This window comes from Chitinivorax sp. PXF-14, assembly GCF_040812015.1.
In the GTDB taxonomy this organism is placed as follows: domain Bacteria; phylum Pseudomonadota; class Gammaproteobacteria; order Burkholderiales; family SCOH01; genus JBFNXJ01.
Genome location: NZ_JBFNXJ010000023.1, coordinates 1 through 50,008, shown reverse-complemented (window position 1 = coordinate 50,008; position 50,008 = coordinate 1). Strand labels below are relative to the sequence as shown.

Annotated in this window: 50 protein-coding genes; 16 read left to right on the top strand and 34 right to left on the bottom strand. The window is 59.4% G+C overall.

The genetic code is table 11. The annotated features are described in order from the left end of the window. A partial coding sequence (locus tag ABWL39_RS19920) for a recombinase family protein (protein WP_367795676.1) occupies positions 1-268 on the top strand: 268 nt, incomplete at its 5' end. 6 nt (positions 269-274) lie between these two features. Here the strand turns inward: ABWL39_RS19920 and ABWL39_RS19915 are convergent. From ABWL39_RS19915 to ABWL39_RS19895, 5 genes are all read right to left on the bottom strand, one after another. Continuing rightward, a complete protein-coding gene (locus tag ABWL39_RS19915; protein ID WP_367795673.1) occupies positions 275-805 on the bottom strand; it encodes an RNA polymerase sigma factor in 531 nt (176 codons plus the stop codon). 3 nt (positions 806-808) lie between these two features. After that, entirely contained in the window at positions 809-1,018 is a 210-nt protein-coding gene (locus ABWL39_RS19910) for a DUF2892 domain-containing protein (RefSeq protein WP_367795670.1), read from the bottom strand. Positions 1,019-1,141: 123 nt separating this feature from the next. Then, the gene (locus tag ABWL39_RS19905; RefSeq protein ID WP_367795667.1) at positions 1,142-1,870 is read right to left on the bottom strand and encodes a cytochrome c biogenesis CcdA family protein; all 729 of its coding nucleotides are present in this window, start codon (positions 1,868-1,870) and stop codon (positions 1,142-1,144) included. Beyond that, positions 1,870-2,253 carry a thioredoxin family protein gene (locus tag ABWL39_RS19900; RefSeq protein ID WP_367795664.1) on the bottom strand — a complete coding sequence of 128 codons (384 nt, stop codon included), beginning with the start codon at positions 2,251-2,253 and terminating at the stop codon, positions 1,870-1,872. The genes ABWL39_RS19905 and ABWL39_RS19900 overlap by 1 nt, the downstream gene beginning before the upstream one ends. Positions 2,254-2,290: 37 nt before the next feature. Then, on the bottom strand, positions 2,291-2,722 hold the full coding sequence (locus tag ABWL39_RS19895) for a c-type cytochrome (protein ID WP_367795661.1): 432 nt from the start codon (positions 2,720-2,722) through the stop codon (positions 2,291-2,293). Positions 2,723-3,018: 296 nt separating this feature from the next. Here ABWL39_RS19895 and ABWL39_RS19890 point away from each other — a divergent pair, with 296 nt between their 5' ends. Further along, entirely contained in the window at positions 3,019-3,849 is an 831-nt protein-coding gene (locus ABWL39_RS19890; protein ID WP_367795658.1) for a hypothetical protein, read from the top strand. Positions 3,850-3,865: 16 nt separating this feature from the next. Here the strand turns inward: ABWL39_RS19890 and ABWL39_RS19885 are convergent, their stop codons facing one another. The 3 genes from ABWL39_RS19885 to ABWL39_RS19875 are packed head-to-tail and all read right to left on the bottom strand — an operon-like array spanning position 3,866 to position 4,883. Continuing rightward, a complete protein-coding gene (locus ABWL39_RS19885; RefSeq protein ID WP_367795655.1) occupies positions 3,866-4,240 on the bottom strand; it encodes a carboxymuconolactone decarboxylase family protein in 375 nt (124 codons plus the stop codon). Between the two features lie 4 nt (positions 4,241-4,244). Beyond that, entirely contained in the window at positions 4,245-4,526 is a 282-nt protein-coding gene (gene merP / locus ABWL39_RS19880; protein WP_367795652.1) for a mercury resistance system periplasmic binding protein MerP, read from the bottom strand. Positions 4,527-4,535: 9 nt separating this feature from the next. Continuing rightward, positions 4,536-4,883, bottom strand: coding sequence for a mercuric transporter MerT family protein (locus ABWL39_RS19875; RefSeq protein WP_367795649.1), 348 nt, complete (start codon positions 4,881-4,883; stop codon positions 4,536-4,538). Between the two features lie 75 nt (positions 4,884-4,958). Here ABWL39_RS19875 and merR point away from each other — a divergent pair, with 75 nt between their 5' ends. Then, positions 4,959-5,393: an Hg(II)-responsive transcriptional regulator gene (gene merR, locus ABWL39_RS19870; RefSeq protein WP_367795647.1), complete on the top strand. Its 435-nt coding sequence runs from the start codon at positions 4,959-4,961 to the stop codon at positions 5,391-5,393. A 266-nt stretch (positions 5,394-5,659) separates the two neighbouring features. Further along, on the top strand, positions 5,660-5,926 hold the full coding sequence (locus ABWL39_RS19865) for a hypothetical protein (protein ID WP_367795644.1): 267 nt from the start codon (positions 5,660-5,662) through the stop codon (positions 5,924-5,926). Between the two features lie 304 nt (positions 5,927-6,230). Here the strand turns inward: ABWL39_RS19865 and ABWL39_RS19860 are convergent, their stop codons facing one another. Both ABWL39_RS19860 and ABWL39_RS19855 read right to left on the bottom strand, forming a co-directional pair. Beyond that, a complete protein-coding gene (locus tag ABWL39_RS19860; RefSeq protein ID WP_367795641.1) occupies positions 6,231-6,905 on the bottom strand; it encodes an SOS response-associated peptidase in 675 nt (224 codons plus the stop codon). Between the two features lie 9 nt (positions 6,906-6,914). Next, the gene (locus ABWL39_RS19855) at positions 6,915-7,244 is read right to left on the bottom strand and encodes a hypothetical protein (RefSeq protein ID WP_367795638.1); all 330 of its coding nucleotides are present in this window, start codon (positions 7,242-7,244) and stop codon (positions 6,915-6,917) included. 266 nt (positions 7,245-7,510) lie between these two features. Between ABWL39_RS19855 and imuA the strand changes: the two genes are divergently transcribed. From imuA to ABWL39_RS19840, 3 genes are read left to right on the top strand one after another with little or no spacing between them, the layout of a single operon-like run. Continuing rightward, the gene (gene imuA, locus ABWL39_RS19850; RefSeq protein ID WP_367795635.1) at positions 7,511-8,200 is read left to right on the top strand and encodes a translesion DNA synthesis-associated protein ImuA; all 690 of its coding nucleotides are present in this window, start codon (positions 7,511-7,513) and stop codon (positions 8,198-8,200) included. Then, the gene (locus tag ABWL39_RS19845) at positions 8,127-9,557 is read left to right on the top strand and encodes a DNA polymerase Y family protein (RefSeq protein WP_367795632.1); all 1,431 of its coding nucleotides are present in this window, start codon (positions 8,127-8,129) and stop codon (positions 9,555-9,557) included. Before imuA ends, ABWL39_RS19845 begins: the two co-directional genes overlap by 74 nt. A gap of 13 nt (positions 9,558-9,570) precedes the next feature. Beyond that, on the top strand, positions 9,571-12,666 hold the full coding sequence (locus ABWL39_RS19840) for an error-prone DNA polymerase (protein ID WP_367795629.1): 3,096 nt from the start codon (positions 9,571-9,573) through the stop codon (positions 12,664-12,666). A 68-nt stretch (positions 12,667-12,734) separates the two neighbouring features. Here ABWL39_RS19840 and ABWL39_RS19835 read toward each other — a convergent pair whose 3' ends face one another. Next, entirely contained in the window at positions 12,735-14,318 is a 1,584-nt protein-coding gene (locus ABWL39_RS19835; RefSeq protein WP_367795626.1) for a replication initiation protein, read from the bottom strand. A 1,317-nt stretch (positions 14,319-15,635) separates the two neighbouring features. On the opposite strand from ABWL39_RS19835, the gene ABWL39_RS19830 reads away from it, so the two are divergent. Next, positions 15,636-16,649 carry a ParA family protein gene (locus tag ABWL39_RS19830; RefSeq protein WP_367795623.1) on the top strand — a complete coding sequence of 338 codons (1,014 nt, stop codon included), beginning with the start codon at positions 15,636-15,638 and terminating at the stop codon, positions 16,647-16,649. Next, positions 16,646-17,617 (top strand): ParB/RepB/Spo0J family partition protein, encoded by a 972-nt coding sequence (locus ABWL39_RS19825; RefSeq protein WP_367795620.1) that lies wholly within the window; start codon positions 16,646-16,648, stop codon positions 17,615-17,617. Before ABWL39_RS19830 ends, ABWL39_RS19825 begins: the two co-directional genes overlap by 4 nt. Positions 17,618-18,463: 846 nt before the next feature. Here the strand turns inward: ABWL39_RS19825 and ABWL39_RS19820 are convergent. From ABWL39_RS19820 to ABWL39_RS19795, 6 genes are all read right to left on the bottom strand, one after another. Continuing rightward, positions 18,464-19,768: an ISL3 family transposase gene (locus ABWL39_RS19820; RefSeq protein ID WP_367795617.1), complete on the bottom strand. Its 1,305-nt coding sequence runs from the start codon at positions 19,766-19,768 to the stop codon at positions 18,464-18,466. Further along, complete coding sequence (locus ABWL39_RS19815; RefSeq protein ID WP_367795614.1) at positions 19,761-23,009, bottom strand: type I restriction endonuclease subunit R; 3,249 nt, start codon at positions 23,007-23,009, stop codon at positions 19,761-19,763. Before ABWL39_RS19815 ends, ABWL39_RS19820 begins: the two co-directional genes overlap by 8 nt. Then, complete coding sequence (locus ABWL39_RS19810; protein WP_367795611.1) at positions 23,006-24,190, bottom strand: restriction endonuclease subunit S; 1,185 nt, start codon at positions 24,188-24,190, stop codon at positions 23,006-23,008. The genes ABWL39_RS19815 and ABWL39_RS19810 overlap by 4 nt, the downstream gene beginning before the upstream one ends. Continuing rightward, a complete protein-coding gene (locus tag ABWL39_RS19805; protein ID WP_367795608.1) occupies positions 24,187-25,236 on the bottom strand; it encodes a YhcG family protein in 1,050 nt (349 codons plus the stop codon). The genes ABWL39_RS19810 and ABWL39_RS19805 overlap by 4 nt, the downstream gene beginning before the upstream one ends. A gap of 206 nt (positions 25,237-25,442) precedes the next feature. Continuing rightward, the gene (locus tag ABWL39_RS19800; RefSeq protein WP_367795605.1) at positions 25,443-25,967 is read right to left on the bottom strand and encodes a hypothetical protein; all 525 of its coding nucleotides are present in this window, start codon (positions 25,965-25,967) and stop codon (positions 25,443-25,445) included. Between the two features lie 242 nt (positions 25,968-26,209). Then, the gene (locus ABWL39_RS19795) at positions 26,210-28,240 is read right to left on the bottom strand and encodes an N-6 DNA methylase (protein ID WP_367795602.1); all 2,031 of its coding nucleotides are present in this window, start codon (positions 28,238-28,240) and stop codon (positions 26,210-26,212) included. A 1,033-nt stretch (positions 28,241-29,273) separates the two neighbouring features. Between ABWL39_RS19795 and ABWL39_RS19790 the strand changes: the two genes are divergently transcribed. Both ABWL39_RS19790 and ABWL39_RS19785 read left to right on the top strand, forming a co-directional pair. Next, positions 29,274-30,056, top strand: a complete 783-nt coding sequence (locus ABWL39_RS19790) for a hypothetical protein (RefSeq protein WP_367795599.1) — start codon at positions 29,274-29,276, stop codon at positions 30,054-30,056. Positions 30,057-30,221: 165 nt separating this feature from the next. Next, positions 30,222-30,455, top strand: a complete 234-nt coding sequence (locus tag ABWL39_RS19785; RefSeq protein WP_367795596.1) for a hypothetical protein — start codon at positions 30,222-30,224, stop codon at positions 30,453-30,455. 168 nt (positions 30,456-30,623) lie between these two features. Here the strand turns inward: ABWL39_RS19785 and ABWL39_RS19780 are convergent, their stop codons facing one another. Further along, positions 30,624-31,592, bottom strand: a complete 969-nt coding sequence (locus ABWL39_RS19780; protein WP_367795593.1) for a DNA-binding protein — start codon at positions 31,590-31,592, stop codon at positions 30,624-30,626. 156 nt (positions 31,593-31,748) lie between these two features. On the opposite strand from ABWL39_RS19780, the gene ABWL39_RS19775 reads away from it, so the two are divergent. From ABWL39_RS19775 to ABWL39_RS19765, 3 genes are all read left to right on the top strand, one after another. Next, positions 31,749-32,345 carry a hypothetical protein gene (locus ABWL39_RS19775; RefSeq protein WP_367795591.1) on the top strand — a complete coding sequence of 199 codons (597 nt, stop codon included), beginning with the start codon at positions 31,749-31,751 and terminating at the stop codon, positions 32,343-32,345. Beyond that, a complete protein-coding gene (locus ABWL39_RS19770; protein WP_367795588.1) occupies positions 32,342-34,201 on the top strand; it encodes a tyrosine-type recombinase/integrase in 1,860 nt (619 codons plus the stop codon). Before ABWL39_RS19775 ends, ABWL39_RS19770 begins: the two co-directional genes overlap by 4 nt. A gap of 895 nt (positions 34,202-35,096) precedes the next feature. Next, positions 35,097-35,564: an H-NS family nucleoid-associated regulatory protein gene (locus ABWL39_RS19765; protein WP_367795585.1), complete on the top strand. Its 468-nt coding sequence runs from the start codon at positions 35,097-35,099 to the stop codon at positions 35,562-35,564. A gap of 439 nt (positions 35,565-36,003) precedes the next feature. On the opposite strand, the gene ABWL39_RS19760 is transcribed toward ABWL39_RS19765, so the two are convergent. The 16 genes from ABWL39_RS19760 to ABWL39_RS19685 form a co-directional block, all read right to left on the bottom strand. Beyond that, a complete protein-coding gene (locus ABWL39_RS19760; RefSeq protein WP_367795583.1) occupies positions 36,004-36,894 on the bottom strand; it encodes a DNA adenine methylase in 891 nt (296 codons plus the stop codon). A 5-nt stretch (positions 36,895-36,899) separates the two neighbouring features. Beyond that, positions 36,900-37,418: a DUF2703 domain-containing protein gene (locus ABWL39_RS19755; protein ID WP_367795580.1), complete on the bottom strand. Its 519-nt coding sequence runs from the start codon at positions 37,416-37,418 to the stop codon at positions 36,900-36,902. A 112-nt stretch (positions 37,419-37,530) separates the two neighbouring features. Then, on the bottom strand, positions 37,531-38,253 hold the full coding sequence (locus ABWL39_RS19750; protein WP_367795577.1) for an MIP/aquaporin family protein: 723 nt from the start codon (positions 38,251-38,253) through the stop codon (positions 37,531-37,533). Then, on the bottom strand, positions 38,253-38,750 hold the full coding sequence (locus ABWL39_RS19745) for an arsenate reductase ArsC (RefSeq protein ID WP_367795574.1): 498 nt from the start codon (positions 38,748-38,750) through the stop codon (positions 38,253-38,255). The genes ABWL39_RS19750 and ABWL39_RS19745 overlap by 1 nt, the downstream gene beginning before the upstream one ends. A 1-nt stretch (position 38,751) precedes the next feature. Beyond that, positions 38,752-40,533: an arsenical pump-driving ATPase gene (gene arsA, locus ABWL39_RS19740; protein ID WP_367795571.1), complete on the bottom strand. Its 1,782-nt coding sequence runs from the start codon at positions 40,531-40,533 to the stop codon at positions 38,752-38,754. A gap of 20 nt (positions 40,534-40,553) precedes the next feature. Then, positions 40,554-40,910 (bottom strand): arsenite efflux transporter metallochaperone ArsD, encoded by a 357-nt coding sequence (gene arsD, locus ABWL39_RS19735; protein WP_367795568.1) that lies wholly within the window; start codon positions 40,908-40,910, stop codon positions 40,554-40,556. Then, the gene (locus tag ABWL39_RS19730; RefSeq protein ID WP_367795565.1) at positions 40,907-41,389 is read right to left on the bottom strand and encodes a dual specificity protein phosphatase family protein; all 483 of its coding nucleotides are present in this window, start codon (positions 41,387-41,389) and stop codon (positions 40,907-40,909) included. Before ABWL39_RS19730 ends, arsD begins: the two co-directional genes overlap by 4 nt. A 9-nt stretch (positions 41,390-41,398) precedes the next feature. After that, the gene (locus ABWL39_RS19725; protein ID WP_367795562.1) at positions 41,399-41,878 is read right to left on the bottom strand and encodes an arsenate reductase ArsC; all 480 of its coding nucleotides are present in this window, start codon (positions 41,876-41,878) and stop codon (positions 41,399-41,401) included. Between the two features lie 11 nt (positions 41,879-41,889). Continuing rightward, complete coding sequence (locus tag ABWL39_RS19720) at positions 41,890-42,261, bottom strand: ArsR/SmtB family transcription factor (protein WP_367795559.1); 372 nt, start codon at positions 42,259-42,261, stop codon at positions 41,890-41,892. A gap of 63 nt (positions 42,262-42,324) precedes the next feature. Beyond that, entirely contained in the window at positions 42,325-42,630 is a 306-nt protein-coding gene (locus ABWL39_RS19715) for an ArsR/SmtB family transcription factor (protein WP_367795682.1), read from the bottom strand. 56 nt (positions 42,631-42,686) lie between these two features. Further along, positions 42,687-43,889 (bottom strand): MFS transporter, encoded by a 1,203-nt coding sequence (locus tag ABWL39_RS19710; RefSeq protein ID WP_367795556.1) that lies wholly within the window; start codon positions 43,887-43,889, stop codon positions 42,687-42,689. Then, positions 43,859-44,482, bottom strand: coding sequence for a cation transporter (locus tag ABWL39_RS19705; RefSeq protein WP_367795552.1), 624 nt, complete (start codon positions 44,480-44,482; stop codon positions 43,859-43,861). Before ABWL39_RS19705 ends, ABWL39_RS19710 begins: the two co-directional genes overlap by 31 nt. Positions 44,483-44,495: 13 nt before the next feature. After that, positions 44,496-45,089 (bottom strand): phosphatase PAP2 family protein, encoded by a 594-nt coding sequence (locus tag ABWL39_RS19700; RefSeq protein WP_367795679.1) that lies wholly within the window; start codon positions 45,087-45,089, stop codon positions 44,496-44,498. Positions 45,090-45,093: 4 nt separating this feature from the next. Next, positions 45,094-45,459, bottom strand: a complete 366-nt coding sequence (locus tag ABWL39_RS19695; RefSeq protein ID WP_367795550.1) for a transposase — start codon at positions 45,457-45,459, stop codon at positions 45,094-45,096. A gap of 29 nt (positions 45,460-45,488) precedes the next feature. Beyond that, positions 45,489-45,770: a type II toxin-antitoxin system YafQ family toxin gene (locus ABWL39_RS19690; protein ID WP_367795547.1), complete on the bottom strand. Its 282-nt coding sequence runs from the start codon at positions 45,768-45,770 to the stop codon at positions 45,489-45,491. Further along, positions 45,757-46,020 carry a type II toxin-antitoxin system RelB/DinJ family antitoxin gene (locus ABWL39_RS19685; RefSeq protein WP_367795544.1) on the bottom strand — a complete coding sequence of 88 codons (264 nt, stop codon included), beginning with the start codon at positions 46,018-46,020 and terminating at the stop codon, positions 45,757-45,759. Before ABWL39_RS19685 ends, ABWL39_RS19690 begins: the two co-directional genes overlap by 14 nt. Positions 46,021-46,234: 214 nt before the next feature. Here ABWL39_RS19685 and ABWL39_RS19680 point away from each other — a divergent pair, with 214 nt between their 5' ends. Both ABWL39_RS19680 and ABWL39_RS19675 read left to right on the top strand, forming a co-directional pair. Continuing rightward, the gene (locus ABWL39_RS19680; RefSeq protein ID WP_367795541.1) at positions 46,235-46,837 is read left to right on the top strand and encodes a recombinase family protein; all 603 of its coding nucleotides are present in this window, start codon (positions 46,235-46,237) and stop codon (positions 46,835-46,837) included. Next, positions 46,821-49,850 carry a Tn3 family transposase gene (locus ABWL39_RS19675; protein ID WP_367795538.1) on the top strand — a complete coding sequence of 1,010 codons (3,030 nt, stop codon included), beginning with the start codon at positions 46,821-46,823 and terminating at the stop codon, positions 49,848-49,850. The genes ABWL39_RS19680 and ABWL39_RS19675 overlap by 17 nt, the downstream gene beginning before the upstream one ends. Positions 49,851-50,008: the final 158 nt, after the last annotated feature.

The window sequence follows — 50,008 nt, the reverse complement described above, 5'->3', positions numbered from 1 at the left end:
GGCGCTGGCCGAGTTCGAGCGCGAGCTGATCGCCGAGCGAACCGTGGCGGGCTTGGCGTCGGCACGGGCGCGCGGCCGGAATGGCGGCCGGCCGTTCAAAATGACCGCCGCCAAGCTGCGCCTGGCGATGGCGGCGATGGGGAAGCCGGAAACCAAGGTCGGCGATCTATGTCAGGAACTCGGCATCACGCGACAGACCCTGTATCGACACATTTCGCCAAAGGGTGAGTTGCGTCCTGACGGGAAAAAGCTGCTGACCAGTGCCTGATACAGGTCAGTCGCTTGGACTCAAAAGATATTCGCGCACGAGTTCGCGGGCACGGTGCAGCCGACTCTTGACAGCACCTGGTTGCTCGCCGAGGCGCTCAGCGATTTCCGCTATGGTCAGTTCTTCAAAGTCCCGCAGCAATACGACCTCAAGGTAGTGCGCTGGCAATGATTCGAGCGCATGCGCAAGGTCGATCCTCAAGGCCTCATCAGTGCGGCAGGCCAACTGCTGCTCGGCCACCTCGTCTTCCAGTGGCTCATGCTTGAACATCATGCGTTCGAGCCTGCGGCACTCGCGTTTGATGACGGTGAACAGCCAGGAGGAAAACGCCATTGCGGCTTTCAGGCTCGTGACCTTGCGCGAAATAATCAGCAGCGACTCCTGGACGGCATCATCAACATCGCTGGCGTGGCAGTGCCTGCGCGCATAGCGGCGGGCATCCGCCTGACAGACCGTGAGCAGACGGGAGATCGCCGCTTGGTCGCCCGTCTGGGCCGCCAAGATGAGATTCTCCCGTTCGATCATGCCGTCCGCCATGATTCAGTGCCCCTTATCGAGCTTGCGGCCCACCATGGCGCACATGGGGCAAAAACCCACCAAGCCGGTCATGGCAAGCATGGCCCCCATGATGCCAGCACCGACGGCCAGGCCCGATGTGCTCCAGTTCATGACGGCGAACACGAGCGCCACCACACCCATGACGATGCGCAGGATACGTTCCCAGGTGGGGACATTCTTCACGTAGAACATTTCAATCTCCTTTGACGGTTGCGAGTTCGAGGACATCCCTCGTTTGCTAAGAGGAATCGAGCCAGCAAAGCGGTTCGCAGCCGCCGGAAAAAACTTCGTGCGCCCTTGCGGTATGACGCCCCATCAAAAGCGCGTTGTCAATGCAGTCAGCCAGGCCGGAGACATATCTACCAGCCAAGCCTCCAGCGGCTTGTCGGCTCCAGTAAGAATCAGCGCGGCGATGGATACCATGACGACTCCCAGCACGATCTTGCCGGTTTTGCCTGCCTGCATCAGTTTGCCGCGCACCTTCATCATGGCGGCACGCGAGAGGTAGGCAAGGCCAACGACCGGCATGGCCGCACCGATGCCGAAAATGCCCATAAGCAAGGCGACCTGCGGCAGGTGCGCGCCCTGGCTGGCGAGCACGACAGCGGCACCGAGCGTGGGACCGACGCAGGGGCTCCAAACCACACCCAAGGCCAGGCCGATGGCGAACTGTCCTCTGAGCCCATTGAGGTTGAGCCGGGAGATGAAGTTGTTGCCCGCATCCCCGATGCCGGAGGTCGCCGACGCGAAACGCTGCTGGAGGCTGGCAGACATCAATACCAGACCGAGCAACCCCAGGATCGCGGCACCAACATTGCGGAAGAGGGAGGCATCAATGCCAATGGCCGCGCCTGCCCACGCGATCAGCGTTCCGATGACGGCATATGAGAGGGCCAAGCCACCGGCCAGAGCCAGCGGCGCACGGGGATGTGCCGCCGTGGCCGAACCCAACAGAATCGGCAGGATGGGCAGCACACAGGGCGACAGAGTGGAGAGCAGCCCGGCCAGCAGACCGAAGCCATAGGAGCCGAGCCCGAACTCCATCAGTTGGCCGCCTTCTTGAAGATGTTCTCGATGCCAGCAGGCGTGGTGTCACCGACCGAACGGCCCATTTCCTTGCCACCCTTGAAGGCGATCAAGGTGCTTTGCATGCTGACCTTGAATTGCTTGAGAACGGCCTTGTCTGCGTCGAAGTCCACTGCCAGGATCGCCACATCTTTGTAGGCAGGCTGCTTGGACAGGTTCTCGACAATGGGTTTCTGGGCTTTGCAGGTCGGGCACCAAGTGGCGGACACGTCTACCACGACCGGCTTGCCGTCATGGGCCAGCTTGTCGAAGTCTTGCTGGGTGAAGGGCTTGGGCTCAGCGGCGGATGCAACGGCGGCCCACAGCGTGAGCGCGGCGGCGAGGATAACGGATCGTTTCATGGGTTCTCCTTGGGATGGGTTGGTCGGGGAAAGCGAATCAACGGGCGGGCTTGAAGGTCTTTTGCAGCTCAGCAACGTAGGCGGTCAGGTCAGCCAATTCTTTGGAGTTCCAAGGCAGCGGCTTGGTGGCCATGGGCATGACCATGCAGGCTTGCACCATCTCATCCAGATACACGCTCTTGCGGCCGAGCTGGTCGCGGGCCATGGCCACCGTGTGGGGGTATGGCTTGGCAAAGCTGGTCGAGAAAGCGCCGTGGTTGGCGTGGCAGGAGGCACACGACATCCCGTTAGTGGAGAGCTTCGTGTCGTTGAACAGCGCCTTCCCCGCCTCGGGATTGCCCTTCAAGGGTTTGTAGCCAGGCGGGCGGACAGTGGCCGCGCCCGGGTTAGTGTCAGCGAACGCCATGGTTGCAGCCAGGGCAAGCCCGGTGGCGATGAGTACGCGCCGGGCAGTCGAGTCGAGTTTCATGGGAAGCCTCCTTTCACAGTGGTTACCAACTAAGAGGCGGTGGCAGGTCAAAACGGTTCGCGGCCGGAAAAAGTTTTTTTCTCTGACCGCGAATCCAAACGCTGCCATGCCGCCTCTTAGCAAGCGAGGACAGTCCTCAACCATCCATCTGCCAAGGAGAATCGTATGAAAACCCAACTGAAACTGGCCTCGCTGGCTGCTCTGACCGCCGCCACCCTGGCGCTGCCCGCTGCGGCCCAGGAATCCACACCGATGCCAAAGTGCGCTCCCAGCGTCATGGCGAAATGTGGTGCCAAGTGCGCACCGAAATGCTACGCCAAGAAGCATCCGGTCAAAAAGGCCGCCAAGTGCGGTGCGAGCAAGTGCGCACCCAAATGTGCTCCCAAGTGCGCGCCGAAATGCGGCCCGAAGTGTGCACCGAAGAACTGAATCTCATGAAGACGGTGCAGCCACGCTCGCCCCAGCCTGACGCCGCGTTGGCGGCGGCCGGGCTGCGCCTGCTGGAAACCTATGCGGGATTGGCCGAGCGTGGTGAGCACCTGCTGGGCCGGTTGCTGGCGGGCGAGGCTCCCCGGCAGTGGGCGCACTATCCGGAAGACGATGCCATTGACCATGCCAGCAACTACCAGTGGTTCTACCACTCACACAGCCCCGAGGATCGACCGGGTGCTGTGGAGCATGGGCACATCCACCTGTTTGCCCGAAAGCCTCTATGGGGCAGAAGGCTGTACTCAAGATCGGAGCGCGCCTTCGCCGAGCTGTGTGGCAACCCGTCCGCCAATCCGGCGACACGGCATTTGCTCACCATCGGCTTTGACGCGAAGGGCCTGCCGATCTCGTTATTCACTGTCAACAGTTGGGTCACGGGCGATCTGATGCTGGGAGCCGATTTGACCCTGGAACTGCTCTCGTCGCTCACGCTCGGCACCGGGCATCCCGAGGTCGATGCCGTCATCGAGTCGGTCGCCCGGCTCTGTGAGCCCGAGTTGCGGGAAGTGATGCGACTGCGCGATGAAGCCCTGCGGTCGCATCAAGCTGCCGGCAAGCTGCAAGACGAAGCGCTGGAATTGCTCTCGGAAGTCCGCATCGACCTGGACGCAAAGTTGTCTGCCCTGTCGGCGGTTTAGCGTCCAGGGCCGAAGCCTATTGGCAGCAGCTTGGTTCGGCCTCCGGCGCAGCCTCGCCGCTGACGAATTCCTTGTAGGCTTTGAATGCTTTGAGCGCCCACATCTCGCCGACACAGCCGCCCATCGTCGAGGCCACTGCCAGCATTTCGCCCATCTCCTTCTCCGTCGCGCCCAGCTTTACGGCCTGCTGCACGTAGAACTTGAAGCAGGGTTCGCAGCGAGCCGAGATCGCCCACAGCATTGCAGACAGCGCCTTGGCGCGAGCCGGTAGTGCGCCATCCTTGAAAATCGCCTCCTGCCGCATCTGGTTGATGTGGCGCGTGGTGTTGCCGGTCAGCTTGCCGAATTCGCCCAACAAGCCGAGGGCTGGATCGATGTCGGTCAGGGACATGGCTTCACTCCTTCGTCCGCACGGTGGATGGATAGCCCGCGTTGGTCGTGGCCTGGGTCAGCGACTCCGGCCGGGCCTTGTCCGGGTCGTAGGTGACGGTCGCGGTCTTCTTGTCGAAATCGACCTTGACCGCACCGACACCGGAGACCTTTTGCAGCGACTTCTTGACCGTGATCTGGCAGACGGGGCAGGTCATGTTCTGCACGTCAAGCGTGACAGTCTTGTTTGGAGCGGCGAACGCCACCAGGGGTATAGCGGCGATGGCCGCGATCAACAGTTTGCGCATGATGGTTCCTCAGTAAAACAGCCGGGCGAGCCACGGCACGGCCAAGAGGCCAGCCAGCAGCGTGGCAACGATCCAGAAGGTGAGCCGCTGCCGCTGGCGCACGCGCGGATCGGCGCAGGGCGTGCCCGGCGAGCAGACCTGCGGCACCAGGTAGAGCTTGCGGAAGGCCAGCCCGAGAAACAGCAGCGTCAGGCCGATGAAAATCGGTCGGTACGGCTCCATCGCCGTCAGGCTGCCGACCCAAGTACCACCAATGCCGAGGGCCAGCAGCACGAGCGGGCCGACGCAGCACACCGACGCGCCGATGGCGGCCAGCACGCCCGCGATCAGCGAGCCCTTTCCGGTGAGTGATGCCATGCTGATTCCCTTGAACTCGTTGGCCTGAGTGTTACTATAAATCCCGTACTTGAGTACGGAATCAAGGGGAATTTGATGGGAGCAGACCTGACCATCGGCAAGCTGGCGGACGCAGCCGGGGTGAACATCGAGACGATCCGTTATTACCAGCGGCGCGGTCTGCTGGATGAACCACCCAAACCGCTGGGTGGCCATCGGCGCTACTCGGCTGAGCAGGTCAAGCGGGTGCGCTTCATCAAACGCGCGCAGGCATTGGGCTTCACGCTGGATGAGATCGCCGTGCTCCTGACCTTGGAGGCAGCGTGCGCCTGCGCCGACACGCGGGCACTGGCCATGCGGAAACTAAGCCTCATCGAGCGGAAGATGGTCGATCTCGCGGCCATGCAGCAAGCGCTGGGGAGTCTGGTGAATCAGTGTGATGCGGGGGACGGAAGTGCGTGCTGCCCAATCATTGACGTACTGGAGCGCGATGAAGAAGGCCCTCATCAACATAGTGCAACCAACTCTTGATATTTAGTGCAGTCGTCTTCTGAAAATGACAGCCCGGGAAGTTCTCGCCGTCAATAACTGTCACTTAACCCGTTATTTATACTAAGGCATGCAAAGGGCGGCTTGGTAGGTAATGTGACAGAAATTCAGGAAGGCTACCCTCCCAATGCTTTGACTGCTTAGCGTGCTTTATTTTCCGTTTTCTGAGGCGACCCCTTGTTGTGCCACCCGCTCGACGGGCATATGAGTTCCACTTTGGAATCGACTTACGGTGGAGCGATCGAACCTTGATGGAGGAGCATATATTGCCTGCGCTGCGAACGTACCTTACGGATGTATTTGCGGGTTTAACAGCCGACCAGGCTGACGGCATGTGGTTTGAGGTGCGCAATGGAGCTGGTTACGAGCCGCCGCAGGTTTCCGCTCTCTACCGCGGACTTGACGCAGTATTGAATGAGCTTGCCACCAAGTTCGACAAAGATATAACCGGGCTGTTGATTGCGTTGATCGGTACTCAAAGTGCGGGCGGCGTCCATGACTGGATGCAACATTAGGAAAAAAGGAAAGGTCCGCCATGACGCGCCAAAAAGTGGATTCAGTGCTACGTCGCAGCAATGCTGGCGGGCCGTTCCGATCAATGGTAACCCTAGTTGAGTGTGATGGAGGATCCGGTGTTTGCAAAAGCGGGGCTGCCTGACGGTCCCATATGCAAATCTGGCGGGCTCGATTTTTCGGCTATCCGCAAAACGAGGTTGAAGCAGGGTCACAGCTCGCCGCGTTCGAGCATCGCGGCAGTGTTGGTGAGTGCCATGGTCGTGAGCAGCAGAAACAGGCTTGCCGACAACAGTGTACGAAGTGTCACAAGACAGCCTTTTTCTTGCGCGGGGGCAATGGCGCCGGTGCCGCTGTCATCAGCTCGGCGGGATAGAGTTTTAAGAAGGTCCGGGCGAGATCCGGATCGCGACAGGTGAGCCAGACCTCGTAGTCGTCCGGGGCCACAATCACCAGGCTGCGCTTTACGTCATCCCATTTGTGAAAACGCTTCATCAGCGGGTGATCGTCGGCATTAACCGTAATCTGGGTGAAAGAGCGCTCCACCTCCCCCTCGGCGCCGATCCACGTGCGCCATAGGCCGGCAACCGCAAACGGGCTTCCATTCGCCATACCGATCCGCCAACGCGTCGAGGGTCCCTCTCGTGTCTCATAGAAAGGTTCGTAGAAGCCAGTAATCGGCACCAGCGCGAGCTGACCGGTATCCCAGAACGGTTTGAAGTTACGTCGCTCGCCAAGCGTCTCAGCACGCGCATTCATGGTGGTCAGCGTTTTGACTTTCGGCGGTTTATACCGTTGCGGCACCATACCGAAGCTGGCGATCGTGCAGTACATCTCGCACTCGTCAGGATGCACGACGATCGGGGCTAAACGGTCCTGCCAAGTTTCCTTCGGCACCTCGAAAGCGGGTACCGTCAGGTTCCAGCGAGCAAACAGACGTAGGATCCCGGCGCGATCAGCCGGGTCGAAGTTCACACACATGAGGGTTTCCTAAGCGGCGGTTTTATCCAAGGGATAGCGGAGCTTCGCCAACAGGTCACCGGCATCGCCGGTTGCGGCTTGGCAGGCAGTCTGCGCGAGATCAAGCAGCGTTAACATGTCCTCCTTATGTAGGCCGGCGAAGGTGCCCTTGTCGGTGAGACCGTCAACGACCGCGCGGGCTTTGCTGCCGGTCAGCCACTGCACAGCGGACGCAAAGTTCCAGTCGCCGCCGATACGCTCCGCGATGTCCCGGTCGAGCAACGCCGGATCGCAATCCGGTATTCTGACAGCCTTAGCCAGCACGACCAAGGCGCCGAAGGTACGGACGATTTCGCTCATCTGCTGACTCCTTCCTGACGCGTCGTTGTAGTCGATCTTTCCCAGTGCCACTCGCCCATCATCGAGTAGGCACCCGCATTCCGGCATACCACTCGACGGATATATTGTTGTAATGCATCTCCGTCGGCTAGTGTCCTTGTCCTAGCTAGCGTTGAGAGCGTTGAGGCGGATCCGCACGCTGCAGACCAGTCCATACAGTATTGCATCCGTATCGCAGCGGCTTATACTGTAATGAATTACAGTTATTCTGCCCTGCCAAACACACCATGTCCACCCCACTTGCCGCCCTCCTCAGCCATCCCGCGATCCGCCGCGGTGATAGCGTCTCGCTGGCCTCGCACGCAACGGCCAGCAGTGGGTTCCCACTGCTCGATAGCGCCCTCCCACACGGTGGCTGGCCAGTCGGTGCAGTGTCCGAGGTACTATATCCACAACCGGGGAGTGGCGAATGGACATTACTACTTCCCCTGATGGCCCGCCTGACGCAGGTTCGTCAGGCGGTGTTTTTGATTGCGCCACCCGGTATTCCGTATGCCCCCAGCCTCGCCGCCGCAGGTGTGGGCCTTGAATGGTTAACCTGGCTCGCGCCCCGCGATGAAAACGAAACCCTGTGGGCCTTCGAGCAAGTAACTCGCGAACCCTGCGGCGCCGTCCTGTCCTGGCTCCCACGCTCGCCGCCGGACAAGCGCTGCCGGCGACTCCAACTGGCGGCCGAACAGGGCCGCTGCGTTGCGATCATGCTGCGGCCCGATCGGGGTATCCACGACGGCACGCCGTTTGGCCTGCGGCTGGCGGTGCGCCCACTCGTGGATGCAATCGCCGTCGACGTGCTGAAACGGCGCGGCCCACCACTCTCCTCTCCCATCCTCATTCGACGTAAGCATGATGTTGTGGCTAGCCTTGTACCTACCGCGCCTGCCGCTGGACGTGTTCAGCCGCGGCCTGTCCCAGCCTGAACCCGAAGCCGTGGTTGAAGCGGTCGGGTCAGTGGAACGGGTTGTCGCGTGCAATGAAGCCGCGAAGACAGCTGGTGTGCAACCTGGGATGAAGCGCTCTGCGGCGGCTGCGCTCGCCGGGCAGCTACGCATCACCCACCGCCGACCGGAGCTGGAGCAGCAGGCGCTAGCCTACCTCGCGAGCTGGGCGCAGCAGTTCACACCGACGATCACCATTGCGTCCCCGGCGTCGCTGCTGTTGGAGATCGGTGGCTGCCTCAGTTACTTCCACGGCTATGATGCGCTGGTTGAAATGGTCCGCGACGGCATCGCTGGGCAAGGCTATCTTGCCCGCCTAGGCTGTGCGCCGACGCCGCTGGCGGCACAATGGCTGGCTGAAGTCGGACGCGATGCCCCGGTGTTCGACAGGGATGCGCTGACGGATGCGATCGGTCCCCTACCCGTTGCACTGCTGCCACTCGCCGCCGGCAAGTTACAAGATCTGCAGCTGCTTGGGCTGAGCCGTATTTCCCAGGTGGTGGCGCTGCCACGCAAAGGGCTGGCCCGCCGGTTCGGCACGGCGCTGCCGATAGTGCTGGAGCAAGCACTTGGGACCATGCCAGATCCTCGCGAGCACTTCGTCCCGCCACCAACGTTTTCGATGCGGATTGAGCTAGGGTGGCCAGTGGAGTCCAATGACGCACTGCTATTCGTCGCCCGACGCCTGTCGATCGCCCTTAGCGGCTATCTGCTTGGGCTCGGCCTGGGCGTGCAACAGGTCACTTACCGCCTGGAACACGCGAACCGGGCCGTTACTGACTTGGTTGTCGGCTACGGCACACCGACACGCCAGGTCAACGACCTCGTTGCCGTCGCCCGTGAAAAACTCACCCACTTCGAGCTTCCGGCACCGGTCGAGGCCATTAGCCTCGAGGCCGACCGCCTGCATGGGCTCGACGGAACCCCGCTCGACCTGTTCGGCGATGCTGCCGGCGAGGCAAATGCCGAGGTGTTGCGGGCTCGGTTGATGGCACGTCTCGGCGACGACGCGGTGCGCCAAGTGCACGTGGTCAGCGACCACCGACCGGAATGCGCATGGGCGCTGGGCCGTTCCGGGAAGGCAACCACGGTCGGTAACAACCCACGCCCTGCCCTGCTAATGCTGGTACCGACCCCGCTGACGGTCCGTAACAATCGACCGTGGTATGTCGAGCCGCTGACCTGCCGCGGCCTGCCCGAGCGGATCGAGACCGGCTGGTGGGACGGGCGGCGCGTCGTGCGCGATTACTGGACGGCCGTTGGCGAGTCCGGGCGTCGCTATTGGGTGTATCAGGATCGGGGGTCGGGTGACTGGTTCCTGCACGGCCTGTTCGATTGATTGATGGCACCCCATGCTCCCCGACTACGCTGAGCTCCATTGCCTGAGCAATTTCACCTTCCTTCGAGGCGCCTCGCATACCGAAGAGTTGGTGATCCGCGCCCGCGCGCTCGACTATCAGGCGCTGGCCATCACTGACGAATGCTCGCTAGCCGGAATCGTGCGTGCCCACACGGCCGCCAAGGAGCATGGCCTCAAGCTGATCGTCGGGAGTTCGTTTACGCTAGATGACAGCTTGCGCCTGGTCGCGTTGGCACCCAATATCGAGGCCTATGGCGACCTGTGCGAGCTAATCACACTCGGCCGGCGCCAGGCTGACAAGGGTAACTACCACCTCACCCGCGACGAGGTATCCCGCTTCGGCGAGCGGTTGCTGGTTCTGTGGCTGCCGCCCGCGGCACCCTCGCTCGACGATGCGGCGTGGCTACGCTGGAATTTCCCGGGGCGGGTCTGGATCGCTGTCGAGTTGCTGCATGGCCCAGATGATCGAGCCTGGCTGGAGCGATTGGAGATCCTCGGGCGCAATGCGCGCCTGCCGCTGGTCGCTGCCGGCGACGTGCACATGCATGTCCGCTCGCGGCGAGCGCTACAAGACACGCTGACCGCAATCCGGCTTGGCACGCCGGTGGCGCAATGCGGCACAGCGCTACACCCCAACGGCGAGCGCCACTTGCGTACCCGGCAGCAGCTCGCACAGATCTATCCGGCCGCGCTGCTACAGGAATCGGTGTCGATCGCCAGCCGCTGCACTTTTTCCCTCGACGAGCTACGCTACAGCTATCCCGACGACGTGGTGCCGGCTGGCGTGTCACGCAGCGACTATTTACGGCAATTGACTGACCGGGGGCTGGCCGCGCGCTATCCAGATGGCACGCCGGCCTCGGTGCGCATGCAAGCCGACAAAGAGCTGACCCTGATCGCCGAGCTCGGCTACGAGCCATACTTTCTGACGGTCTACGACATTGTCAGCTGGGCACGCAGCCAGCACATCCTCTGCCAGGGGCGGGGCTCGGCCGCCAATTCGGTGGTGTGCTTCGCACTGCACATCACCGAAGTCGATCCGGCGCGGATGTCCATGCTGTTCGAGCGCTTCATCTCGAAAGAACGCGCCGAGCCACCCGATATCGATGTTGACTTCGAGCATCAGCGCCGCGAGGAGGTGATGCAGTACATTTACCGCCGCTATGGCCGCGAGCGTGCTGGCCTCACCGCAGCGGTGATCAGCTATCGCGATCGGAGTACCTTGCGCGATGTCGGACGCGCGCTGGGCTACGAGGAGACTCAACTCGACCGGCTGGCGGACACGATGGCTTGGTGGGACAAGATTCAGGATTTGCCCGACCGACTACGCGAGGCTGGGTTGGATCCGGACAGCCGTCAGACCGAGCTGCTGTTGACCCTAGTGCAGCAGTTACGTGGTTTTCCCCGCCATCTGTCGCAGCACGTCGGTGGTTTCGTGATCTCGCGCGGTGCGCTGACTCGCATCGTCCCGATCGAAAACGCTGCCATGCCCGACCGAACAGTGATCCAGTGGGACAAGGATGATCTGGATGCAATGGGGCTGCTCAAGATCGATGTGCTTGCGTTGGGCATGCTCAGCGCTATCCGGCGTAATCTCGAGCTGGTGTCCACCCTCCGCGGCCGACCCATGGCGCTGGAAGACATCCCGGCCGAGGACCCGGCCGTTTACGCCATGCTGCAGGAGGCCGATGCGGTTGGCGTGTTTCAGATCGAGTCGCGGGCGCAGATGTCGATGCTGCCACGACTCAAACCGGCGCACTTCTACGACCTCGTGGTGGAAGTCGCACTCATTCGCCCTGGCCCGATCCAGGGTGGGATGGTCCATCCGTACTTGCGGCGACGCAACGGCGAGGAAGCCGTGACCTATCCGAGCGAGGCGGTGAAGGGCGTGCTGGAGCGGACGTTGGGCGTGCCGATTTTTCAGGAACAGGTGATGGCACTGGCCGTGGTCGCCGCCGGTTTCAGTGGCGGGGAGGCCGACCAGCTGCGGCGCTCGATCGGCGCTTGGCGGCGGACCGGCAAGTTGCAGCAGTTCAAGGAGCGACTGCATACGGGCATGGTCGAGCGTGGCTATACGGCAGAATTCGCTGCGCAGATTTTCGCGCAGATCGAAGGCTTCTCCGAGTATGGCTTTCCGGAATCGCACGCGGCCAGCTTCGCGCTACTCGCCTATGCATCGGCCTGGCTCAAGTGCCATGAACCGGCGGCATTCTGCTGTGCGCTGCTCAATAGCCAGCCGATGGGCTTTTACTCGCCGAGCCAGCTGATCCAGGACGCGCAGCGCCACGGGATCGAAATCAGGCCGGTCGATGCGCAGATCAGCATTTGGGACTGCACGCTGGAAACGAGGCCCGGCGACGACCATCGAGACAATCGGCCGCAGCCGGCAATAAGGCTCGGCCTGCGGCAGGTGAACGGCCTGGGTGAAGCAGCCGGCCAGCAGCTGGTCGCGGCCCGACCGGAAGCCGGTTTCGCATCGATCGACGACCTGCAGCAACGCTCGCGCCTGCGATCCCGCGAAATGGGCGCGATCGCGAAGGCCGGTATCTTGCAAAGCCTAGCCGGCAACCGGCGCGAGGCCTGGTGGCAGGTGAAAGGCCTTGATGTCGGGGCAGGCCTGACCGAGGGCACCGTCTCCCTCGATACCCCCCCGCCTCTGCCGATACCAACCGTTGGCGAGGAGATCCAGGCCGACTATGCGAGCCTAGGCCTCACCCTTGGTCCCCACCCGATGTCGCTGCTCCGGACTCAACTCAAGGCCAGGCGCCTGATCACCGCGGTCGAAATGCAGGCGATGCCCAACGGACGGCTTGCCCGTGTCGCTGGCTTGGTTGTCACCAAGCAGCGGCCGTCGACCGCCAGCGGTGTGGTATTCGTGACCTTGGAAGATGAGACCGGAATCAGCAACATCATCGTCTGGCGCGATCTGTCCGACCGCCAGCGCATGGAATTGCTCAGCTCCCGCCTGATGGCGGTCTACGGCATCGTGCAGCGTGAAGGCCTGGTCGTGCACCTGTTGGCCAAGCGGCTGGTAAATCTCACCGAGTTGCTAGGGGAGCTCAGCACGACGAGCCGGGATTTCCGTTGACCAAGTGACCGCCGCGATATGCCTGTAGGCCTTTGGCAGCTATCCAGTCCATAGCCGTGCGCGTCAGCTTATTTCAGCAAGCGCTGATCTTGCTCTTGGTCCATTGCGGCCTTCAATGCGTTTAGCAAGTAACGGCTGAACTGCATCTGCACACTCTTCTTGGTCAGGCCAATGACGTCCTCTTTTAGCTTGTGAATTTGAATCAACGGCTTGGTGTCCGGCTCAGCCAGGAATGCTTGCCAATACGCCATTTGCTTGTCTAGTGGGTAAGTTGACCACACGTCTTCCAGTAATGCTGTGGCCTCTTCCGAGGCCTTACGCAGGGCTTTTCGCTCACGGGCCACCTCGAGGCTCTTATTCTTTTCTTCCTGGCGCTGCTTCATCCAATGGTCTACCTGCGCCATCTCGCTGTGCGTCAACTGATACTTGTCATCTTGCGCCAAGGCGGCCTTAAGCAAGGCACCCGGGAAATCCATCTTCTTCGACTGCATAGAGTATCGGTAGGTGAGTACCTTTATTTTCTCGCGAATCTGCTCCGCCTTGTACTCTCGAGCCAGTTCGTTGATTTCAGTGTCAGAGCCTATCCAGTCAGCCTTCAGCATGTCGTAGAGGTCGGCCGGAAACTCCGTGTTCTGGGCAATCTCGTTGAGCGCAAGTGCACCATCCGGATTAGCTAAAACCTTGAAGCGTAGCGCAACAACTTGACGGTTCTCGCGCCGATACTCCACTACTCCCTTGATGTCGGATATCTTTTCAATTTCATCCAGCGGTTCCTTGATAACGCGCACCGCCAGTCGCTTGAATTCCTTGTATTCATCTTTATCGACCCCCATGCGCCGACGATACTCCTCCACAGACCACCAGTCTGTGTAGCCCCGCCATTTGAACGAGACCAAGTAATCGTACAAGGTGCGAGCATGCCGCCCATTAAAGGCGGCATTCATCCGCATCGAGATGTAGCCATATTGGTCTGGGTTGGCAATGGCAGAACGCATGTCTTCTGGAATCTTGAAGTACAAAATCCCGTTGTCAAACGCAACCGTTCCCAGAACCTGAATTGAGATCCAGCTTCCACCCCCAGGGGCAGATTGATCCTCGGTCCAGACCGTAGCCCCTTGCAATCCCTCAATAGTCTTCTTGAGGTACGAGTTATCCTTGGTGTTGTGATTGATTAGCCACTTTAGGTAGTTCTGGCTAACCGAGTGAAAATCCCGGCTTAACACGTGCGGGCGAGCAATAAAGTGTAGTGCTGTTATCACCTGTCGCTCGAGCAAGCCCAGCCTTCCAATCATCCGCAGGTGATAGTTGCCACGCTTCAGCGAAATCTCGTGCTTCGAATCCGTGATAGGCGTGAGTCCGTCCCCATCCTGGTAGAAATCTAACGCATACTGACTATCCTGTTGTGCGCGGCGGAGGTCATGCTGGAGTCGCTCAGGCATGTTGCTTGGTGCTTTCCATACCTCAGGCAGAACACGACTACCAGCCTGGTTAGCTTCCTGTTTTGCCTGCTCCAGCAGCTGCAATGACTGCTCCACAAACAGGTCACCTGCCACAAAGCTGTTTACCGAGTCATCAGCCAACCAGCTCTGGCCAACCGTGTCTATCAGCTGACCCGGCGCCACAACAGCCTTCGGCTTGGATTTAGGATTCACAACACTTGCCTTTGCATTTAAAGTCTACATAAATTCAAGGCAATGTAGACCGCAAAAGTCTACGTGTCAACCTATAGCGTGTAGGCTTGTTAAGCCTGGTGGTGGTTTCTATCGCATAGATCTGCCTTGGCCCCGACGTCGAATTCAATAACAAACGGGCAGCCGGAAATTTTAGTGAGTAGACGGTACGTATCACCATTGGTATTCAAGGAGCCAAAAGCCTACCCCTATAGGTGTAGACCCTTCCCATAGCTGTAGACCCCTCGCCCCACAGGCGTAGCCAGATCAAGCCCTACGTTTGTAGTCATCAGGTGTTTTCACCCCCATAAACGTAGCCATGTGCCCATAGACGTAGACTTAAATCGCTAATTGCTTTGAAGAATCAATTAGTTAACGAAGTTGCAATTAGATTGATTGCCTTAAGTATCAAGAATGCTGTCAGGAGATAGCTCCCGAGATTTGTAGTCTTTTGCCCCAACCAGATTATTGGCTCGGCATTCAAAGGCGTGTTTTTGTAGACCTTTCGCATCAAACCATCCATTTCGAGTTCCTACCCAACTCTGCAAACACACGTTTCCCTCGCAAAAACCCTTAAAACCCCGACAGTTGTAGACTTCTTGGGGTATGCCAACCCCAAAGACTACGTTTCTAGGGAATGGCTAGGGAGTCACCTCTGCAACTCAAGGCTGTGTCATTGATAAACCCCATGACTGTAGACCTTTCAAGTCGTACGCACGTTGAAACTCCCGTATCTGCGGGCTTTTAGCCCGTTTCATACCGCAAGCAACCTCGCAAAGGACTACAAACGTAGGGCTGTCCATTCGATTGCCTCCAACTCGACCTATCGGACATCGATACCAGTATCAATCTGAGTGCACTAAACCCAGCCCTGATAAAACTAAAGCCTACAGCAGTAGGGAAATCCCACCGAACGTCCGTGTGGTTACGATTTCAGCGCACCCATAGGACTACAGTTATAGGATCTTGCCTTAGTTGCGAACTCAGTTGCGCGTGCCTCCTTGTCGTAACAGGTCTACAAACCTAGGGATTTGTCCTATTTTGGCTGCCCACCACTGATCGAGGATCCCCCGATTGACACAAGTCGCGCCAAACTTCGGTCTTCGGGACGCGGAACGATTGGCCGCCAAAGTAGCGCGATCCCTTAAAGATGCCGTTTCGACGATCCGTATGGTGACTGCTGTTGCTCAATGCACTGGTGGGTGATCGCGGATGAAATGCAGGCAACAACACAAGATTATCTGATAAACTCGCCGGAAATCTTTTTATCAATGTTACTGGGAATCTGAGGGGGAATCTATGCGTACCTTCGAGGTTAGAGCCAAGCTCGCGTCTGAATTGTTGGCGGTTCCACTGGACGCCAACGAAATACGCGCGTTGGCAAACAAAGAAAACGTTCCAAGGTCTGGCTACCATCTAACCTATTCCGCAGCTGACATCGGACAGATGCGAAGCAAACTCTTTCCTGAGTTTAACGAGCGACTAAAGTTACCAACTGTCCCACCTGTTGTTTCTCTTCGAATGAGTAAAGGTGGGGTTGGTAAGTCAACGACGGCTAGTAATCTAGCACTTTGCGTCGCAGCTCAAGGTTATCGGGCACTGCTAATCGATGCAGATCCGCAAGGTGACGCGTCGGACATGTTAGGTATCGACGTCGAGCAGGAAGGTATCGTGACAATGCTTGACTTGCTAACCAACAATGCTCCGATTGAGTCTGCTATTCAGCGGCCTTATGCGGAAATGGCGTTGAGCGTAATCCCCGCTGACAATTTCTTGTCTTCGTTCGATCTGACTGTCTCGGCCTACACGAGGCGCGAATACCTGTTTGCAACATTCATCAAGAATAACAGCGAATTTCTCGCAAAGAACTTTGACATTATCATCGTCGACTCGCCCCCAAGCAGTAGCGTATTAAATTTCAACGTGTTGGTAGCCTCCGACGTGGTTTTGAGCGTGGTAAAGCTGGACGGGATGTCAACCAAGGCGCTTCGTGTATTGGCCCAAGAGTTAAATGATCTAGATAAAGCGTTCAGCATGAAAAAGCCTGTGCTGTTCTTGGCCAATGGCTACCATCCGAGCTACCGGTCATCAGAAGAGAATCTCGACAATTTGAAGAACATGTACGGGGATCAACTTTTGAAAACCGTCATCCCGGCCTACGCGGGCTTTTTGTCACAAAGCAGAGTCACAAAGGGTGAGACAAACGCGCTGTATGAAAGAGAGCCAACTTCCCCTGCCGGTCGAAAATTGTTGGAGTTGTCGCGCGAGATTTTGGCGTTGTTGGGCATCAAAGGACTGGGAGTCGAGCAATGAAAAAATCATCGGGATTGATCCAGCAGAGCACCGCGGCACCACTCGCCGTTGGCGTTCCACTTGGGCTTGGCGTGAAGCCGCCAATCCCAGCAGCACCTAGGCTTGATGAGATTGAAAAAGTGACTTCAGAGGACAAGATACTTGACCTCGAAATTGACAAACTGGATGACAACCCGTACGGCCCGAGAACGAAATATGACCAGCAAGAAATTGCGGACATGCTTGTGTCTGTAACAACTTACGGGCAACTCAGTCCAATCATTGTCACGGAAGGTGCCAAGCCAGGCCGCTTTATCGTTGTGGCAGGCGGAAAACGCCGGCGTGCGTTGGCGTTACGCAATGAACAAGGCCATGCGGCAACAATCAAGGGGGTTCTTCGTCCTGGTCTAACGCCTCGCGATCTATATTTGCTCGCGAATGAGGAAAATGAGCGGCGCTCAGATCATACCGATTACGATAGGGCGCTCGTGTGGAAACGCCTTCTTGACGATCGTGTGTATCAAAGTATTGAGGATATTTGTAACGAGGTCGGGTGCACCAGATCAACAGCAAGTAAGATCCTTGCGTTTAATGACTTGCCCTTAGTCGTGCTTAGGGTTATTGACGACAATCCAAAATCGTTCACGTACAACGTCGTGCAAGAGATTCGATCATTGATCAATGCAACCGACGAGGAAACCGGTGCTCGCTTTGCGGAGGAAATATCGGAGCGCAAGTTGAGTGTGCGTGATACTGCGGAAGCGAAACGAAAATATTTGAGCAGACGACCAGGTGCTGCAAAACGGGGGCGTTTGAAGGTGTGGTTTCAAGCCACCGCCGACGGCGGGGTTTCAGTGGTCGCTAAGGAGCGTAAGGACGGAAACCTCTTTGTTGTTGAGGCGGCAGGCCTGACGACGGACCAGAAGAGAGAGCTGACCGCTACGATTGAAGAATACTACAAGGCAAACGCGGAAAAAGTTTCTACGTAGAAACCAGACCACGGGCCCCTTGTTTCTACGTAGAAACAAGGGGCCAATTTAATTTACCGCAAGAGTATCTGTCTCCCCACATTCCGCGATTAAGACTAACTTAATCGTTTCTGGTTCACCGAGCCAATAGCGAAACGATCCCGTCTAGGCCGGACCGACGCCATGGACGCCGCATTCAGCTATTTTGCTCGCGCGTTACGCCGGTTTTCCTTGCAACGCTGGTGAATTGCGCCTACGGATTACTGGGAGCCACGCAACGGCGCGTCATACGCAGTTTCTACGTAGAAACAAGCCAGTTCACCATGCAAGATCTCCCCCGTTTCTACGTAGAAACAAGAGCCGCTCTTTGTGCGGTACTTGTAGGTGCGTCGGCGCTCGTCGACTACAAATCCCGTCGGTTCCGACCTCTGCGCTGAGCAGACACTGTTGCGTGTTGATGCGGGCAACACTATTCGACATTTTTGCGACATTCCTGCATCGAGCCCTTGTACAAGGTGGCGATGGGTCGAGTTCGTGGAGCTGAGGTGCGTCGCGATGAGGCTTCACACTCTACGTTTACGATACTGTGGGTACCCGTGCTGCAAGATATACGGCCAAAGTACCAGGGAATCGCAAGGGACGCGCCAACTCACTGACCATCACACAAATGGTTAAAGAACTATATTCTTTGTAAGGCATGTACCGTAGCGGCAGTTCGGCTATCATTGCGGCCTTAGATTCACTTCTGGTAGAGACCACGGGGGTTCCCGATGTTTCGTTCCGTCACCTTAAATCGGGCATTTTCCTTCATATGATTCGTTACGAACTTCGGCTATATGCATTCTGAGGTTGGAAAGTCCTGTTTTCTCAGTCCAGACTGCCTGATTCGGCAAGCTCCACCAAGGTTGGAATATGCGGCCCGTACTCGACTGTCTCGGTAGTGCTCTTGGTTGGAATATGCGATTCGGAAGGCTTGGATAGCCTCACGCCACTACCCACTTTTCGGGCATGTTTCGCGTAAAGCGTTTTGGCCCGGATGATCTCGTAGCTATACCCGCGCCCCAATCGGTTCGACAGCTTGATCAGGCCATTCAGGCATTCGGTGTAGGCATTGGTGATCTGGCCCGGCGAATCCCAGTAGGCGAAGATGTCTTCGTAGTGATTGTGCACCGTCTTGGCGAGCGAGTGGAACATCTCCAGTTCGCCTGCTGGCAGCGTGTTTTCCCATGCCTCGAAGGCGTGTTGAGCCGATACCTTGTCTGGATCGTCGTAGATGCGGAAGAAGGCTTCTTTGAAGTCGTAGGCTTTGCCCAATTCAGGAATGGCTTGTCGAACCACTGCCAGCGCCTTCAGTTCATCCGCATTCAAGTTGCCTGGCCGCTTTAGGGTCAGCCAACGAATCGACTTCTTCACATGGACTCGCTCTTCCTTGCTCAAGGTCGCCTGATACTTCTTGCGCTCTTCCTCCAGTGCTTCGGAGGCCATTTTGACGACGTGAAACTTGTCGATGACCAAACGGGCATTGGGTAGGTATTGGGCGAATGATCGCTTGAACGGTCGCCACATATCCGTGCAGACCCATTCCACTCGTTCCCGGTCAGGCAGGTTTTTGAAGAACGGCTTCAGATGATCCTGCGTGCGAAGTTCCAGCATCTGATAGACGTTGTTCGTCGCAAGGTTCGTGATGACGCAACGATACCTCCCGGCGATGCTTACCTCGTCGATCCCCATGATGACCGGGGTTTCGTACCGCACCGTTCGATCCAGTTCTTCAATCAGATCGTGCGCGATATTCTTGATGGTATTGACGGCAAGCCCGGTCTGGTCGGCCAGCGCATGAAACGTCATGTCCAAGCATCGTTCCCGGATGGCGTCGACCAGTCTCTTGGTTGCCCGTCGCTTCTCATCCAGAAACGTCAATTCAGGAGAGAACATCTTGCCGCAGCTATCGCATCGGAAACGCGGCCGGAAGATTTCCAGGCGCACCGGCTGCATCTGCATCGGCGTGTCGGCAAAGATATTGGATCGCTTGCCATGCCGATACATGGCTTTGGTGCAGTCGGGGCATGAAGGCGAATCACCGTCGAGCGCTTCGGCAACGACGGTGAGTCCGCGATTCTGCGAGAAGTAATCCACCGGCTTGACGCCGGGGAGGTTCAAGAGGTCAATCACTTGCGTTATCCAGGTCAATGTTCCGCTGCTGGCTGATCAGTTCGTAAATCACATCGGTCAGGGCGGCCATGGCCTGTCGATCCGACTTTAGTACCAGCGTAGCGAGCTTCTGGTGACTGGTCAGGGCACGAACCACGCCTTGCTGGACAGCACCGGGCAGGTTGCCCTTCATCGCCTGATCCCGCGTATTGCTTTCAACCTGGGCCATTACCACATCGTTTTCACGGGCGATGGAAGCAATCTGATTCACGAAAGCAGCTTGGTCACGAAGCGGAGTCGCCTCGCCAAACAAGTGATTGAGCTTGTCGATGATTTCCATGAGGAATCGGGGTGCATCACCCGCGCCGCCACCACCTCCCGGCCCAATTGGCTTGAGTACAGGGGCATCGCCTTCTTCGTCGGGAGTGTCATCCTTGCCCTTGATGTCGAACCCGGTCAGCACCAAGCCTTTCAAATCCACACTCTCAGGTGTTTCACCGGATAGCCGCTTTTGCAGCAACTTGGCAAAGGCTGCGAAGTTCTCCAGTTCCGGGTCGCCAAAGTCGATCAACTGGGCCACGTAAGCATAGGTGCGGCAGAAACGGCCAAGGCCAGCCTTAAAGGCCATCAGCGTTTTGATTTGCTCTGCATGCTCCTGCCGGTGATGGTCAGCCGACTTCATGCCTGCCTGATCGCCTTGGCTGTGCGCCTTGTCGAAAGCTGCCTCCCAGGTCGCAATGGCTTCGCGCAGCATTTTCAGTCGTTGCTCGAACACGCGCTTGGGGCCATCGGTCGCGGTATAGAGCGCCTTGTGCTGCGGCTCTTGTGCATGCGTGATGTCGCGGATGGTTTTGAAGCGAGCTTCCTTGAAGGCTTCCAGATCAGAGGCTTCATACAAGCCTTGGCCGTCAAGTTGCTCCTTGATCTCGTAGACCACGTTGAGGTCTTGCACGTCGTCAATCTGTGCCCCGTCGTCGTACATGGCAAAGGCCCGACGAACGTTCTCCGGGTCATTCACGAAGTCGATGATGAAGACTTCATCCTTGCCCGGTGCCATACGGTTGAGGCGAGAGAAGGTCTGAACGATTTCGACATCGTTGGCGATCTTCTTGTCGACGTACTGGGCCACCAGCTTGGGCTGGTCGAAGCCAGTCTGGAACTTGTCGGCCACCAGCATCACGCGATACTCCGGACGATCAAAGGCGAGGCGCAAATCCTGCCCCTGAACTTCCGGGTTCATGCTTTCTTCGGTGTATTCCTCGTTCTCATCAACGATGAACACATCATCCTTGAATTGCTCATCATCGCCATGCATCACCTGCTTGCCAGTCATCTTGCCCGAGAAGGCAATCAGCGAATGGATGTAGCTGTATTCGGCATGCTGGGCGATGTAGCGGTCAAATGCCTTCTTGTAGCGGATTGCAGCAGCGCGGGAACTGGTGACAACCATCGCCTTGGCCTTGCCATCCAGCCGGTGAGCCACGTTCTTGCTGAAGTGCTCGATGATGAACTGCACCTTCTGCGTGACGTTGGTCGGGTGCAGTGACATCCATTGCGCCAAAGCGCGTTTCGCCGCCTTGGCGCTGACGCGCTTGTTGTCCTCGATCTGCTTAGCAAGATTGAACGCGGTCTTGTAGGGCACATAGCCCTTGAGGACATCCAGGATGAACCCTTCCTCAATGGCCTGGCGCATTTTGTACTTGTGAAAGGCTTCCGGCAGATTGTCCTTGGATGGTGGCTGCGAGGGGTCAGGAGCGCGGCCAAAGAGCATCAACGTCGAATGCTTGGGCGTGCCGGTGAAAGCGAAGTAGCTGATGTTGTCCGGACGCGCTCGCGACTTCTGAAGCTGTTCCAGCAGTTCCTCAACGGTCAGCGATGCCATCTTGCCCTGGCCACTCATTGCCAGCGCCGTCTGAAGCTTGGCTGCCGTGGTGCCGGTCTGGGAGTTATGCGCCTCGTCGATGATGACCGCGAAGTTCTTTCCCTTGAGGGTCTTGTCCGTCACGATGGCCTCCATCGCATACGGGAAGGTCTGGATGGTCACGACGATGATCGGCGTTCCCGCCAGCAGCGCATCCGCCAGTTGCTGACTCTTCGACTTTGAGGACTTCTGGCGGTCGATTGCGGCAATTACGTCAAACTGATGGTCGATCTGTTTGACGGCATCCTGAAGCTGGCCATCCAGCACGTTGCGGTCGGTCACGATGATGACGCTGCTGAAGATCGAATCGCCGTTGTCACGACGCAACTTCACAAGGTCATGGGCTGTCCAGGAAATCGTGCTGGTCTTGCCGGAACCGGCGCTGTGGTCGGCCAGATAGACCATGCCGGGGCCGTTCTGCTTGGCATCGGCGATCATTTCATTGACCGCAGACCATTGGTGGAAACGCGGGAAGATCAGCGTTTCCTTCTTCGACCAGTTGCCCTTCAGGTCGACGACATCCTTCTTCTCGACGTAGACGAAGCTATGGAAGACACGCAGCCAAGCATCCGGTTGGCAGACAGCCTCCCAGAAATAGGCCACCGGGTATTCGCGGGTGCCATCGGCCTTCAACTCGCCTTCCGGGTTGCCTGCATGGCCATCATTGCCCTTATTGAAAGGCAGGAAGAAGGTGTTCTCACCATCGAGCTTCGTTGCCATCTGGATTTCAGAATCCGACATGGCGAAATGGACGACCGCGCCCCGCTTGAAGGTCAGCAACGGCTCACGGCGCTTGGTCTTGGGATCGTAGGGCAAACGGTCGGTGCGGTACTGATCCATGGCCGCTTCTGCCGACTGGGTGAAATCGGTCTTGAGTTCGACGGTCGCCACCGGAATTCCGTTGATGAACAACACCAGATCAATCGCCAGCTTGCGCGACGGATGGTACTGAAGCTGCGGCACTACGCGCAGGATATTGGCGGCGTAGCGCTTGAGCACGTCAGCGTTGCGCTTGTCCTCCGGCGCGGCTTCCGAAAGATCGATGTGGCCGCACCCGGCAATGGAGAAGCCTTGGCGTAGCACCTGAACCGTGCCGTGCGTCTCCAGCGCCTTGGCCAGCCGATCCATCAGCACCTCAAGGGCGCGGTCGCCGTTGTCCTTTTTGAGCTTGGCCCACTTTTCACCTTGGCCGGAGGCTTCCAGCCAAGCAATCAAGTCCTCGGCATACAACGCCCGTTCGGTGTCGTACTTCGTGGTTTCGCCAACCTTCCAGCCCTGTGCCTCTAGCTTGGAAACGATGTAGCTCTCGAAGTGCTTTTCTTGGTGTGCGGTGTCGCTCATGCGGACCCCCGGAGGTCAATTTGGCCGGTGACGGCAGCGGTAATGAAGGCAGCGCGGCGCTCTTTCAGCAGATCGATGCTGCGCTGGGTCTTTTCGGTGAGCGTCGTTATGCGATCTGACAGCTTGTCAAGGCGTTGCGCTATCTGCTCTTGCTCATCATGCTGCGGGGCCGCGACAAAGATTTCGTGAATGTCATTCCTATCGATACCAGGAACTGCGGCCTTGGCGGAGTAAAGCAAAAATAGGTCAGAGATGTGTTGGAGCAGATACCAGACAAAACGAGGGTCATTATCAAAAAGCTGTATCGAGTAAAGCGCAGTATTTAGCGGCCAGTAGTCTTTCTCGACAAAGGTAAATTCTCCTAATGAACCATAGCGACCCGTGACAATGCCTGGAGCCTTCGCCACGGCAACGTTATGAGTACCGGTATAACCTCCTGACGACACGACAGGCACGGTCCCTTCCCCTCGTAATTCAGACGGTAGATCGTGTCCTCGTTGGAATACGATAAATCGCTTCAAAATTCCGGTACGCCAATGCTCCGGCACCTCCCCAATCCACTCCACGCCCGAATCCTTCATCTTCACATTCGGATCGAGTCCCTTGGTGACAGCATGTGTGATGAGTGCCTGCCGCTTTTCCTTCAGGAGTTCGATGAAGCGGGTTTTCTTGGCGATCAGGGCGTCGATGCGGAACGTTTCGCGGTCCAAGCTAGTGGCTATGACTTGTTGTTCAGAAATTTCCGGAGCTGCAATGACATGCGAAGACAGATTTTCCCCTGTCATGCTTGGCAATGCGGTGTTTGTCGAATATCGGCTGAATGGAATAGTAAGCGCAGTGTAATAGACAAATTTTGGGAAAGCGTGGCCCACAATCTTCGTGTAGAACATCGTATCGACAGCCCAAAAGGGCCCGTTGATATAAAGCGGCTTGTCGATAGTGCCCTTGCGGCCAAGCAAAACTGATTCCCCGTCGAACAGAAAAGAGGAGGCCCGTGCGAATTCACCTCCAGATCCAATTACGGGGTATGCACCGTCAGCGTCTTCAACATCCTTGTAGTCTTGCCCATTGCAAATAGAGGCTAAGCGCTTGAACGGCATTTTCTTCCAATGCTCCGGCACCCGCCCAATCCATTCCACGCCAGAATCCCGATAAACAGGGTAAGGTTTGTAGTGGCTCATTTTTGACCTCCTTCCGCCGGGGGCAGCGCAGTACGCTCCCGTGCGTGCTCGATAGCGCGATGCAGGCGCTCTCGCAGCACTGCCACAGGCGGCAATTCAACCAGGTATTCCGCCACCCGGATGGATGCTTCATCCAGTTGCAGGAGTTCAATTTGCTCGGCATCGGCGCTCGCGCACAGGATGAGGCCAATGGGCGGCTCTTCCCCGGCGGCGCGTTCGTGTTTGTCCAGCCAGCGGAGATAAAGCTCCATCTGTCCTTTGTGGCTGGGCTGGAAAGATTCCAGCTTGAGTTCGATGGCCACCAATCGACGTAGATGCCGGTGATAGAACAGCAGATCGAGATAGAAATCGTCCTTGCCGACACTCATACGCTTCTGGCGCTCGACGAAACAGAAGCCATTGCCCATTTCGAGCAGGAAGGCCTCCATTTCCCGAAGAATGGCGGCTTCCAGGTCTTTCTCGCTGTACGCGCCCGAAAGCCCAAGGAAGTCGAGTAGATAGGGATCACGGAACACCATGTCCGGCGTCATTTGCCCGTCGCGCAAGCTGTCCAGTTCCTGACGGACGACTTCCGGACTGTTCTTTGACAAGGCAGTACGCTCGAACAACATGCCGCCGATCTTTTGCCGCAGTGTACGGACACTCCAACGCTCCACGCGGCACATCTCGGCGTAGAACTCGCGGGCCAGCGGGTCTTTCAGTGGCAGCAGGGCAATGAAATGCGTCCAGGTCAATTCTCGTATCAGCGATACGACAATTTCTTCGTTGGGAAACACCTCGGCGAACTGGATCATGCGCCGGAGGCTTTTTTCTCCGAATCCATGCCCATAGTCCTGTTCCAATTGTCGCGCCAGTGATACGACAATCTGGCCGCCATAGGCAGCGCGTTCCCCACCAAGGACTTCAGCGCCAATTCGCTTGCCGATCCGCCAGTAGGTCAAGGTCAAGGCGCTATTGGCAATTTGAGCTACCTGCTGCCGAGCGTCCTCAATCAACCCCCGGATTTCGAGCAGAAGGGCATTTGAATGAATGAAAGGCTGAGTCATTGCAGCACCTCGGCAGGAAGAATGACGGCAACCCCAGCGATGTAGTCGGTGGGCATGACGGCTTCAGCCTCATGGGCAATGGCGGTTGCCGTGTGGTTGATCATGTGCGGGCCATCCTTGCCGTTTTCGTTGTCGGGCCTGTTTGTCTTCCGGCAACGAAATCGAATCGACCTCGCCATTTGGATGAATCAGGGATGCGGTAATACTCACGACTGTTGCTCCTGTGACTTTTGTGCGGAGAGCAGGTTTTCTTCGCGGGTTTTGCGGCGACTATCCATCGGGCCAAGGCCAACATAGCAGTTGGATTTTGACCAGGGCAGACTATTGTCTTTGCGGCAAATCGTTTCGCTGAAACCGATTTCTCCAAAGTCCGCCAGGAAGGCACCGAAGGCTCCCCAACGCGGATCGTATTCGCCATTTACTTTGCCCGCGCCTCGGCGCTGCACAGCACGACAAAGCGAGCGCACCTTGAGCCAGGCCCGATAGATTGAGGTATTACCGCAAGCAAGTTCCCCGTCGACCGCATGGCCATGATCCCGAGTAATTGCCCCTTGCTCGACAAGCCGTTCCTGATGAAAACAACCGCAACTGGTTGTGTCGCCGCTGCGCAACCGGGGCGCAGTCGTCAGAATTTGCCCCCCACAATCGCAGCGACAAACAATCTTCGTCGGCTTGCCCGTTTCCCTCTGGATACCTGTTGCCACCAGTCGCCCAAAGCGCTTCTGGAGCACATCCGCAAACGCTCCTTGCATTGATGGCTTTTCATCCTTCCGGCGTTCAGTATTCAGGCAGCCGCACGACATGACTTTCCCGGCCTTCAACCCGTCTAGCCGAACCTCTTTTTCGGTTCCGCAGTCACAGCGGCAAAGCACTCTGGCCTTACGCCCAGGCTGCGCCACCGACAATACGGTATAGCGCCCATAGCGAGTACCTGAATCTGCGCCGGGAGGGATTGGATTAGCGGGGCTTGCCATTATTCCGTCGCAACCTCAGCCAGTAGCGCAGCAATTTCCGACTCAACCTGCTTCAGCTCCGCATCGATTTCATGCAGCTTGCGCGGCGGCACGTACTGGTAAAAGAAGCGGTTGAAGTTGATCTCGTAGCCGACGCGGCCAATGGCCTTGTCGTTGTCGTCGCGGAAGGTTTCGTCGATATAGGCATCCGGCAGATGTGGCAGGACTTCACGGGCCAGGTAGTCGCGGATGTCTTCGGTCAGCGGCACGTTCTCGTAGTCGGTCAATTCAGGATCGGCGACAACTGCACCATCGGCATCGAGCACTGGTTCGCCCTGTGGATCGCGCACGCCAAAGGCGTTGGTTAGCGCCTTGACGAAGGTCTTGCCCGCCTTGATGACCTTGCCAGAAGCCAATGCTGAACGCACCGTTTCATCGGCAAAGGATTCTGCCCAGGCAAAGAGATGGGTAGTGCCCATGTGTTGCTGCAATGCTCCCAGCCAGACTTGCTGATGCTCCGGAGAGAGCTTCTGCCAAGCCTTTTCGTCTTGCAGTTTGGACAGTCCAGCGTCATCAACAACCAAGGACATGCGCAGCGGGCGCAACACCTTGATACGGCGATAGCCGAAGGTGCGGTAATCGATCATCCGTGAAACATCGCTGTTTTCGGCAGCGGCATAGATGTCGACAATCTGGCGGCGCTGCTCGTCATCCACGATCCGGCGCTTGTTGCCTTCGTTCTTGATCGACGACCAGAAGCCGGTGGCGTTGATGAGTTGGACGCGATTTTCCCTGCGCCCGTCCTTCTTGTTCGAGAGAATCCAGAGATAGGTGCCGATGCCGGTGCGGAAGAAGATTTCAGTGGGCAACGCCACGATGGCTTCCACCAGATCGTTCTCCAGCAGCCAGCGGCGAATCTCAGACTCCCCTGAGCCAGCCCCGCCGTTAAACAACGGCGACCCTGATAGCACGATGGCGGCACGGCCACCGCCGTTCTCAGGCAACTCCAGCTTGCTGGCCAAGTGCATCAGGAACAGCATCGAGCCATCATTGATGCGCGGCAGGCCGGGGCCAAAACGACCGTCGTACTTCTTTTCCTTGTGCTCGGCATTTACGGCGTCTGAATCCTTCTCCCACTTCTTGCCGAAGGGAGGATTTGAGAGGCAGTAATGGAAGCGCTCGTTGGCGAACTGGTCATTGGAGAGCGTACTGCCCAGACGGATGTTCTTTGACAGGTCGCGGCCAGGATCGGATTCGAGGGTGCGCAGCAACATGCTGGTCAGACAGACGGCATGAGTTTCCGGCTCAAGCTCTTGTCCATGAGGAACAAGCACGGGCGGAACTTTGAAACGATTGCCGTACTCGGCAACGTGGTTCATGGCGTCGGTCAGAAAGCCGCCCGTGCCACACGTCGGGTCATACAGGGTACGGATAAGGCCGGGATTCGATTCAAACAGAGCGTCGTCCGGGTCAAGCAGCAGGGCCGTGGCCAGATGCACCACATCGCGGGGCGTCATGAAGTCCTCAGCCCCTTCATTGACCTCGGCACCAAATCGGCGGATCAGATGCTCGTAGAGGTTGCTCATCACGCGATCCGGCACCGCCTCCGGATGCAGATCGATACCGGCGAAATTCTTGCAAATCTTGAAGAGGACACCGGCCTTGTCGAGACGAATGACGGTGTTCGTGAAGTCGAACTGCTCGAAGATGATGCGGGCGTTGTCCGAGAAGTGGGCGATGTAGTCTTGGAGGTTCTGGCGGGTCTTTGTGCTACCCAGTGTGGCCAGCGCGTATTCTGACGTGTTGTAGAACGGGTAGCGTGTGGCCTGACGGAGCACTAGATCAATATCGATCCCGGCATCCTTGAAGGCGGCATGACTTTCTCGAACGCTTTCGCGGGTGGGTTCCAGTACGCATTCCAAACGGCGCAGCAGCGTGAACGGCAGGATGATCTTGCCGAAATCCGTGTGCTTGAAATCACCCCAAAGGTCTTCGGCGTTTTTCCAGATGAAATCCGCCAGCGATGCGCCCGAGCCTGTCTGTTCTGCCATGTGGTTCTCCAACCAAGTTTTGCACAAAACAGAATACCAGACTGATGGAAACTTTCAACCATGTTTTGCACAAAACGGAGAGTTATCACGTTTGGCGTAGATTCAGAATTCCAACCTTATTTTGCACATAGCCCGAACTTCAAGGCCGGAAGCTAACTGTATATTTGACCGTCCCTGACGACGAAAGCACCGAGTCTCAAGACAGTTTTGCCGGTGTGATTGAGTCCTTCGCCCATCTGTCTCACCAGTTTTTCCAATTTGTTGTGATCGACTGTACAAACAAACCGACTAACTGGAGTGCGCTCGACCACTTACTCGAGAAGGCCGCTACCCGCCTCGCGCAACTGGGTTTTGTCATGAGGATGTGGCGAACCGGGGAGGAGGATCCAGCGCCCAAAAACGTCATCCCGTTCCCCGCTGTCCTAGCGCGTCGCCACGATGACACAACGACGAAAGCGCACTAAGTCTTAATAATCGTGCCCCGATTATTCCAGAAACGTCATACTTACACAGACGCGCGACGCTGAATGGCGAAAGCCCAAGAGTTCGCAGCTCTTGGGCTTTCTGGTATTGGGCAAATGTGTCAGGCTTTATTGCCAGTCTCTACCTTCCAGTACGCGGTGTCAACTTCGGTCAGGACTTTTTTGGCACGAAGCGATGTCGCTCGTATCGCGATTCTCTTGCAGCAAGTCGGTAATGCCGACCAAGTCCGACCGCAACCCGCACAGGTGGAACCGGGGCAATTGGACACCACGACTCCAATTCGTGAACCGGCACAGTGCATGGCGGATCTCAGTCTTCCGCCGCAGCGGAAGATGTGACCGCGGCGATTCAGGATTCGCACTTCTCGGTCAGGCACCCAAGATGCCGTTATTATCGTGCGTACGATATTGACGCCGGCGGAGAACGGTATAGCATCTAATTCGTACGTTCGATAAATTCATAACCTCGATGCCTACCTCTCTCAAGAAACCCGGACGCCGAGCGGGCAAGAGCCTGGCGTCTGCGTCAAAAGGAAGCGCTGACTGCGGCCTTGGCCGCTGCCGAGACCGCCGCGACGCCTGCCGTGGTCGAGAAGGTTGTGAAACAAGTAGTCGAGGTCGAGAAGATCGTTGAAAGGCCCGTGTATTTACCCGCGCCGAAGACAGGGAAATCAGCGGGGCAGGGCAAGCGATTGGCCGTGGATGCCCGCCGCCTGCTCCCGCTGATTCAGCAGAAACTGGTTTCGGGATTCCAGGGAGAAAAGCGGGCGAAAGCTTTTCGTACGAACGCCGCCCGGGTGGCGACGGCAGCGCGCGACGTACTTAGCTTGGTGGATGGGCTATCGGGCGTCAGCATACCGGAAGTCGAAAGGGAGTTTCTGCTCGAGGTGGCCCGATTCTTCGACACTCTGAACGGGGGCTTCGAGGTGGCACAGCGAAACGCCAAGGCCGCTGCCGTGAAGGCCGAACGCGAAGCCGCCGAGCGCCACGCAAAGGAAATCGCGGAGCTTGTCACTCAAACCTTTGGTTCCGTACCGGAACCGGCAAAGGTCATCGCCACTGCCACCGCGCTGCTGGAATTCGACCGGCATGGCTCCGAATGGATCAAGGCAAAACGGCGCGGCGACAACGGATATTTCTCCATTTACCGCCGGCATGAGTTGGAGCGCGCTTTACGTACGAACGATATAAATGCAATTGCTCGCGAGGTTGCCGAAACACGCCAAGACGTCGGCGAACGCGGGCGATTTTGGCAAGAGCTCGATCGAAATCAGCATAACTACACAGCCGGGTGGTCTGACTTCGAGGAGTATCGTACGAACGGAATCAGGTAGTTCGTTTGGATGTCAGGATCAGGCGTTATCGTCACGCCGAAAACGCCAACAGTTATCCACGGTTTATGGGGATATCTTGTGGGAAAGCGACCTTGGCAACGGATTTCCGGAAAGCGAAACAGGGGTTTGCGTCAGTCGATGATGAAACGGGCAGGAGGGGTGTAAATGATCGTGAAGCATCTTCGTTGGATGAGCGAGACCCGCTATTACACGGCAACACTGTACTATGATCTGCTCGGCGACTTGCTGCTGATGCGCAGCTATGGCGGCCGCGCAAGCCGCCTTGGTCAAATTCGCATCACATCAATGCAGAGCGAGGCAGAGGGGCGCCGCAAGCTTGCCGCGCTCGACAAATTGCGGCGCAAGCACAACTACACGCTGCTGACCGGGAACAGCTGAGTGGCAGGTTAGGCAACACCCACCGCCCAACGAATGCAGCTAGATCATCAGAAGGCTTGGGTTTTTGTTTCTACGTAGAAACAAGCGTTGTCGCTCTGCATCGGTCAACGTGATTGGGTCGGGAGGCCGATGTTATTGATCCGCTACACTTAGCGCCAAATCCCGAAGCTAGGCAGGCCGACTAACGGCCGCTGCCGCCTGCAGCTGCAACCGCAGCGTTACCACCCCCTCCAGCAACTCCTGCTCACGCCCCCGCAAGCGCCCGACCTCGGCCTCGTGCTGCTGCACCGCCGCCTCGGCGCCGGCGCGCCGGCCGAGCTCCGCCTGCAGCTGCTCGGCCAGTTGCGTCGCCCGGGCTGTCTGGCCCTCTATCTCGTGGCGCGCCTGCTCGAGCTGGGCCGCGGCGGTCGACAACTCGTGCGTCGTCTTGTCCAGCCGCGCCCGCATCAATGCCAGCTCGTCGTGCTGGCGCGCGTTGGCGTCGCTGAGCACAGTGGTCATGCGCACCAGGCGCTGCACCTCGGCCTGGTGCTGGCCCGCCTGCTGCTCGAGCTCGTCGCGCGCCAGCGCCACCTCGCGCATCAATACCTGCCGCTGCTGATCCTGCAGCCGCCCCTCCTGCAGCCGCCCCTCGCGTTCCGTGGCCAGCGCCGCCTGCGTCTCGCGCTGCGCTGTCTGGGCACTGTCCAGCTGCCCAGACAGCGTGTCGACTTGCTGCTGCAGCTGCGCCTGCGTCGCCTCCTGCGCGGCCAGTGCCAGCGCCTGCGCCTGGCGGGCCGTGGCCGCCTCGCCCTCGATCGTGGCGACACGCGCCTCGGCCGCGTCGATGGCCAGCTGCGCGCGCTCCTGGGCGGCCAGCAGCGTGGCCCGCTCCGCCTCGAGCGTGGCTTGTCCCTCGCGCATCGCCAGTTCCATCACCGTGGCCACGGCTCGCTTCAACGCACTGTCCGGCTCGGCCAGCGCCTCGTGCAACCGCGCCGCCATCCATTCGTTGATCACGCGCCCGGCGATGGTCGGGTTGCGCTTGCCCATGTGGGCCATCACCTCCTCGACCGTCGGTTTGCGCAGTTCGCGCGCACCGATGGTGTCGCAGGCGTCCCACGCCAGGGCCTCAGTTTCATTGGGATTACGTGCCATGCGGCCTCCTTTCTCGGCTAATACTATTAGCTATTAGCTAATTTCGCAATGCTAAAAATATTACACAACGTGATAACTATTGTTATCACCTAGTCCGAAAAAAAGGCGCTAAAATGGCCGGGTGTTGCACCGTCCCGCCACCCCAGGAGCCCTGCCATGCCGATGCCACCTGCCTTTGCTGCCCATCTCGTGCTCAGCGAGCACGCCGACACCATCTATTACGCCGACCTGTTCCGCATCGAGGGCCAGGTCTGGGCCCTGACCGGTGTCGGCAAGAGCGATGCCGGCCGTGCCGCCTCGGGCGACGACCGGGAGAATGACCTGGCGCGCGATGCGGTGGCGTTCCGGCGCGTAGGCGCCCTGCTGCAGGCGCGCTACGACCTCGGCGCCGTCGACCCGACTGACCCCGATCCCTGGCACCCGGTGGCCGCCGTGGTGTATTGCCTGGGCGAACACGACACGCGGGCACGCTACGGCGCGGCAGCGCGCGCCCTGCTGGCGGTCGACGCGCTGACGGTGGGCGCGCAGCTGGTGCACCAGCCCTACCCGGGCAGCCTGGCGCGGTATTTTGTGGTGCCGGAGGTGATGGCCAGCCTGTACGACGCCAAGCAGCGGCTGCAGCGCTGGCGCGAGCTCACCGACGGTGCGGTCGGCACGCAGTGGTGGCTGGCGCCGTGGATGGCCACGGCCGAGGCCAAGGGCGCACTGTACCGGGGTGCGGTGCTGGCCCAGCGCAAGGGCGCAAGCCCATGACGAGCCCCGATCTGCTGCGGGCCCTGATGCCCGATCCGCCACCGGCGGATGAGCCAATGTCGATCGAGGACTGCGCGCTGCTGCGCGGCCGGTGCCAGGGATTGCCGATGGCAGTGCTGGTGGCGCGCTACGGCGCCGAGGGGGGCCTCAGGACGCTGCGCCAGACGCTGGAGGCGCGTAAACAGCAACTGCTGGCCCGCGCGATCCGGCTGGGGCAGACAGCGTTAGCGCAACGGCTGGCCCAGCCCTGGCAGCCGGCCCTCGGGCCGGCACTGGAGTCGTTGCTGGCGGCCGGCTGCAGCCAACCGACCCGCGCCGCGCCGCTGTGGCAGTGGTGGCCGCCACGCACGGTGGCGCGGCTGGGCCGGCACGGACTGCACAGCGTCGGCGACTGCATCGCCTGGATCGATCATGCCGGCCCGCGCTGGTGGCGTTCGCTCGCCGGCGTCGGGCCGAAACAGGGGGCCGCGCTGACGCGATGGTGCTGGGAGCATCGCGTCAGCCTGGATCTACCGGCGGAGTGGCGCGATGCCCAGCAGGTGCTCAGGGCGCGCCGCTTCGTACGCTCGGCGCTGCCCGCCGCGGGCGGTGCGCTGCAGCCGCTCGAGCAGATCCGCTACCCGCTCGAACAGAGCGCACGTCTGGACGGCAGCCAGGGCTACAACCGGGCCGAGCGCTCGCGGCTGATGATCGAGGCCGGCAACGATCGCGAGGCGATCGCCTGTTACCTGGCGCAGTATCACGGCCGGCCGCATACCTTGCGGTCGTACCGCGCCGAATTGGAGCGTTTTCTGCTGTGGACGATTTTTGAGGCGCAGCGTGCGCTGTCCGATCTGCGCGTCAACGACTGCGCCGACTACCTCGCCTTCCTGGCCGAACTCGGCGACACGAGCCAGTGGCGCTGGCGCCAGCCGCGCGAGGCCTGGCTCGGCGGTCACAAGGGACGCCGCGGCAGCGACGATTGGCGGCCGTTCGCCGCCGCACCGTCAGCGCGTAGCCAGGACCGCAGCCGTACCATCCTGCAGGCCTTCGGCGGCTGGCTGGTGCGCGTCCGCTACTGGGCCGACAATCCGTGGGACGCGGTGCCGCGCCAGCGCCTGGCACCCGCCCCGCCTGTCGACGCCAGCCACGCGCTCAACGCGGCGCAGTGGCGCTTCGCGCTCAACTGGATCGAGGCCCCGGGCAGCTATCCGCCGCACCTGGTGCACAGCCGCCAACGCACCCGCTGCCTGCTGTACCTGGCGTACGGCACCGGACTACGGCGCGCGGAATTGTGCCAGGCGCGCCTCGGCGATCTCGAGTACGTGGTGACCGATGGTCTCGCCCAGGGCTACTGGGTCATCAAGGTGATCGGCAAGGGCCGCCGCGCCCGCCGCGTGCCGCTCGCCGACCGGGTGGTGGCAGAGCTGACCCGCTACCTGGCCGCGCGCGGGTTGTACGGCCGGTTTACCACCTTGCCGCCCGAGCTGCCGCTGCTCGACCGCACCCGTGACGAGACGTTCGCGGCGCCGAGCCACGGCGACGGCCGCACGCTGAGTACGGGCGCGCTCTATGCCAGCCTAAAAACCTTCTTCCGCTCCTGCGCGACGCAACTGGCGCGCGAAGGGCATGCCGGCTCGGCTGAGCGCTTCGCGCTGGCGAGCACGCACTGGTTGCGGCACACGCACGCCACGCTGGGCCTGGCCGGCGGCGCCGACGTCGGCGCTACCATGCGCAACCTGGGTCACGCTCACCTGTCAACGACAGGCATCTATCTGTCACCCGACGAGTTGCTGCGCAAACACATGCTGGACGGGTTGTTTGACGTAGACACCGTGCGATCAGAACCTGACGATTCTGCTTCGGAGCTTGAATGACCCTTCGAGTATCAAGCAGTGAGGCGGCCAGTCAATTGATGTCGGCTATCCGCAGCGCGTGATTGAAAACTGATCGTTCAAGGCGTTCGGAACGCTATTCAAATACCGCAACGATTGATTGAACGGCCTATGGCTACGTGGAGTAGTAAGGCCACTAAAATGGAGGAAGCCGTATGTCTAACTCGAATACATACGAATGGGAGAAGAACGTACTAGGCGAACACGGCGAATACCCCGGCCACCCGGTCGTTCTCGCGTGCATGATAATGGACCGCTATCAGGATCTCTGCACGGCCAGTACACGAGAGCCAGGCCAGGATGATAACAACGCCCTGCGTGACAGCTTCATCCCTGGTACTGGCTGTGCTGTTTACGCTGCCTTGCACACTCTGTGCCTTGCCAAAGATCAGGGTCTGGAGGCGGGCTATGCCCATGCAGAGCGATATTGGGCTGGGTGGGAGCAGCAGAACCCTAACAATGTGGCGGGAGCGGCCCACGGCCGAGAGCAGGCTAAACGGATAAAAGTTCGCTTCGAGGAACGTCTGAGGGTGTGGGGTACATCGCATGATCCAGGCTCGCCATACCGGGTTCATTCGCACTTGTAAACGGCATATCAACGTAGGTTTTGACCCGTCTGGATCGCATGTTTCAACTTTGGGCACGCCGATCGCGACGGGGAACCTTTGAGACGACTTCAATCACGGAATGCGGATCGCCTTGATGTCATACACACGCTACATTAACGGTAGGGTAGGGGTGGCAAGCAGCGGCGACTGGAGAATGATGTTGCAATGGCCGAATCGTTAACCGTGTAAGCCAGCACTTTCGCCTAGCACCATGATTCGGTTCCCGCTACACTGCGCGAACATTTGAATCAGTCAATCCGGAGAAAAGCTTGAAAACACCCCGCACCTTAGCAAACCAAGCGGAGGGTAAGGCGCCAGAGCGTCCGTTATCCAATTTGAGGGATTGTTTGAAGGCGCTAACTGCCGACAATTTGGCGATCCTCGCCGAACTTGAACGGCAAGCTACTGAAATAAATAAAGCGATACAAACGCAGAAATCAAATATCAAAAATGCGGTATTGTTGTTCATCAGCGAAGTTATAAGAGAATACGAAGTTACCGCTGAAGACGTTCTGGCAATTCAACGTAAAACAGAGAAGTCGACGAAGCCAGCAATTGCTTTAAAATTCCGTGACCCAGAAAACCATGACAATATTTGGTCTGGTCGTGGAGCTCGACCACGATGGCTTACTGATCGCATAAAGCTAAACCGATCGCCATTTGTCGAAGCGGCAACGTCAGATAATGAAAACGATGCCGTACGGCTAAATGAGCGCCTTGCAAAAGGTTTGGTGTAATGGATTAACCCTACTCTAGAGCCACGCAATCTGCCAAGACCTCTTCGTTCATTTCGTAGCAGTAGAAGAAGGTTTGCCAGCGACGCGTCGCATGACCTACTTCATGTGCCAAGATTAACCGCAAGTCGCTTTCCGACAACCGGGACAGGTATGCCCGGGAAACCCGTATGCGGTGCCGAAGCGGTGAATAGTGGGCACCCGAGTTGGCGATCCCGAGTGAGGGTGCCCGGCTTAGCCCAACAGCCTTCGCAAGACCCACCAGCTCCGATATCGCCCACTGCTGACGATGTTGCGACGTTTGTATCTCCTGCTTACTCAGACGCACTCTGAACCGTCTAGGGCCCGGGTCCGTAGTAAGCCAAATCAACACGCCGCACCACAAGACAATACTGACCAAAAGCAATAGATGGGTAAGGCTATGCATAACCGTCCTAAGTGCTCAGGCAGAGCACTTTTCGAATAGACCGGCATTGTGGACGGCTTCGCTGCAAGCCTGATTCAGCCACACGACTTCAGTACGAACGGAAGTTCCTCGACCTGCTGAAATCCGACTTGGTTTTGAATACTGAAGCCAGTCAGCCAGGTGCGTGCCGTAAAGGTCTGACGGGTATCCGCTCAGGACTACCATCCCCTTTAGTTCACGTAAGGCCCCTATCAACTGGATGTGATCGGCGTCGCTCATTTCGTGGCGGTAATAGCCGCGTGTTCCCCCAGTACCACCTTGCAGCACGCGGGTGGAATGAAGATACGGCGGATCGACAAAATGCAGGGTATCGGGCGCGTCGTGCTGACGCATGACCTCAATTGCTGGTCGGTTTTCGATCAATACGCCGCTCAGACGCTGGCCAGCTCGAGCCAGGGCGTCCGGGTAGTGAGACCACAGGTGTTGGGCTGTGGCGTACTCTCTTGCCGTGTCAATACGGAAGCCAGTCTGTCCTTTGGTGGCACCAGCTGATCCAAACCCCATTTGTGCCCGAACTGCCATACGACGGGCTTTCTCGATGGGGTCGTCGGTTGGTTCCCATGCAAGGTCGAACTCGTCTCTAGCGTACGGCGTCAACGTGCAGCCTTCGATAAGCTTTGCTCGATCTACAGGATCTCGAAGCACTGCGAAGAAGTTGGCCACCTCACTGTCGAGGTCGTTGTAAACCTCGGCGTAGGCCCTGGGCTTCTGCAACAGAACGCCGGCCGCGCCGCCGAATGGTTCGACATAGCATTTATGCGGAGGGAAAAAGCCCAGGAGCCACGAAGCGAGGCGAAACTTGCTTCCGTGGTAGCGGAGCGCCGGACGTAGGATGGTTGAGTCAGCAAGTGCTGTGGTTTTCATCATTCTTCCTATTCACACAATCCATAAGCAGATGAGCATGCAGTTGCGTCAACCAGTCCAGCCAAAAGGTCATATTGCCGCCCGCCACGACTGGTGTTGGCCCAGTCGACGACTTGATCAATCTTGCTCCGAGCGAAAATTGACGCCGGTGACCCCGTGAGGTTATCCACTTTGTGAAAGAACGTTGAAAACCCGTGCTTGCTACACTGACTGACGCGCCACTCCCAGTCTGCAATGCGCGAGACATGGCCGGGGCGTCGAACTGCAATTACTCTGATTTCATCCTTGCCGGCGTTGATACATGGCATGCATCCCACTCGACTCATTCCTTGGTAGTAAAGTCTGTTAGCCTTGAACTCGGTTGAGTCGATCTCTCGAATTTCCAATACGGGCTCGATGCCGAGTGGTTGAAGCTGCTCGCGCAGCTGCTGGCATGCCCGCTCAACTTCGTCACCGGTGCCGGCACAGCGAGGACAGGTTTGCCCGCCGGAGACCAGCCGTTGCCAAACAATGGGAAGTGTCTTCATGGTCTAGCCTCGCAAAAAATGGATCTCATCTCTCGATTGGGTGACGCTGCACACATCCCTCTCGAACCCAACCGCGGCCGATCGCTATGCGGCAATGTCTCCTGGGCATTGCTCAGTCTTGAAGCTGTGTCACGGATCTGTCCTTGCCCGCATTCGCCAACAAATCCAGTGATAGCGCGGCCTTGTCGCGCTGTAACCAACCGAATAGCAGTGTTGCGCTGACGGCCCCGATGAGCTGCGCGACGATAAACCCAGGGGCATCCTGTGGGCGGATGCCGGCAAACGTATCAGTTGCGGCGCGCGCTAGCGTCACCGCAGGATTGGCGAACGAGGTCGAGGCGGTGAACCAGTATGCACCCACAATGTAGCAGGCCACTGCAAATGGGACCGCTTCGGGACGGCTACGCGAGCAACCGAAGATGACGGCCAACAGTCCGAAGGTCGCGACAAATTCGCTCCACCATTGGGCTGGCCCAGTACGAACATGCTGCGAGGCAAAGAACAGCGCTTCGCCGAACATGCCATGTGCCGCCGCCACCCCGCAGAAGGCGCCGACGATCTGCACCACCACGTACAGCGCCGCGTCACGTGGTGCCAGTTCACGACGGATAGCGGCCGCCAGCGAAACAGCCGGGTTGAAGTGGGCGCCGGAAATGCCACCAAAGGTTAGGATCAGCGCGACTAGGCCACCGCCGGTTGCAATGGCATTGGCCAACAAGGCCACACCCACATTTCCACCCGAAAGTCGCTCAGCCATGATGCCGGAGCCCACCACAGTGGCGAGCAACAGCGCTGTGCCGAGCCATTCGGCCACCAGTCTACGTTTCAAGTCCATTAACGATTGCTTCCAAGTTGTCTGAGTTGGTTTTGTAGCGACAAGCGGTCGATCTTCTCAAGTGGCAGGCTCAAGAAAATGCGCAGTCGATTGGCGATTTCCATATAGGTGCGCGAGAACGCCTTCAGTTTGTCCTCGGTCTCGCCTTCGGTCTGCGACGGATCGGTAAAGCCCCAGTGCGCCGTCATCGGTTGGCCCGGCCAGGTGGGACACGCTTCGCCCGCCGCGTTGTCGCAAACGGTAAAGATGAAATCCATCTTGGGTGCATCAGGTTGTGCGAATTCAGCCCAGCTCTTGCTACGCAAGCTGTCGATATCATGCCGGTAGTGACGCAGCGTCTCCAGCGTCAGCGGATGGACCTCGCCGCGTGGATGGCTACCGGCGCTGTATGCCTGGAACTGGCCGCGCCCCAGATGGTTCATGATGACTTCGGCCAGGATGCTACGCGCCGAATTACCGGTGCAGATGAACAGCACGTTGTACGTTTTATCGCTCATCTCAGTTTGTCTCCCAAGTTTGGATCTGGCCTTCTGCCAGCTGTAGCAAGCGGTCTACTCCGATCGGCTCCTGTTGTTGCAAGGGTACGACCGCATAACGTTGCGCGTGGCGTGTTGCGACCGCATCGATTTCACGCAATTCGTTGCGTGCACGCTGACGCAGCAAGGGGGAACTCACGGTCGTGGCCGCGACGCTGTTGTTGATGACCCAGGCCCACGGCTCAATGCCCGCGCGCCGAAGATCCGCTTGCAGATTGGCCGCCTCCAGCACCGGCGTGGTTTCCGCCAGCGTGACCAGCAGCACTTTGGTTTGTTTCGGATCCTGCAACTGCATCATCGGCGTGGTGAAGTGCAGCCCCTTGTCGCCCATTTGCCGGGTGACTTCGCGGTGGTAGGCGCCGGTGGCATCCAACAGCAAGAGGGTGTGGCCCGTTGGTGCGGTATCCATCACCACGAATTTCCTGCCGGCTTCGCGAATAATTCGCGAGAATGCCTGGAACACAGCGATTTCCTCGGTGCAGGGTGAGCGCAAGTCTTCTTCCAGCAAGGCGCGTCCTGGTTCATCCAGGCTGGCGCCTTTGGTCGCCAACACTTGTTGCCGGTAACGTTCAGTTTCGGCTTGCGGGTCGATACGGCTGACGGTCAGGTTATCGAGCGTGCCGTTCAGCGTTTCCACCAGGTGTGCCGCCGGGTCCGAGGTAGTCAGATGGACCGGCAGTCCGCGCTGCGCCAACTCGACCGCAACCGCTGCCGCCAGCGTGGTTTTACCGACACCGCCTTTGCCCATTAGCATCACCAGGCCATGGCCATCGGCAGCGATGTGCTCGACCAGCTCGGATAGGTTGGGCGCTCGCAGCAGCGGTGCTTCAACCTCAGCTACAGCACGTGCTGGAGAGGTCTGGACATCCAGCAACTGGCGCAGCGCGTCCAATCCAACCAGGTTGAACGGTTTGAGCTCGACCTGATCGGTGGGCAGCTTGAGCAAGGCGGCTGGAATCGCACCGAGCGCTGCCTGTTCACGTTGGTAGATCGCGGCGGCCAACGGGTCGTGGTCAATTTCCGGCGCAGGCAATACGCCATTGATGACCAGATACTGTTGCGACAAACCGATAGCGGCCAACTCTTCATGGGTGCGCGCCACCTCCCGCAAGGTGGCCTGCTGCGCGCGGGCAACCAGGATCAGGCGGGTACGCTGGCCATCGGCCAAGGCGGCGACGGCGGCTTTGTACTGTGTCCGTTGCTTTTCCAGGCCGGCCAGTGGGCCAAGACACGAGGCATCACCCTTGCCTTGTTCCAGAAAGCCACTCCACGCGCCGGGCAGCTGCAACAGGCGGATCGTGTGGCCAGTTGGCGCTGTGTCAAAAATGATGTGATCGTACTGCTGTGTCAGGTCTGTGTCAGTCAACAGCGCAGTGAACTCGTCGAACGCAGCGATTTCCGTGGTACAGGCCCCGGAAAGCTGCTCTTCAATCCCTTTCACCACCGGCTCGGGCAGCACGCCACGCACCGGGCCGACAATTCGATCGCGGTAGGCTTGCGCCGCTGCCTGCGGATCGATTTCCAGCGCCGACAAGTTGTCGACCGTTGGAATAGCGGTAATGTGATTGCCAATCTCGATGCCAAACACTTGCCCCACGTTCGAGGCCGGGTCAGTACTCACCAGCAATACCCGCTTCCCGTCAGCCGCCAACCGGAGGGCGGTGGCACAGGCGATGGAGGTTTTACCGACGCCACCCTTACCGGTAAAAAACAGGAATCTGGGGGCCTGTGCAAGGAAGTGCATGTCGTGTCTCCGAGGTTTGCTTAACAGCAACGGCTGCCGCTGCAGCAACTGCCCGCCGGCTTCAATTCCGCAGCGGCAATACCCGCCCAGCGAGCAAGCTCGGTTCGATTCGGGTAACGGCCGGCTAGTGCCATTTCGCCGTCAACTAGAATTACTGGCAACGCTTCCGCACCGGAGCGTTCCAGGAAGCCCTTGATGATGGGGTTGTCGGCAAATGCCATGGGCTGCTGTGCCAGATTGAAACGTTCGATCTGCGCACCGTTCTGCTTTGCCCAGTCGATATCGGCAGAGGCACTGACCAATTGCTGGTCGACGTCGACACCACATACCCCAGTGCTGCAGCACAGGGCCGGGTCAAAAATCTGGATCGTGCTCATGTCCTTGTCCTTTTCTCAACATCCAACTCGCATACTGAGCCGTCTGGATAGATTTTTTGCAGGGCCGCGCGTTGCTCCGGCTTGATATTGATGACCGGCCGGATTGCCTTAGCTCGTGCTTCCGCATCATCGAGCGTCTTGCATTCGCCAAGCTCCAGTAACACGCCGGCCGCGACGGTGCCGGTGCGGCCTTTGCCGCCGCCGCAATGGAAGCCGACTTTCTTACCCTCACGATAGGCGCCGACGACGGTATCGATCGCGGTTTTGAACAACGACACCTGATCCTGCGTCGGGTCGTCTCCCAGCGGAATGCGGATCCAGGTCACGTTGGCATCCGGCGCCGCACAACCAGTTGATTCTTCACGCAGGTCGACGACCACCTGCACGCCATCTTCTGCCACCATGGCAGGCACATCGCTCGCGCCGCCCAGATAGATGCTGCCGGCAATCAGTTGGTGATAAGTCTTGTCTTGATTCATGCGTTTTCCTTAGGGCTGCAAGGTGCCAATGCGATCAAGCTCGGCTTTCAGGCGTTGGCGGTCCTGTTGCAGCGTCTCCAGCGGCAGGGCCAGGAAGGCTTCGATACGTGTGCGCAGAATGCGGTAGGCGGTCATGAATGCCGCGTCGATCTCCGCGTCGGTTCCGGTCGCATGCGCCGGGTCTTCTACGCCCCAGTGACCGCGCAAGACCGGGCCTAGATAGGCCGGGCAGGTTTCGCCGGCGGCACTGCCGCATACGGTAATCACGATGTCCGGCGTAACGGGTAGGTTCTCCCAGGACTTGCTGTGCAAGCCGTCGACCGAGATGCCCTCGCGTTGCAACAGAGCCAGCGAACGGGGATGGACGTAGCCCGTTGGTTTGCTACCGGCACTGATGGCGCGGATCGATGGTGGCGCCAGATGGTTGATTGTTGCTTCGGCCAGGATGGAGCGGCAGGAGTTGCCGGTGCACAGAATCAGGATGTTCATATTTTGCATCGTCATTTATTAGTTGGGTGGGAAGGCTCAACCGGTGAGCTGCAGTCGCCGTCACCACAAGTGGGGCGGGCCTCGACGCAGCGTTCCGGGTGCCCGCCACAGCAGTTGCTGGTGAGGAAGTCGACCACTTGCAGCATCGCCGGAATATTTGCTCGATAACGCTGATAGCGGCCTTCCTGTTCGACCCCGATCAGGCCAGCCTGGGTCAGTGTCTTAAGATGAAACGACAGGTTGGACGGCGCGATATCGAGCGCGCTGGCGATGTCACCGGCTACCATGCCGTCATGTCCGGCGCCGACGAGCAGCCGGTAGGCATCGAGACGGGCACTGGCAGATAGGGCTTCAAAGGCCAGTAATATTTGCGGTTTGTCCATTTTTCAATAATTCAATAAATATTGAAACAACATATAGACTAACTACCGAATGTGACAATCAGGTTAAGTGCAACAGCCAGGCGCGGAGGCGGCCGATACAACCGGCTCGCATGTCGTCGCGCGGCAGCAGTTCTCCGTGAGGAACCCTAGCAGAGCGTTCATCGCCGAATAATTCGCCGCATAGTAGATGAAGCGACCTTCCTGGCGCGGCACGATCAAATCGGCTCGGCTGAGTTCTTTCAGGTGAAATGACAGCGTTGCCGGTGCTACGTCGAGCTGCTCGCCAATCTTGCCCACAGGCAAACCGTCAGCCCCCTGCGTAACGAGCAGCCGGAAGATGGACAAAGGGGTTCTAAGCCGGAACCCCAGATTTTTCCGTCACCCTACGTATACCCAACAGTCGTGTCACCAGCCGCCATCTGTGGCTACGCGCGTGCCAGCCGTGTTGCCGGGTGCCAGGCTAGACCGATCAAGGCAATCACGCAGAAGCCAGCCCCGGCGTAGAACGTGACCGATGCGCCCAGCCTGTCCCACAACAGGCCGGCGACGACACTGGCGAGCAGCATGGCGATGCCGCTGACCAGGTTGAAGAATCCGTAGGCGGTGCCACGCAGATCGGCGGGCGCGGTATCCGCCACCATCGTCGCCAGCAGGCCCTGCGTGATGCCCATGTGCACGCCCCACAGCGCGACACCGGCGAGCACGACGCCCCAATGGTCGTTTGTTGCGAGCACCAAGTCGGCCGCGATCAGCACGGCTAGGCCAAGGGCGAGCAGACTGCGGTGACTCACGCGGTCAGAGAGCTTGCCGAACGGATAGGCCGACAGCGAATAGACCAGGTTCATCGCCACCATCACCAGCGGCACCAAGGCAATCGGTACGCCGCCTTGCTGGGCGCGCAGAACCAGGAAGGCTTCGCTAAAACGGGCCAGCGTGAACACCGCGCCGATGCCGACGACCCACCAGTAGGCGGCGGGGAGACGGCGCAGGTTCTCGCGCCGGATCGGGTTCGTGCGCTTGTCGGTTTGGAGATGTGCCGGCTCGTGCAGACCGACGGCGAGCAGCGCGACACTCGCCAGACCGGGGATGACAGCCACCCAGAACACGGCGCGAAAGTCGTTGGCCCACAGCAGCATCAGGCCAACGGCCAGCAGTGGCCCGAGAAAGGCACCCACCGTGTCGAGCGACTGGCGCAGACCGAAGGCCGCGCCCCGGATGTGTGGTGGCGTCAAATCGGCCACCAGGGCATCGCGCGGTGCACCCCGGACGCCCTTGCCGACGCGATCCAGCAGCCGCGCGGTGAGCACGACGCCAGCGGTCGGTGCGAGGGCGAATAGCGGTTTGGTCAGCGCGCCCAGCGCATAGCCGAACACCGCGAGAGCCTTGCGCTTGCCCAGGTAGTCGCTCAGCGCGCCAGAGAAAATCTTGACGATCAGCGCCGTGGATTCGGCCAGCCCTTCGACCAAGCCGACTACGAGGGCGCTTGCGCCCAGGGTCGTGACCATGAACATCGGCAGCAGGCTGTGGATCAGCTCCGACGAGATGTCCATCAGCATGCTGACGAAGCCAAGTATCCAGATGCCAGCCGGAATCTGCTTCAGCGGGGCGTTGCGGTGCTGGTCGTGCATGGCTTTGGTTGTCCCGCTTCTCTGAGGATTTCGATGGCTTCTTTGGCGACATACAGGCCGATGGCGAACCCGACCAGCAGGTCGGCCATGCGCAGGCCAGTGAGCCAGACCAGCAGACCGGAGGCGAACACCGCGATGTTGGCGATCACGTCCACGCGCGTGAAAATCCAAGTCGCGCGCAGATGGACTTCCCCATGCCGGAACTTGTCCAGCATGCGCAGCACGGTCACGTTGACGGCCAGCGACGCCAGCGAGAACGCCATCATGGCCGGCCCCAGCGGCTCGCTGCCATACAGGCCACGACGCACCACGTCGAGCACGATGCCGACGCCGAGGATCAGCAGCAGCGCTCCGCTCCAACGCGCCGCATTGCGCTTGAAGACCGCTCCACGCGATACCGCCAGCAGCGCGAGCGCATAAGCCGAGGCATCGGCCAGCATGTCGAGCGCATCGGCCATCAGTCCACTGGACTGCGCCCACAGGCCGGCCGCCATGCCGATGACGAACATCGCCGCGTTGAGGCCCAAGGCGAGGCGTAGCGAGGCGCGTTCATCTTTGGACTGCGCTGATACGTTGGAACATTCGCAAGCCATCGTCACTCCTTCTTCATGGGCGCACCCAGCCGGCCGCGATGGGCCGCGCCAGGAGCGCGCGGTATAGCCGCTCGAATTGGCGCACCAGCGGCTCGCCTGCTCCTTTCCAGAGCGGCAAGGCGACAGCATGGGCAGCCCAGGCAGCCATCACGGCCCCGGCCATGTCGAGCGGGAAATGCACGCCCAGGAACACGCGCGCCCAGGCAACCGCCGCACCCGTTGCCAGCACGGCACCCGCGAGCCGGGTTGCGCCGCCAAACAGCAGCGTCAGCCCGACGCCGGCAAACACGGTTGCGTGATCGCTCGGAAACGAGGATTCGGCGGCGTGACCGAGCCAAGCATGTCCCAGGCTCACCATGAACGGACGCGGGTGCATCCAGACGAGGCCAATCACCTGGTTCGCGCCGAGCGCGAGCAGCGTGACCAGGCATGCCTTGACGGCCAGCCGGCGGCGCGCCTGTCCGCCCCACAACCAAAGGGCGGCCAGCAGTACCGGGATTAAATAGATTAGACCCTCGGCAATGCCGATGGCGGTATTGACCAGCCAGGGCGGCGTCGCGTCACCGCCGTTGATATGCAGAAATAAGGCGCGGTTGAGGGCTTCGATTCGGTCAGTCGGCCTCCACGTCGTCGAGGCTGCCGCAGCACAAGCTGTCCGGGTATAGCGTTGTCAACTGCGACAGTGTTTCCTGCACCTCTTCCAGTTTGGTCGCCATGTAGGACACCTGCTCGTCGAGATCGCAGGCCAGCTCGAACAGCTCTGTCACCTGGCTGCGCGATCCCTCGTTGATGACCGCCATCGCCAGTTGATGCAGTTTCAGCAGGTCGGTGCGAAGCTGGGGCGGCGTGGCGTATTCGCCATCGTTGAGGTCGTCACGCAGTTCGTCCACGGCATCGACGGCGCGCAATAGCGAGGCCGTCTCGAAATTCTCGGGGGACAGCTTGTCCCACTCTTCATCGGTGATGTTGGCATCCATGCACATCCTTTCCTTGATTGGGTCGTCGGTCACAGGCCAAGCTCGCTATGGGAGCCGATGCGCACGAGCTGCAACACCTCGTCATCGGGCTTCCGGTAGATCAACACCAAGTCGGGCTTGATGTGGCAGTCCCGATGATCCTTCCAGTCGCCGGTCAGCGCATGGTCGTGATGACGCGGCTCCAGCGGCTGATCGCACGCCAAGGCTTTGACGACGGGCATCAGTTCCGCATCGAGCGAGGTGCGGTGCTGGCCTTTCGCCTCGCGCTTGTAGTCGCGCTTGAACTGGCCGGTGTGCTCAATCCTCCGCATGCATATCCGCCATCAGCGCCTCGACGCTATCGAAGCTCTTGAGGTTGCCGGCGCGGGCCTCGCGCATGGCGGCGATGGTGGTTTCATTCGGCACCAGTGGCTCAAACGGCAACGCCTTCTCGCGCGCGATGCGGGTCAGCATGATGCGGAAAGCATCGGACACGGTGAGGCCCATCGCCGCCAGCACGGTCGATGCCTCTTCCTTGATGTGCTCGTCGATGCGGGCGCGGACAACTGCATTTGCAGACATGGTGTAACCCTCCATAGGTTATGAGCCACATTGTAGCCCAAATATCTGCGTTGCGCATCCATGCAGTTCCCCGGCGAGCTGTCGCCAAACATTTGTTTTGCGACATACTGGCAACAGTCCTATGCACCAACCTCCTTCTAGCCTCAAAATTGTGCGGAAAACTCTGTCGCCACACGCTACCATGCGGAAACCTATCCCGGATGGTTATCCGCCTATGTTGATTGGTTACATGCGCGTGTCGTCGGACTCCGACCGGCAAAGCACAGACTTGCAGCGCGATGCACTGCTCGCCGCCGGCGTCGATCCGCGCCATCTGTTCGAGGATCACGCCTCCGGCGCGAAGGATGACCGCGCCGGCTTGGCGCGGGCGCTCGAATTCGTCCGGTCTGGCGACGTACTGGTCGTGTGGAAGCTCGACCGGCTCGGCCGCTCGCTGTCGCATCTGCTCGCCATCGTGACCTCGCTCAAGGACAAGCGGGTGGCGTTCCGTTCGCTGACGGAGAACCTAGACACCACGACGCCATCGGGCGAGTTCCTGTTCCAGGTGTTCGGCGCACTCGCGCAGTATGAGCGGGCCTTGATCCAGGAGCGCGTCGTTGCCGGCCTGGCCGCCGCGCGCAAACGCGGCCGGATCGGCGGCCGGCCGCAGGCGATCACCGGCGAGAAGCTGGACGCGATCATCACCGCGCTCGATGGCGGCATGTCCAAGGCGGCGGTATGCCGCAACTTCAACGTCAAGCGCACCACCTTGATTGAAACCCTGGCGCGAGCGGGCTGGCGTGGCACGGGAAAGGCGGCCGATGAACAACAAGAATAAGCTGCTCAGCGTCTTATCCGACGCCGAGCAGGAGGCCCTGTACGGCCAGCCGGACCTCGACGATGCGCAGCGGCTGGAATACCTGGCCTTGACCGAAACCGAACTGGCGCTCGCCAGCAGCCGGCCCGGCATACCCGCCCAAGTCTATTGCATCTTGCAGATCGGCTATTTCAAAGCCAAGCATGCCTTCTTCCGTTTCGACTGGAACGAGGTCGAAGACGATTGCGCCTTCGTGCTGAGCCGTTATTTCCACGGCGAGCCGTTCGAGCGCAAGCCGATCACCAAGCACGAACACTACACCCAGCGCGAGCGGGTCGCCGAGCTGTTCGGCTACCGGCCATGGGCAGCCGGCTTCCTGCCGCAACTCGCGCAGCAGGCCGCCCTGATCGTGCGCCGCGACGTGACGCCCGGATTCGTGGCCACCGAGCTGATCGTCTGGCTCAACGAGCACAAAATCATCCGGCCCGGCTACACCACGCTGCAAGAACTGGTCAGCGAAGCCCTGTCCGCCGAGCGTCGGCGCTTGGGCGATCTGCTGGCGGAAGCGCTGGACGAATCCGCCAAGGCTGCGCTGGGTCAACTTATGGTGCGCGACGACACCCTGTCGCAACTGGCGGCGCTCAAGCAGGATGCCAAGGATTTCGGCTGGCGTCAGATGGCCCGCGAACGGGAAAAGCGCGCCACGCTGGAACCGCTGCATCGCATAGCGAAGGCGCTGCTGCCCAAGCTCGGCGTCTCGCAGCAGAACCTGCTGTACTACGCGAGCCTGGCGAATTTCTACACTGTCCACGACCTGCGCAACCTGAAGGCCGATCAGACCCAACTCTACTTGCTGTGCTATGCCTGGGTACGCTATCGGCAGCTCTCCGACAACCTGGTCGATGCGATGGCCTACCACATGAAGCAGTTGGAGGATGAAAGCAGTGCTGACGCAAAGCAGTCCTTTGCCGCCGAGCAGACGCGCCGTCAGCAAGACACGCCGCAGGTCGGCCGCCTGCTTTCGCTTTACATCGACGACAGCGTGCCCGATCCCACGCCGTTCGGCGAGGTGCGCCAGCGCGCCTACAGGATCATGCCGCGCGACACGCTGCAAACCACTGCGCAGCGCATGAGTGTGAAGCCGGTGAGCAAGCTGGCGCTGCACTGGCAGGCGGTGGACGGCCTGGCCGAGCGTATCCGCCGCCATCTTCGGCCGCTATATGCCGCACTCGACCTTGCCGGCACCGATCCGGACAGCCCGTGGCTCGCGGCGCTGGCTTGGGCCAAGGGCGTGTTCGCCAAACAGCAGCGCCTGTCGCAGCGACCGCTCGCCGAATGTCCGACGGCCACGCTGCCGAAACGCTTGCGGCCTTACCTGCTGACCTTCGATGCCGAGGGCAAGCCGACCGGCCTGCACGCTGACCGCTACGAGTTCTGGCTGTACCGCCAAGTCAGGAAGCGCTTCCAGTCGGGGGAACTCTACCTCGACGACAGCCTGCAACACCGCCATTTCTCCGACGAACTGGTTTCGATGGACGACAAGGCCGACGCGCTGGCGCAGATGGACATTCCCTTCCTGCGGCAGCCGGTCGATGCCCAGCTCGACGCGCTGGCGGTCGAGCTGCACGCGCAATGGCTGGCCTTCAACCGCGAGCTGAAACAGGGCAAGCTGACCCACCTGGAATACGACAAGGACTCGCAGAAGCTGACCTGGCGCAAGCCTAAGGGCGAGAATCAGAAGGCCCGCGACAAGGCGTTCTACGAGCAACTGCCGTTCTGCGACGTAGCCGATGTGTTTCGCTTCGTCAACGGCCAGTGCCAGTTCCTGTCGGCGCTGACGCCCTTGCAGCCGCGCTATGCGAAGAAGGTGGCCGACGGCGACAGCCTGATGGCGGTCATCATCGCGCAAGCGATGAACCACGGCAACCAGGTCATGGCGCGCACCAGCGACATCCCGTACCATGTGCTGGAGAGTGCTTACCAGCAGTATTTGCGCCACGCGACGCTGCACGCGGCCAACGACTGCATCAGCAACGCCATCGCCGCGCTGCCGATCTTCCCGTACTACTCGTTCGACCTCGATGTGCTGTACGGTGCCGTAGATGGCCAGAAATTCGGCGTCGAACGGCCGACCGTAAAGGCGCGCTACTCGCGCAAATACTTCGGGCGCGGCAAGGGCGTGGTCGCCTACACGCTGCTGTGCAACCATGTGCCGCTGAACGGCTACCTGATCGGCGCGCACGATTACGAGGCCCATCACGTATTCGACATCTGGTATCGCAACACGTCGGACATCGTGCCGACCGCGATCACCGGCGACATGCACAGCGTCAACAAGGCCAACTTTGCCATCCTGCACTGGTTCGGCCTGCGCTTCGAGCCGCGCTTTACCGACATGGAAGGCCAGTTGCAGGAACTGTATTGCGCCGACGATCCGGCGCTGTACGAGAAGTGCCTGATCCGGCCGGTCGGAAAAATCGACCGCGATCTCATCTTCAGCGAAAAGCCGAACATCGACCAGATCGTCGCCACGCTCGGACTGAAGGAGATGACGCAGGGCACGCTGATCCGCAAGCTGTGCACCTACACCGCGCAAAACCCGACGCGGCGCGCGGTGTTCGAGTTCGACAAGCTCATCCGCAGCATCTACACACTGCGCTACCTGCGCGACCCTCAATTGGAGCGCAACGTGCATCGCTCGCAGAACCGCATCGAGTCCTACCACCAGCTACGCTCGACCATCGCCCAGGTCGGCGGCAAGAAGGAACTGACCGGCCGCACCGACATCGAGATCGAAATCAGCAACCAGTGCGCAAGGCTGATCGCCAACTCTGTCATCTACTACAACTCGGCCATCCTGTCGCGGCTGCTGACAAAGTACGAGGCGAGCGGCAACGCCAAGGCACTGGCGTTGATCACGCAGATGTCGCCGGCGGCGTGGCGGCACATCCTGCTGAACGGGCATTACACCTTCCAGAGCGACGGCAAGATGATCGACCTGGATGCGCTCGTGGCCGGGCTGGAACTGGGGTGACGGAAAAATCTGGGGTTCCGGCTTACAACCCCCTACAGGCGCGTTTCGCACGATTTGGCTACCTTGCCCTAGGGTTGGCTGCAAAAACGCGCCTACGGGCTTTTCTGTGGCTTCCGGCGGCATTGCCGGGGCGGTCTTGGGCTTGGTGGTGGTGTTGA

Bases quoted from the DNA above. Each gene is read 5' to 3' on its own strand.
- ABWL39_RS19915 (WP_367795673.1), bottom strand. From the start codon at position 805: ATGGCGGACGGCATGATCGAACGGGAGAATCTCATCTTGGCGGCCCAG.
- ABWL39_RS19910 (WP_367795670.1), bottom strand. From the start codon at position 1,018: ATGTTCTACGTGAAGAATGTCCCCACCTGGGAACGTATCCTGCGCATC.
- ABWL39_RS19905 (WP_367795667.1), bottom strand. From the start codon at position 1,870: ATGGAGTTCGGGCTCGGCTCCTATGGCTTCGGTCTGCTGGCCGGGCTG.
- ABWL39_RS19900 (WP_367795664.1), bottom strand. From the start codon at position 2,253: ATGAAACGATCCGTTATCCTCGCCGCCGCGCTCACGCTGTGGGCCGCC.
- ABWL39_RS19895 (WP_367795661.1), bottom strand. From the start codon at position 2,722: ATGAAACTCGACTCGACTGCCCGGCGCGTACTCATCGCCACCGGGCTT.
- ABWL39_RS19885 (WP_367795655.1), bottom strand. From the start codon at position 4,240: ATGTCCCTGACCGACATCGATCCAGCCCTCGGCTTGTTGGGCGAATTC.
- merP (WP_367795652.1), bottom strand. From the start codon at position 4,526: ATGCGCAAACTGTTGATCGCGGCCATCGCCGCTATACCCCTGGTGGCG.
- ABWL39_RS19875 (WP_367795649.1), bottom strand. From the start codon at position 4,883: ATGGCATCACTCACCGGAAAGGGCTCGCTGATCGCGGGCGTGCTGGCC.
- merR (WP_367795647.1), top strand. From the start codon at position 4,959: ATGGGAGCAGACCTGACCATCGGCAAGCTGGCGGACGCAGCCGGGGTG.
- ABWL39_RS19860 (WP_367795641.1), bottom strand. From the start codon at position 6,905: ATGTGTGTGAACTTCGACCCGGCTGATCGCGCCGGGATCCTACGTCTG.
- ABWL39_RS19855 (WP_367795638.1), bottom strand. From the start codon at position 7,244: ATGAGCGAAATCGTCCGTACCTTCGGCGCCTTGGTCGTGCTGGCTAAG.
- imuA (WP_367795635.1), top strand. From the start codon at position 7,511: ATGTCCACCCCACTTGCCGCCCTCCTCAGCCATCCCGCGATCCGCCGC.
- ABWL39_RS19845 (WP_367795632.1), top strand. From the start codon at position 8,127: ATGATGTTGTGGCTAGCCTTGTACCTACCGCGCCTGCCGCTGGACGTG.
- ABWL39_RS19840 (WP_367795629.1), top strand. From the start codon at position 9,571: ATGCTCCCCGACTACGCTGAGCTCCATTGCCTGAGCAATTTCACCTTC.
- ABWL39_RS19830 (WP_367795623.1), top strand. From the start codon at position 15,636: ATGCGTACCTTCGAGGTTAGAGCCAAGCTCGCGTCTGAATTGTTGGCG.
- ABWL39_RS19825 (WP_367795620.1), top strand. From the start codon at position 16,646: ATGAAAAAATCATCGGGATTGATCCAGCAGAGCACCGCGGCACCACTC.
- ABWL39_RS19815 (WP_367795614.1), bottom strand. From the start codon at position 23,009: ATGAGCGACACCGCACACCAAGAAAAGCACTTCGAGAGCTACATCGTT.
- ABWL39_RS19810 (WP_367795611.1), bottom strand. From the start codon at position 24,190: ATGAGCCACTACAAACCTTACCCTGTTTATCGGGATTCTGGCGTGGAA.
- ABWL39_RS19805 (WP_367795608.1), bottom strand. From the start codon at position 25,236: ATGACTCAGCCTTTCATTCATTCAAATGCCCTTCTGCTCGAAATCCGG.
- ABWL39_RS19795 (WP_367795602.1), bottom strand. From the start codon at position 28,240: ATGGCAGAACAGACAGGCTCGGGCGCATCGCTGGCGGATTTCATCTGG.
- ABWL39_RS19785 (WP_367795596.1), top strand. From the start codon at position 30,222: ATGATCGTGAAGCATCTTCGTTGGATGAGCGAGACCCGCTATTACACG.
- ABWL39_RS19780 (WP_367795593.1), bottom strand. From the start codon at position 31,592: ATGGCACGTAATCCCAATGAAACTGAGGCCCTGGCGTGGGACGCCTGC.
- ABWL39_RS19775 (WP_367795591.1), top strand. From the start codon at position 31,749: ATGCCGATGCCACCTGCCTTTGCTGCCCATCTCGTGCTCAGCGAGCAC.
- ABWL39_RS19770 (WP_367795588.1), top strand. From the start codon at position 32,342: ATGACGAGCCCCGATCTGCTGCGGGCCCTGATGCCCGATCCGCCACCG.
- ABWL39_RS19760 (WP_367795583.1), bottom strand. From the start codon at position 36,894: ATGATGAAAACCACAGCACTTGCTGACTCAACCATCCTACGTCCGGCG.
- ABWL39_RS19755 (WP_367795580.1), bottom strand. From the start codon at position 37,418: ATGAAGACACTTCCCATTGTTTGGCAACGGCTGGTCTCCGGCGGGCAA.
- ABWL39_RS19750 (WP_367795577.1), bottom strand. From the start codon at position 38,253: ATGGACTTGAAACGTAGACTGGTGGCCGAATGGCTCGGCACAGCGCTG.
- ABWL39_RS19745 (WP_367795574.1), bottom strand. From the start codon at position 38,750: ATGAGCGATAAAACGTACAACGTGCTGTTCATCTGCACCGGTAATTCG.
- arsA (WP_367795571.1), bottom strand. From the start codon at position 40,533: ATGCACTTCCTTGCACAGGCCCCCAGATTCCTGTTTTTTACCGGTAAG.
- arsD (WP_367795568.1), bottom strand. From the start codon at position 40,910: ATGAGCACGATCCAGATTTTTGACCCGGCCCTGTGCTGCAGCACTGGG.
- ABWL39_RS19730 (WP_367795565.1), bottom strand. From the start codon at position 41,389: ATGAATCAAGACAAGACTTATCACCAACTGATTGCCGGCAGCATCTAT.
- ABWL39_RS19725 (WP_367795562.1), bottom strand. From the start codon at position 41,878: ATGAACATCCTGATTCTGTGCACCGGCAACTCCTGCCGCTCCATCCTG.
- ABWL39_RS19720 (WP_367795559.1), bottom strand. From the start codon at position 42,261: ATGGACAAACCGCAAATATTACTGGCCTTTGAAGCCCTATCTGCCAGT.
- ABWL39_RS19710 (WP_367795556.1), bottom strand. From the start codon at position 43,889: ATGCACGACCAGCACCGCAACGCCCCGCTGAAGCAGATTCCGGCTGGC.
- ABWL39_RS19705 (WP_367795552.1), bottom strand. From the start codon at position 44,482: ATGGCTTGCGAATGTTCCAACGTATCAGCGCAGTCCAAAGATGAACGC.
- ABWL39_RS19695 (WP_367795550.1), bottom strand. From the start codon at position 45,459: ATGGATGCCAACATCACCGATGAAGAGTGGGACAAGCTGTCCCCCGAG.
- ABWL39_RS19690 (WP_367795547.1), bottom strand. From the start codon at position 45,770: ATGCGGAGGATTGAGCACACCGGCCAGTTCAAGCGCGACTACAAGCGC.
- ABWL39_RS19685 (WP_367795544.1), bottom strand. From the start codon at position 46,020: ATGTCTGCAAATGCAGTTGTCCGCGCCCGCATCGACGAGCACATCAAG.
- ABWL39_RS19680 (WP_367795541.1), top strand. From the start codon at position 46,235: ATGTTGATTGGTTACATGCGCGTGTCGTCGGACTCCGACCGGCAAAGC.
- ABWL39_RS19675 (WP_367795538.1), top strand. From the start codon at position 46,821: ATGAACAACAAGAATAAGCTGCTCAGCGTCTTATCCGACGCCGAGCAG.